Origin of the sequence: Cellulosimicrobium sp. SL-1 (assembly GCF_011033075.1) — a bacterium.
In the GTDB taxonomy this organism is placed as follows: Bacteria; Actinomycetota; Actinomycetes; order Actinomycetales; family Cellulomonadaceae; genus Cellulosimicrobium; species Cellulosimicrobium funkei.
Genome location: NZ_JAACJC010000014.1, coordinates 1 through 57671, shown reverse-complemented (window position 1 = coordinate 57671; position 57671 = coordinate 1). Strand labels below are relative to the sequence as shown.

44 protein-coding genes and 4 tRNA genes (1 of these 48 running past the window's edge) are annotated in these 57671 nt (G+C 74.1%); 34 read left to right on the top strand and 14 right to left on the bottom strand.

The features are described from left to right. Together GWJ10_RS19025 and map are read right to left on the bottom strand one after the other, a co-directional pair. Positions 1-659, bottom strand: partial view of a hypothetical protein gene (locus GWJ10_RS19025; protein WP_163188905.1) — the 5' portion only. 358 nt of this gene lie to the left of the window's left edge; 659 of the gene's 1017 nt are visible here — the first part of the coding sequence; its start codon is at positions 657-659; its stop codon lies off the left edge, out of view. A gap of 213 nt (positions 660-872) precedes the next feature. Further along, positions 873-1664 (bottom strand): type I methionyl aminopeptidase, encoded by a 792-nt coding sequence (map, locus tag GWJ10_RS19020; protein WP_021482979.1) that lies wholly within the window; start codon positions 1662-1664, stop codon positions 873-875. A gap of 190 nt (positions 1665-1854) precedes the next feature. Between map and GWJ10_RS19015 the strand changes: the two genes are divergently transcribed. From GWJ10_RS19015 to GWJ10_RS18995, 5 genes are all read left to right on the top strand, one after another. Next, positions 1855-2865 (top strand): LacI family DNA-binding transcriptional regulator, encoded by a 1011-nt coding sequence (locus GWJ10_RS19015; RefSeq protein WP_009862745.1) that lies wholly within the window; start codon positions 1855-1857, stop codon positions 2863-2865. A gap of 271 nt (positions 2866-3136) precedes the next feature. Continuing rightward, positions 3137-4543, top strand: a complete 1407-nt coding sequence (locus GWJ10_RS19010) for an ABC transporter substrate-binding protein (RefSeq protein WP_061267207.1) — start codon at positions 3137-3139, stop codon at positions 4541-4543. Between the two features lie 177 nt (positions 4544-4720). Next, positions 4721-5704 (top strand): sugar ABC transporter permease, encoded by a 984-nt coding sequence (locus GWJ10_RS19005; protein WP_034652574.1) that lies wholly within the window; start codon positions 4721-4723, stop codon positions 5702-5704. Next, on the top strand, positions 5701-6651 hold the full coding sequence (locus tag GWJ10_RS19000; protein WP_021483010.1) for a carbohydrate ABC transporter permease: 951 nt from the start codon (positions 5701-5703) through the stop codon (positions 6649-6651). Before GWJ10_RS19005 ends, GWJ10_RS19000 begins: the two co-directional genes overlap by 4 nt. Before the next feature lie 110 nt (positions 6652-6761). After that, positions 6762-7682: an EamA family transporter gene (locus tag GWJ10_RS18995; protein WP_076403726.1), complete on the top strand. Its 921-nt coding sequence runs from the start codon at positions 6762-6764 to the stop codon at positions 7680-7682. A 13-nt stretch (positions 7683-7695) separates the two neighbouring features. Here GWJ10_RS18995 and GWJ10_RS18990 read toward each other — a convergent pair whose 3' ends face one another. Next, positions 7696-8328: a bacterial proteasome activator family protein gene (locus GWJ10_RS18990; RefSeq protein ID WP_163188904.1), complete on the bottom strand. Its 633-nt coding sequence runs from the start codon at positions 8326-8328 to the stop codon at positions 7696-7698. 54 nt (positions 8329-8382) lie between these two features. Continuing rightward, the gene (locus tag GWJ10_RS18985; RefSeq protein ID WP_128957634.1) at positions 8383-9360 is read right to left on the bottom strand and encodes an NAD(P)H-quinone oxidoreductase; all 978 of its coding nucleotides are present in this window, start codon (positions 9358-9360) and stop codon (positions 8383-8385) included. Positions 9361-9590: 230 nt separating this feature from the next. Between GWJ10_RS18985 and GWJ10_RS18980 the strand changes: the two genes are divergently transcribed. The 5 genes from GWJ10_RS18980 to GWJ10_RS18960 all read left to right on the top strand — a co-directional run bounded on the left by GWJ10_RS18980 (position 9591) and on the right by GWJ10_RS18960 (position 15728). Then, positions 9591-13544, top strand: coding sequence for an ATP-binding protein (locus GWJ10_RS18980; protein ID WP_163188903.1), 3954 nt, complete (start codon positions 9591-9593; stop codon positions 13542-13544). Positions 13545-13580: 36 nt separating this feature from the next. Beyond that, positions 13581-14030 carry a roadblock/LC7 domain-containing protein gene (locus tag GWJ10_RS18975; RefSeq protein WP_021483502.1) on the top strand — a complete coding sequence of 150 codons (450 nt, stop codon included), beginning with the start codon at positions 13581-13583 and terminating at the stop codon, positions 14028-14030. 10 nt (positions 14031-14040) lie between these two features. Then, a complete protein-coding gene (locus GWJ10_RS18970) occupies positions 14041-14451 on the top strand; it encodes a DUF742 domain-containing protein (protein WP_206158451.1) in 411 nt (136 codons plus the stop codon). Positions 14452-14998: 547 nt separating this feature from the next. Then, positions 14999-15541 carry an ATP/GTP-binding protein gene (locus tag GWJ10_RS18965; protein WP_051877007.1) on the top strand — a complete coding sequence of 181 codons (543 nt, stop codon included), beginning with the start codon at positions 14999-15001 and terminating at the stop codon, positions 15539-15541. A gap of 99 nt (positions 15542-15640) precedes the next feature. Next, positions 15641-15728: transfer RNA gene (locus GWJ10_RS18960), tRNA-Ser, on the top strand. A gap of 9 nt (positions 15729-15737) precedes the next feature. On the opposite strand, the gene GWJ10_RS18955 is transcribed toward GWJ10_RS18960, so the two are convergent. Then, positions 15738-17552, bottom strand: a complete 1815-nt coding sequence (locus GWJ10_RS18955) for a GMC family oxidoreductase (protein WP_163188902.1) — start codon at positions 17550-17552, stop codon at positions 15738-15740. A 96-nt stretch (positions 17553-17648) separates the two neighbouring features. Here GWJ10_RS18955 and GWJ10_RS18950 point away from each other — a divergent pair, with 96 nt between their 5' ends. Together GWJ10_RS18950 and GWJ10_RS18945 are read left to right on the top strand one after the other, a co-directional pair. Continuing rightward, complete coding sequence (locus GWJ10_RS18950) at positions 17649-18926, top strand: threonine/serine exporter family protein (protein ID WP_163188901.1); 1278 nt, start codon at positions 17649-17651, stop codon at positions 18924-18926. An 86-nt stretch (positions 18927-19012) separates the two neighbouring features. After that, positions 19013-19101 (top strand) — tRNA-Ser (locus GWJ10_RS18945). A 179-nt stretch (positions 19102-19280) separates the two neighbouring features. Here GWJ10_RS18945 and GWJ10_RS18940 read toward each other — a convergent pair. Both GWJ10_RS18940 and GWJ10_RS18935 read right to left on the bottom strand, forming a co-directional pair. Next, entirely contained in the window at positions 19281-20654 is a 1374-nt protein-coding gene (locus GWJ10_RS18940; protein ID WP_163188900.1) for a hypothetical protein, read from the bottom strand. Next, positions 20651-21418 carry an ABC transporter ATP-binding protein gene (locus GWJ10_RS18935; RefSeq protein ID WP_163188899.1) on the bottom strand — a complete coding sequence of 256 codons (768 nt, stop codon included), beginning with the start codon at positions 21416-21418 and terminating at the stop codon, positions 20651-20653. The genes GWJ10_RS18940 and GWJ10_RS18935 overlap by 4 nt, the downstream gene beginning before the upstream one ends. Positions 21419-21648: 230 nt before the next feature. Between GWJ10_RS18935 and GWJ10_RS18930 the strand changes: the two genes are divergently transcribed. The 3 genes from GWJ10_RS18930 (at position 21649) to GWJ10_RS18920 (ending at position 23504) form a co-directional block, all read left to right on the top strand. Then, positions 21649-21721, top strand: a tRNA-Arg gene (locus GWJ10_RS18930). Between the two features lie 117 nt (positions 21722-21838). Beyond that, a complete protein-coding gene (locus GWJ10_RS18925) occupies positions 21839-22441 on the top strand; it encodes a TetR/AcrR family transcriptional regulator (protein WP_031316900.1) in 603 nt (200 codons plus the stop codon). A gap of 136 nt (positions 22442-22577) precedes the next feature. Further along, positions 22578-23504 (top strand): alpha/beta fold hydrolase, encoded by a 927-nt coding sequence (locus GWJ10_RS18920; RefSeq protein ID WP_163188898.1) that lies wholly within the window; start codon positions 22578-22580, stop codon positions 23502-23504. On the opposite strand, the gene GWJ10_RS18915 is transcribed toward GWJ10_RS18920, so the two are convergent. Continuing rightward, on the bottom strand, positions 23479-23727 hold the full coding sequence (locus GWJ10_RS18915) for a hypothetical protein (RefSeq protein WP_163188897.1): 249 nt from the start codon (positions 23725-23727) through the stop codon (positions 23479-23481). The two genes, GWJ10_RS18920 and GWJ10_RS18915, sit on opposite strands and share 26 nt — an antisense overlap. Before the next feature lie 324 nt (positions 23728-24051). Between GWJ10_RS18915 and GWJ10_RS18910 the strand changes: the two genes are divergently transcribed. Continuing rightward, positions 24052-24675, top strand: a complete 624-nt coding sequence (locus tag GWJ10_RS18910; RefSeq protein WP_163188896.1) for a GyrI-like domain-containing protein — start codon at positions 24052-24054, stop codon at positions 24673-24675. A 78-nt stretch (positions 24676-24753) separates the two neighbouring features. On the opposite strand, the gene GWJ10_RS18905 is transcribed toward GWJ10_RS18910, so the two are convergent. The 5 genes from GWJ10_RS18905 to GWJ10_RS18885 all read right to left on the bottom strand — a co-directional run bounded on the left by GWJ10_RS18905 (position 24754) and on the right by GWJ10_RS18885 (position 33178). Then, positions 24754-25467 (bottom strand): anaerobic ribonucleoside-triphosphate reductase activating protein, encoded by a 714-nt coding sequence (locus GWJ10_RS18905; protein ID WP_043657556.1) that lies wholly within the window; start codon positions 25465-25467, stop codon positions 24754-24756. A gap of 237 nt (positions 25468-25704) precedes the next feature. Next, positions 25705-29682: a discoidin domain-containing protein gene (locus tag GWJ10_RS18900; RefSeq protein WP_163188895.1), complete on the bottom strand. Its 3978-nt coding sequence runs from the start codon at positions 29680-29682 to the stop codon at positions 25705-25707. 253 nt (positions 29683-29935) lie between these two features. Next, positions 29936-30838: a carbohydrate ABC transporter permease gene (locus GWJ10_RS18895; RefSeq protein WP_074805223.1), complete on the bottom strand. Its 903-nt coding sequence runs from the start codon at positions 30836-30838 to the stop codon at positions 29936-29938. Then, a complete protein-coding gene (locus GWJ10_RS18890; RefSeq protein WP_061267180.1) occupies positions 30835-31737 on the bottom strand; it encodes a sugar ABC transporter permease in 903 nt (300 codons plus the stop codon). The genes GWJ10_RS18895 and GWJ10_RS18890 overlap by 4 nt, the downstream gene beginning before the upstream one ends. A gap of 139 nt (positions 31738-31876) precedes the next feature. Beyond that, on the bottom strand, positions 31877-33178 hold the full coding sequence (locus GWJ10_RS18885; protein ID WP_163188894.1) for an ABC transporter substrate-binding protein: 1302 nt from the start codon (positions 33176-33178) through the stop codon (positions 31877-31879). Positions 33179-33549: 371 nt separating this feature from the next. Here GWJ10_RS18885 and GWJ10_RS18880 point away from each other — a divergent pair, with 371 nt between their 5' ends. From GWJ10_RS18880 to GWJ10_RS18850, 7 genes are all read left to right on the top strand, one after another. Continuing rightward, positions 33550-34668: an ROK family transcriptional regulator gene (locus GWJ10_RS18880; protein WP_163188893.1), complete on the top strand. Its 1119-nt coding sequence runs from the start codon at positions 33550-33552 to the stop codon at positions 34666-34668. Positions 34669-34718: 50 nt separating this feature from the next. Beyond that, a complete protein-coding gene (locus tag GWJ10_RS18875) occupies positions 34719-35795 on the top strand; it encodes a substrate-binding domain-containing protein (RefSeq protein ID WP_206158450.1) in 1077 nt (358 codons plus the stop codon). Further along, the gene (locus GWJ10_RS18870; protein ID WP_083711284.1) at positions 35792-36604 is read left to right on the top strand and encodes an ATP-binding cassette domain-containing protein; all 813 of its coding nucleotides are present in this window, start codon (positions 35792-35794) and stop codon (positions 36602-36604) included. Before GWJ10_RS18875 ends, GWJ10_RS18870 begins: the two co-directional genes overlap by 4 nt. After that, a complete protein-coding gene (locus tag GWJ10_RS18865; RefSeq protein WP_076403700.1) occupies positions 36601-37815 on the top strand; it encodes an ABC transporter permease in 1215 nt (404 codons plus the stop codon). Before GWJ10_RS18870 ends, GWJ10_RS18865 begins: the two co-directional genes overlap by 4 nt. Position 37816: 1 nt before the next feature. Continuing rightward, positions 37817-38944, top strand: a complete 1128-nt coding sequence (locus GWJ10_RS18860; protein WP_206158449.1) for a LacI family DNA-binding transcriptional regulator — start codon at positions 37817-37819, stop codon at positions 38942-38944. A 285-nt stretch (positions 38945-39229) separates the two neighbouring features. Then, on the top strand, positions 39230-44665 hold the full coding sequence (locus GWJ10_RS18855) for a GH92 family glycosyl hydrolase (RefSeq protein WP_163188891.1): 5436 nt from the start codon (positions 39230-39232) through the stop codon (positions 44663-44665). A gap of 150 nt (positions 44666-44815) precedes the next feature. Further along, positions 44816-46096: an AGE family epimerase/isomerase gene (locus GWJ10_RS18850; protein WP_163188890.1), complete on the top strand. Its 1281-nt coding sequence runs from the start codon at positions 44816-44818 to the stop codon at positions 46094-46096. A gap of 317 nt (positions 46097-46413) precedes the next feature. Here GWJ10_RS18850 and GWJ10_RS18845 read toward each other — a convergent pair. Next, positions 46414-46484, bottom strand: a tRNA-Gly gene (locus GWJ10_RS18845). A gap of 154 nt (positions 46485-46638) precedes the next feature. On the opposite strand from GWJ10_RS18845, the gene GWJ10_RS18840 reads away from it, so the two are divergent. The 11 genes from GWJ10_RS18840 to GWJ10_RS18790 all read left to right on the top strand — a co-directional run. Then, positions 46639-47211 carry a TM2 domain-containing protein gene (locus GWJ10_RS18840; RefSeq protein WP_061267174.1) on the top strand — a complete coding sequence of 191 codons (573 nt, stop codon included), beginning with the start codon at positions 46639-46641 and terminating at the stop codon, positions 47209-47211. A 176-nt stretch (positions 47212-47387) separates the two neighbouring features. Further along, on the top strand, positions 47388-47963 hold the full coding sequence (dcd, locus tag GWJ10_RS18835) for a dCTP deaminase (RefSeq protein ID WP_034652708.1): 576 nt from the start codon (positions 47388-47390) through the stop codon (positions 47961-47963). Positions 47964-48028: 65 nt separating this feature from the next. Continuing rightward, complete coding sequence (locus GWJ10_RS18830; protein ID WP_043653002.1) at positions 48029-49099, top strand: hypothetical protein; 1071 nt, start codon at positions 48029-48031, stop codon at positions 49097-49099. Between the two features lie 194 nt (positions 49100-49293). Further along, positions 49294-52365, top strand: coding sequence for a Na+/H+ antiporter subunit A (locus GWJ10_RS18825; RefSeq protein WP_076403696.1), 3072 nt, complete (start codon positions 49294-49296; stop codon positions 52363-52365). A gap of 11 nt (positions 52366-52376) precedes the next feature. Further along, positions 52377-52982, top strand: coding sequence for a Na(+)/H(+) antiporter subunit C (locus tag GWJ10_RS18820; protein WP_081599867.1), 606 nt, complete (start codon positions 52377-52379; stop codon positions 52980-52982). Further along, complete coding sequence (locus GWJ10_RS18815) at positions 52979-54592, top strand: Na+/H+ antiporter subunit D (protein WP_163188889.1); 1614 nt, start codon at positions 52979-52981, stop codon at positions 54590-54592. Before GWJ10_RS18820 ends, GWJ10_RS18815 begins: the two co-directional genes overlap by 4 nt. Continuing rightward, positions 54589-55188, top strand: a complete 600-nt coding sequence (locus GWJ10_RS18810; protein ID WP_163188888.1) for a Na+/H+ antiporter subunit E — start codon at positions 54589-54591, stop codon at positions 55186-55188. Before GWJ10_RS18815 ends, GWJ10_RS18810 begins: the two co-directional genes overlap by 4 nt. Continuing rightward, complete coding sequence (locus GWJ10_RS18805; RefSeq protein ID WP_061267170.1) at positions 55185-55592, top strand: monovalent cation/H+ antiporter complex subunit F; 408 nt, start codon at positions 55185-55187, stop codon at positions 55590-55592. The genes GWJ10_RS18810 and GWJ10_RS18805 overlap by 4 nt, the downstream gene beginning before the upstream one ends. Then, a complete protein-coding gene (gene mnhG, locus GWJ10_RS18800) occupies positions 55592-56095 on the top strand; it encodes a monovalent cation/H(+) antiporter subunit G (protein WP_082774320.1) in 504 nt (167 codons plus the stop codon). The genes GWJ10_RS18805 and mnhG overlap by 1 nt, the downstream gene beginning before the upstream one ends. A gap of 58 nt (positions 56096-56153) precedes the next feature. Further along, positions 56154-57146: a cation diffusion facilitator family transporter gene (locus GWJ10_RS18795; protein ID WP_082774319.1), complete on the top strand. Its 993-nt coding sequence runs from the start codon at positions 56154-56156 to the stop codon at positions 57144-57146. Between the two features lie 154 nt (positions 57147-57300). Beyond that, positions 57301-57671, top strand: a 371-nt coding sequence (locus GWJ10_RS18790) for a hypothetical protein (protein ID WP_206158448.1), incomplete at its 3' end; no start/stop codon positions are given.

Here is a 57671-nt window from a genome sequence, read left to right as displayed (position 1 = left end):
ACGTCGGGCACGTAGGCCGTGAACGACGAGCCCCGGCGCAACCCTTCGAGGAGACCGGTCGGGTCGATGTACTCGACGGCATAGGCACCGGGGAGCAACGTGACGGGGGTGAGCTCTGCCGCCGGGTACTCGACCTGGCCGTTGACCGTCAGCGTGCCGGACACCGGCTGACCCGCACCGATCGTGTCGGCGGTGCCCAGGTCGCTGATCGTCGTGCGGTCGCCGTCGCGGGTCGTCCGGACCTCCAGGCTCACGGGGCCGTCGACGCCGTCGAGGGTGAACTCGACCGTCACGCTCGCGCCGGCCGACGAGCCGGAGGACTCCACCACGCGCGCGTCGGTGGGCCGAGCCACGGAAGCACGGTAGAAGTCGTCGTCGACGAGATCCTCGTCGAGGTCGATCGTGGTGAGCGCCGCCGCGTCGCTCGCCCTCCCGGCCTCCAGGCTCGCGAAGAAGTCCTCGACCACCGCGACGCTCTCGGTCGTGTCGGTGTCGACCGCGCCCGGTGCGCACCCGGCGAGCACGACGGCGACGGCGAGACCGCCGGTGAGGCGGGCAGCGGCTCGCCGCCGCCGAGCGTCGATGGGGCAGTCGGCCACCCTGGTTCGCGCGTCCCCGGAGCCTCGGTCGAGGTCGCGTCCGTGAGCGTCGTGCGTCATCCCTGCATCCTCTTCGATCGACGACGAGATCGTGGCGCCACGCGTCACGCGCGTCCCGGACGGTGCGGCCGAGGGGGCGGGTAGCGACGTCTGACGGTGCTCGGACGTCGCTCGGCGCCCGCTGCGACGACAGCCGCCGGCCCGGGTACCGCGGCTCTACCTCGGCGGACCGGGGCTCTACCTCGCGGTACCGGGGCTCTACCTCGGGGACGGTCAGTCGCGGGGCTCGCGCGCGGTGAGCACGACGGGGCCGTCCTCGGTGATCGCGACGGTGTGCTCGCTGTGCGCGCCGCGCGACCCGTCGGCGGAGCGGAGGGTCCAGCCGTCGGGGTCGGTGTAGATCTCGTCGGTGGTCTCGAGGAACCAGGGCTCGATCGCGATGACGAGGCCCGGCTTGAGCGGGAACCCGCGCTTGCGGCGGCCGTCGTTCGGGATGTGGGGCTCGCCGTGCATGGTGCGGCCGACGCCGTGCCCGCCGAAGTCGGTGTTCACCGAGTAGCCCGCGGCGTGCGCGACGTCCGCGATGGCGGCGGAGATGTCCCCGACCTTCTTGCCCGGCTGCGCGGCGGCGATGCCCGCCTCGAGCGCGCGCTCCGTCGTCTGGATGAGCCGGGCGTCCGCCTCGCCGAGCGCGCCCGCGCGCGGCGTGCCGACGACGAACGACAGCGCCGAGTCCGCGACCCACCCGTCGACCGAGGCGGCGAAGTCGATGCTCAGCAGGTCGCCGTCGCGCAGCGCGTAGTCGTGGGGGAGGCCGTGCAGCACGGCGTCGTTCACGGACGTGCAGATCACCTTGCCGAACGGGCTCGCGCCGAACGACGGGTGGTAGTCGATGTAGCAGGACTCGGCCCCGCGGTCGCGGATCATCCGGTGCGCGACCTCGTCGAGCTCGAGCAGGTTCGTCCCGACCTTCGTGGCGGCGCGCACCGTGGTGAGGACGTCGGCGACGAACCGTCCGGCGGGCCGCATCTGCTCGATCTCCCGCGGGGTCCTCAGCTCGATCATCGTGGTCCTTCCGGTTCGCAGGTGGTGGTGCCCGACGACGGCACGGCGGGCTCGTACGTACTGAGCGGTGCCGAGGGGCGGGCTCGACCACGATATCGGTCCCGGCGAGGGCAAGCGCTTGCATCGATCTGCTCACGATGCGGCACGGCGCCTCGCCAGGGTCCGTCCCGGCGTGGCAGCATCACCCGTCGTGGCAGGTATCGACGACGTCGCCCAGGCCGCCGGGGTGTCCACGGCGACCGTCTCGCGCGCCCTGCGCGGCCTGCCGAACGTCTCGGAGGCGACGCGCCTGCGGGTGCTCGCGGAGGCGGCGCGGCTCGGGTACGTGCCCACGCCGTCGGCGTCGTCCCTGGCCACGGGGCGGACCCGGACGATCGGCGTGCTGACCCCGTGGGTGAACCGGTGGTTCTTCGCCAACGTCATCGAGGGCGCCGAGCGCGCCCTGCGCGACCTCGGCTACGACGTGCTGCTCTACACGTTCGACGTCCGGCGCACGTCGTCGCGCCGCCGGGTCGACCCGAGCGTGCTGCGCCACCGCGTGGACGGGACGCTCGTCGTCGGGCTGCCGCTGGACGACGACGAGGTGCGCTCGCTCGTCGGGCTGGCGCGCCCGCTGGCGTTCGTGGGGTCCGGGCCGGCCGAGCAGGTGACGGTCCGGCTCGACGACGTCGCGACCGGGCGCGCGGCGACGCGCCACCTGCTCGACCTCGGGCACCGGGTGATCGGGCACGTGACCGGGGTGCCGGACCTCGTGTCGTCGTGGTCCCCGCCCGTGGAGCGCGCGCGGGGGTACGTGCGCGCGCTCGAGGAGGCGGGCGTCGTCGTGCAGCCGGACCTGGAGGTGAACGGCGACTTCGACGTCGCGGGCGGCCGCGAGTCGACCGCGGAGCTGCTGCGCCGCCGCCCGGACGTGACCGCGGTGTTCGCGGCGTCGGACGAGATGGCGATGGGCGCGATCCTCGCGGCGCGCGACCTCGGCCGGCGCGTGCCGGAGGACCTGTCCGTCGTGGGCGTGGACGGCCACGACCTCGGCGAGCTCGTCGGCCTGACCACGATCGCGCAGGACGCCTACCAGCAGGGCTTCGACGCGGCGCTCCTGCTGCTCGACATGATCAACGGTGCCCCGGTGCCCGAGAGCCTGACGTACCCGACGGAGCTCGTCCGGCGCGGTTCGACGGCGCCGCTCCCCCCGGGCGCGTAGGGCCGGCCGCGACCCCTGCCCACACCGGGACGCCCTGCGGGCGCACGGTGTGGGAGCGCGGCCAGCCTTCCGGGCCCCGAGAGAGCGCGCACCCGCCGCGCGTGACGGAATCGTTACGCAAACTCACCTCCGCTGTGCTTGCACCCCGGGGATGCAACCGCTTGCATGGTGGGAGGGCGAGAGCGCACCCGCGCTCGCGACGTCGCGATGCGCCCGGTCCTCACCGGACCGGGGTGACGGCGTCCGGACCCACGACGAGGTGGAGGCTGAGATGACCAGGACCACGAGGACCAGCGCGGCGCGTCGCCGCACGCTGGCGGTCGCCGCCGGCGGCGCGAGCCTCGCGCTCGTGCTCGGGGCGTGCAGCAGCGGGGGCGGCGGCGGGGGCGACGACGAGTCGCCCAGCGCCGAGGTGGACTGCGCCGACTTCGAGCAGTACGGCGACCTGTCCGGCAAGACCGTCACGGTCTACTCGACGATCGTCGACACCGAGGCCGAGCAGCAGCAGGCGTCGTACGAGCCGTTCGAGGAGTGCACCGGCGCGACGATCGAGTACGAGGGCTCCAAGGAGTTCGAGGCCCAGCTCCCCGTCCGCATCCAGTCGGGCAGCGCGCCCGACATCGCGTACCTGCCGCAGCCCGGCCTCCTGCGCCGCATCGTCGCGGACTTCCCCGACGCGATCCAGCCGGTCGGCGACCAGGCCGCGGCCAACGTCGACCAGTACTACACGGAGTCCTGGAAGGAGTACGGCACCGTCGACGGCACGCTGTACGCGACGCCGCTCGGCGCGAACGTGAAGTCGTTCGTCTGGTACTCGCCGTCCATGTTCGAGGAGGCGGGCTACGAGGTCCCGACGACGTGGGACGAGCTCATGGAGCTCTCCGACCAGATCGTCGCCGACAACCCGGAGGGCGACGTCAAGCCCTGGTGCGCCGGCATCGCGTCCGGCGAGGCGACCGGCTGGCCGGCCACCGACTGGATGGAGGACGTCGTCCTGCGCACGGCGGGCCCCGAGGTCTACGACCAGTGGGTCAACCACGAGATCCCGTTCAACGACCCGCAGATCGCCACGGCCCTCGCCACGGTCGGCGACGTGCTGAAGAACGAGGACTACGTCAACGGCGGCCTGGGCGACGTGAGCAGCATCGCGACGACCGAGTTCACCGAGGGCGGGTACCCGATCATCGACGGCCTGTGCTACATGCACCGCCAGGCCACGTTCTACCAGGCGAACTGGACGACCCTCGACCCCGACCTCGAGGTCGCCGAGGACGGCGACGTGTGGGCGTTCTACCTGCCGGGCGAGTCGGCCGACGACAAGCCGCTGCTCGGTGGCGGCGAGTTCGTCGCGGCGTTCAACGACCGTCCCGAGGTCCAGGCCTTCCACGCGTACCTGTCGAGCCCCGAGTGGTCCAACGCCAAGGCGAGCGTGACCCCGCAGGGTTGGATCAGCGCCAACAACGGCCTCGACCCCGAGCTGCTGCAGTCGCCGATGGACCAGCAGGCGTACGAGCTGCTCACGGACGAGAGCTACACGTTCCGCTTCGACGGCTCGGACATGATGCCCGCCGCCGTCGGCGCCGGCTCGTTCTGGTCCGAGATGACCGAGTGGATCGCGAGCGACAAGTCCGACCAGGCCGTGCTCGACGCCATCGAGGCGTCCTGGCCGACGTCCTGACCCGCGAGCGGCCCGGGGGCTGACGGCGCGGCGCGAGCCACGTCGTCGGGCCCCGGGCCCGCGCGTCGACCCGGGGGCGGGTCGCCCTGGCAGGACCCGGGCGGCCCGCCCTCGCCGACCGTCCCTCGTCGTCCACCTCGTCCTCCCGGCCGCCGCCGGCCACCTCAGGAGCCTCACATGGACTGGTTGCTCGAACCCTCCGGGACGGGGGGCAAGCTCGCGGTGATGGTCGTCGCGATCCTGCTCTTCGTCGTCGTCATGGGTCTGATCCTCTTCCTCGTCGACCGGCCGAAGCGCGTGCCCGGCTGGGTCGTCGCGATCGCGTTCGCCGGGCCCGCGGTCGTCATGCTCGCGTTCGGCCTGCTGTACCCAGGGCTGCGCACCATCCGCGACTCGTTCTACAACCGCACGGGCTCCGCGTTCGTCGGGCTCGACAACTACGTCACCGCGTTCACGCGGGACGAGTTCCAGATCGTCCTGCGCAACACGGCGATCTGGGTCATCGTCGTCCCGCTCGTCTCGACGTTCCTCGGGCTGGTGTACGCGGTCGTCGTCGACCGGTCCCGCTTCGAGAAGCTCGCGAAGACCCTGATCTTCCTGCCCATGGCGATCTCCATGGTCGGCGCGGGCATCATCTGGAAGTTCATGTACGAGTACAAGCCGGCCAGCCAGCCGCAGATCGGCCTGTTCAACCAGGTCCTCGTGTGGCTCGGGCTGGAGCCGCAGCAGTTCCTGCTCAGCGCGCCGGCGAACACGTTCTTCCTCATCCTCGTGATGATCTGGATCCAGGCCGGGTTCGCCATGACGATCCTCGCCGCCGCGATCCGCGCCATCCCGGACGACATCGTCGAGGCGGCCCGGCTCGACGGCGTCGGCGGCATGCGGATGTTCCGCTACATCACCGTGCCGAGCATCCGCCCGGCCCTCGTGGTCGTCCTCACGACGATCGCCATCGGCACGCTCAAGGTCTTCGACATCGTCCGCACGATGACGGGCGGCCGGTTCGAGACGTCGGTCGTGGCGAACGAGTTCTACACGCAGGCGCTGCGCCAGGGCGAGCAGGGCCTGGGCGCCGCGCTCGCCGTCATCCTCTTCGTGCTCGTCATCCCGATCATCGTGTACAACGTGCGGCAGCTGAAGCAGGCGGAGGAGATCCGATGAGCACCCCACTGTCCGCCTCCGTGCCCGACGCCCCGCTCGTCGACGAGACCGTCGAGGAGGGCAGCGGCAAGGGCGTCGTCGCCGGCCTGGACGCGCGCGCCGACAAGGTGCGCCGCAAGGTCTCGTCGCGGCCGGCGTCGATCATCGCGATCGTGCTCGCCGTCCTGTGGACGATCCCGACGTTCGGGCTCCTCGTCACGTCGTTCCGGCCGCCGCGCGAGATCCGCCGGTCGGGGTGGTGGGAGGCGTTCGCGAACCCCGAGTTCACGGTCGACAACTACACGGACGCGCTGTTCGGCGGCTCGACGAGCTTCGCGACCTACTTCGTCAACTCCCTCGTCATCACGCTGCCCGCGGTGATCATCCCGATCACGCTCGCGTCGCTCGCCGCGTACGCGTTCGCGTGGGTGAACTTCAAGGGCCGCAACCTGCTGTTCGTCGCGGTCTTCGCGCTCCAGATCGTGCCCATCCAGGTCACGCTCGTCCCGCTGCTCACGCAGTACGTGGACTGGGGGATCGACGGCTCGTTCTGGCCCGTGTGGCTGTCGCACTCGATCTTCGCGCTGCCGCTCGCGATCTTCCTGCTGCACAACTTCATGAAGGACATCCCGCGCGAGCTCGTCGAGGCCGCCCGCGTCGACGGCGCGGGGCACGTGAAGATCTTCTTCCAGGTCCTCATGCCGCTCCTCGTCCCCGCCATCGCGGCGTTCGGCATCTTCCAGTTCCTCTGGGTGTGGAACGACCTGCTCGTCGCGCTGACGTTCGCGTCCGGCCAGGACACCGCACCGATCACGGTGCGGCTCGCCGAGCTGTCCGGCTCGCGCGGCGCGAGCTGGCACCTGCTCCCGGCGGGCGCGTTCATCTCCATGGTCGTGCCCGTGGTCGTGTTCCTCGCGCTCCAGCGGTACTTCGTGCGCGGCCTGCTCGCCGGCTCGGTCAAGGGCTGACGCCGGCCGCGGCGAGATGGTGGCGGCGGCCCGTCCCGCACGGCGGGCGGGCCGCCGTCGCACGACCGGCGTGCGACGTCTCCGGGCGGGCGCGGTCGTAGAGTCGGTCGGTGCCCACCCGAACCGCCGCCCTCGACCGCGTCCCGGCACCGGCCCTGTTCGTCGTCTCGGGCCTCACGCAGTACCTGGGCGCGGCGATCGCCGTCGGGCTGTTCGCCGTCGCCGGGGCGGTCGAGGTGGGCTGGCTGCGCATCGCGGCCTCCGCGCTGCTCCTGCTGGCCTGGCGCCGCCCGTGGCGGCGGCGCTGGACGCGGCACGACCTCGCGTGGGCCGCGGTCTTCGGGGTCGCGCTCGCGGCGATGAACCTCGCGTTCTACGTCGCGATCGACCACCTCCCGCTCGGCACCGCCGTCGCGATCGAGTTCCTCGGCCCGGTCGCGGTCGCGGCGGTCACGGGCAGCGGCTGGCGCGAGCGCGGCGCCATCGCGGTCGCGGCGGCCGGGGTCGTGCTGCTCGCCGGCGTGACGGTCGGGTCCGACCTCCCGCACGACGACGCCGTGCTCGGCCTCGCGGCGATCGCCGTCGCCGCCGCGTGCTGGGCCGCGTACATCGTGCTCGGCCGCCGGGTCGCCGTCGGGGGCTCGGGCGTCACGTCGCTCGCGGTCGGGATGGCCGTGGGCGCGCTCGCGTTCGCGCCGTTCCTCGCGCCGGACGCCGTCCCGGTGCTCGGCGACTGGCGGCACGCCCTGGCCGTCGCGGGGATCGCGCTGTTCTCGTCCGTCGTGCCCTACGCGCTCGAGCAGGTGATCCTGCGCCGCGTCAGCGCGGCGACGTTCTCGGTGCTCCTCGCGCTGCTCCCGGCGACGGCGGCCGTCGTGGGCGCCGTCGTGCTCCGGCAGGTCCCGAGCCCCCTGGAGCTGGTCGGCCTCGTGCTCGTCTCCGGGGCGATCGCCATGACCGCCGCGCGCCCGGGCGCGAGCGGGCGCGGGGAGCCGGACGGCGTGCTGCCGACCGACCCCCCGCCCGCCTGAGCGGACCGGGGCCTCAGAGGTACTGGCCGGGCGAGGGGCGTCCGTCGTGCTCGTCCGGGCGCGGCTGCTGCCCCGGCATCCCGCCGGGCACACCGTGGCCCATGGGCGGCAGCGAGCCGGGCGGCAGAGCCCGGCGCATCTGCGAGAGCTGCGCCTGCGCGGCCATCTGCTGCGCGACGAGCGCCGTCTGGATGCCGTGGAACAGCCCCTCGAGCCAGCCCACGAGCTGCGCCTGCGCGACCCGGAGCTCCGCGTCCGTCGGGACGCTGTCGTCCGAGAACGGCAGCGTGATGCGGTGCAGCTCGTCGACGAGGTCTGGCGAGAGGCCCTCCTCGAGCTCCGTGAGGGACCGCTCGTGGATCTCCGCGAGCCGCGAGCGCGCCGCCTCGTCGAGCGGGGCGTCGCGCACCTCGTCGAGGAGCTTCTTGATCATGCCGCCGATGCGCATGACCTTGGCCGGCTCCTCGATGACGGTCGCCGGGTTGCGGTCGGGGTCGGTCGAGTCGTCGCTCTCGACGACGCTCACCCCCGTGCCGTCAGGCATGACCACGGTGGAACGGCCGGGCTCGTCGTCGCCCTGCGCGGTCGCCGCAGGGTCGGGAGCGGTGGGCTCGTCGGGACGGGGGTCGCGCGGTTCGTCAGCCATGGGTCCAGTCTTGCGCGTGCCACCCCCGCGCGCACCGACGGGCGCGACCCGCCGTCACGGGACGAGCAGCACCTTGCCGAACACCTCGCCCGAGTCGAGCAGCTCGTGCGCGCGCGCCGCCTCGTCGAGCGGCAGGCGCGCGTGCACGACCGGCCGCACCCGGCCGTCCTCCACCAGCGGCCAGACGTGCGTCAGCACCTCGTGCACGATGCGCGCCTTCTCCTGCGGCGGGCGGGCCCGCAGCGTCGTGCCGGCCACCGTGGCACGCCGGGCGAGGAGGAGGCCGAGGTCGAGCTCCGCGCGTCGTCCCTTCTGCATGCCGATGACGACGAGGCGACCGCCCGTGGCGAGGACCTCGAGGTTGCGCGGCAGGTAGGCGGCCCCGACGACGTCCAGCACCACGTCCGCGCCGTGGCCGCCCGACGCGTCCCGCACCGCGGCGACGAAGTCCTCCTCGCGGTGGTCGACGGCGAGGCTCGCCCCGAGCGCCAGGCACCGGTCGGCGCGGCCGCGACCGCCCGCGGTCACCGCGACGTGCGCCCCCAGCGCCGCGCCCAGCTGGACGCCCACCGTCCCGACGCCGCCCGAGCCGCCGTGCACGAGCAGCCACTCGCCGGGCGCCAGGCGGCCCACGTCGACCACGTTGCTCCAGACCGTGCACACCGCCTCGGGGAGGGCGGCCGCGTCCACGAGGTCGACCCCCTCGGGGACGGGGAGCACCTGCGTCGCGCGCACCCGCACCTGCTCCGCGTAGCCGCCGCCGTCGAGCAGCGCGACCACCCGGTCGCCGACCGACCAGCCCGACACAGCGTCCCCGACGCGGGCCACCGTGCCCGAGACCTCGAGGCCCGGCCAGTCGGGTGCGCCGGGCGGGGGAGGGTAGGATCCAGCGCGTTGTAGCAGGTCAGCACGGTTCACGCCAGCGGAAGCGACGTCGACCACGAGCTCGTCCGGCCCAGGGGTCTGGTCAGGGAGCGTGGAAACCGTTAGTTTCTCAGGGCCACCGGGGCCCGATATCGTGACGCCTCGCATCTCGCCGAGACTACGCGGACGGCCCCGGAGGCGCCGGATCACCGACGGGGGCACCGCGTGACGAGGGCGATTGTTCGTGCTCCTCGCGGATTAGGTGTCCGGGGGAAGTGCACCGATAGTTAGTACGCACGACCGGGGAGCGAGCCCGGGAGGCGCCGCTGCCACGCGCGTCGACCATGCCGCCGAACGGGTGGACCAGGTGATGGAGGCAGGTTCGTATGCTCCGCAGGTTGAGCGTCCGCGGGAAGATCCTTGCGGCACTCGCGGTGCCCGTCCTCGTCCTCTTCGCCGCCGCGGCGATCATCTCGGCCCAGGCCATCGGGACCGCGCGCGACGCGAGCCAGACGAGCGCGCTCGTCGCGGCGCTCGCGGCGCAGGACGCGGCCGGGACGGAGATCGCGGCCGAGCGCACGTACTCGTTCCTCGACGCCAACAGCACGCGCGACACGGCCGAGGAGGCCGAGGCGCAGATGATGGCGCAGCGCGAGAAGACCGACCGCGCGCTCGACGCGCGCGACCGCGCGTACGAGCGGCTCAACACCTCCGCACTCGACCCCCGCGTGCGCAAGGCCGTGGCCGACACGATCGGTGACCGGTCTGAGCTCGTGGGTGTCCGCCAGGCGATCGACCGGTCCGGTCTCGGCCAGCTGCAGCGCAACTCGATGTACAGCGACCTCATCGACGCGGCGCTGGACGTGCCGCGCACGCTCGCGGACACCACTCCCGACCGCAGCCTCGCGCAGTACCTCGACACCTACGTGCTCCTCGACGAGCTGCTCGCCCAGCAGGCGCTCGAGCAGCCGCTGGCTGGAGCGGTGCTGCAGGCCGCGCAGGCGGGCCAGCAGAACACCGTCACCAACCAGCAGGCCGCCGTCCTCGTCACCACCGGAGACACGCTCGCCGCCCGCGCGCGCGCCGCGGTCCGCCAGCTGCCCGGGGAGTTCCGCCTCGAGACGCCGACGGCGACCTACAACCAGATCCGGCAGAACCTCATCGGGTCGCGCCCGGCAGCCACCCCGCCCAGCCAGGCGGCGCAGTGGCCGACGCTCTCGCAGGAGGACCGCGACCAGACCGCCCCCGTGCGCGACGCGGTGCGCACCGAGACCGCGGAGAAGGCCTCGGACCTCGCGGGGGCCGCCACGACGCGCGCCGTGATCACCATCCTCGTGACGCTCGCCGCGGTCGTCGCCTCGATCCTCGTGGCCGGCTTCATCGCGCGTGCGATCGTCAACCCGCTGCGGCGCCTCACCGACGCCGCCGAGGACGTCCGTGACCAGCTCCCCAAGCTCGTCGAGCAGGTCGCCGTGCCTGGCCAGGGTCCGGGCATCGACCTCGCGCCGATCACCGTCGAGTCCAGCGACGAGGTCGGCCAGCTCGCCACCGCGTTCAACGACGTGAACCAGACGACGATCAAGGTCGCCCGCGAGCAGGCCGCGCTGCGTGGCTCGATCGCCGAGATGTTCGTCAACGTGGCCCGCCGCGACCAGGTGCTCCTCAACCGCCAGCTCGCGTTCCTCGACGACCTCGAGCGCTCCGAGGAGGACGCGGGCACGCTGTCCAACCTCTTCCGCCTCGACCACCTCGCGACCCGGATGCGCCGCAACGCAGAGTCGCTGCTCGTGCTCGCCGGCATCGACTCGGGCCGTCGGGTGCGCCAGCCGATGCCGGCCTCCGACGTGATCCGTACCGCGTCCTCCGAGATCGAGCTGTACGACCGCGTGCGCCTCAACCTCGTCGTCGACCCGCTCATGCTGGGGCACAACGCGCTCAACGCGGCGCACCTGCTCGCCGAGCTCCTCGAGAACGCCACGATGTTCTCCGAGCCGCACACGCCCGTCGAGGTCACCACCGGCCGCGACGCGGACTTCGTGCACATCACCGTCCGGGACCACGGTCTGGGCATGACGGCCGAGGAGATCGCGGAGGCGAACCGGAAGGTCGCGACGCACGCGGCCTCGGACGTCGTCGGCGCCCAGCGCCTGGGCCTGTTCGTGGTCGGCCGTCTCTCGGAGCGGCTCGGAGCCAAGGTCCGCTTCAGCGCCGGGGGCGACGAGCAGGGCACCGAGGTCGTCGTGTCCTTCCCGGCCGTCCTCTTCGTGCCCGACTCGAACGTCCCGCTCCCGCAGCCGACGGACCCGTTGGAGACGAGCACCCAGGCCGCCGCGCAGCAGCTCACGAGCACGGGCGTGATGCCGGCCCTCCCCGCCGAGCCCGCCGCTCCCGCACCCGTCCCGACGGCGTCCGTCGCGGCCGTGGAGCCCGAGGCGCCCGCCGCCGTGCCGGTCGACCTCGACGCGCTCACCGACGGCACCACGCAGACGGGCATGCCGCGCCGTCGCTCCCGCACGGTCGACCCGGCGGCGGCCGCGCCCAGCGCGTCGTTCGCGTCGGGCCCGCAGACGGGCGCCATCGTGCTCCCGCCGCTCGCGACCCCGGCCCTGCCGGACGAGCTGCCCGCCGCGGACGAGGCCTGGACCCCGCCCGCGGAGGTGGCTCCCGCCGCGTCCGCGCTCCCGAGCCGGTCGCGTGCCGCCGCGACCCCGGTCGAGCCCGTCTCGGCCGAGATCCCGGTGCTCGACGTCAGCACCCGCAGCGCGCTCTTCTCGAGCTTCCGTCCCGTGGGCGAGCGGCCGGTCACCGAGAACCCGGTCGAGCTGCCGGTCGCGCCGGACGTCACGGCGACCGACATCCCGCTGGTGAGCGACGTGCCGACGGCCGAGGCCGCCGTCCACCACGAGGTCGTCTGGACCCCGCCGGAGGTCGCGGAGCAGCCAGCCGCCCCGAACGCCGTCACGGGCGCGGGGCAGGCCTGGGCACCCGAGCAGGGCTGGGCCCCGGAGCAGCCCGCCGAGCAGACGTGGACCCCGGAGCAGCCCGCCGAGCAGACGTGGACCCCGGAGCAGCCCGCCGAGCAGACGTGGACCCCGGAGCAGCCCGCCGAGCAGGCCTGGGAGCCCGAGCCTGCGCAGGAGACCGCGTCCGCGGGCTGGGCGCCGTCGTCGTTCGCCGAGGAGCCGCTCGACGCGACCCGCGTCGTCCCGCCCGTGGCGGCGCAGCCGGAGCAGCCCGCGGCCGAGCGCGCGCCGCTCGCCGACCGGAGCCGGGCCGCGGCCGACGCGACCGAGGTCCGGCCCGTGGCGCCCTCCGCCCCGGAGCAGACGGACGTCCCGGTCGTGGCCGAGGGACGTGCCGCGGACGGCGCCGAGGAGATCCCCGCCGAGCTCTCGTTCGAGGCGCTTCCCCGCTTCGAGGAGCTCATGGCCGACCTCCCGACGCGCCGGTCGCTGCGCGAGAGCCAGGCGCGCAAGCGCGGTCTCTTCGGGCGTCGTCCGCGGACGACGGCCACGCCGCAGGCCTCGCGACCCGCCGGCCCCTCGGCCGAGGCGCTCGCCTCGCGCCCGGCCGGGTCGACGCCGGCACCGGCGGCGGCCGCACCCGCGGCGTCGAACCCGGTGGCACCTGCGCCCGCGGCGCCCGCCCCGGTCCAGGCGGCCCCGGCCGCGCGGCAGGAGCCGGGCGCGCCGGCGCGCACGTCCGCGTTCGCGCCGCGCGCCGACCTCCCTGCTGCGCCCACGCCGTCCTTCGCCCCCGAGGCGCCGGCGGCCCCGGTGCAGGAGACGCGGAGCCTCCCCCCGGTCCAGGACGACCCGTACCCCGCGGCCCGGCCGTCCGTGCCCGAGCCGGCGGCCTCCGCCGCCGCGTGGGACGCCGCTCCCGCCAGGGACGCGGCGTCGGGCTACGGTCCGCCGAGCCCGCTCGCCCGGCGCCCGGTCGCGGAGTCCCTCGAGCCGCTGGACGCGGGCTACGTCTCCGACTCGGTCGAGGCGCGGTCGGACTGGATGGCGTCGGCGGTGCTGTACGAGGAGATGTCCACCCTGCTGCAGGGCAGCACCGATTTCCAGGAAGCGACCTTGGCGGACCCGAACGACGGCATCTACCAGCCGCTCAAGGTCGACGCCGCGGCGTCGGGCCTCGCGCGACGCTCGCGCGGCGAGGAGCGCGACGGGTACGTCGACCGCTTCACGGCGCGGATCGACCGCGACCCGGAGCAGCTGCGGGCGCGCCTGTCGGCGTTCCAGTCGGCGACCGCCCGCGGGCGCGTCGAGGGACAGGACGAGACGAGTTCGACGTGGAACCCCGAGGCCATGGATTATGTCCCTGATTCAGCGCCGCAGGCGCGGTGACGACATGCCGTCTGCGGCAACTGACGAGGAGGAACAGTGAACGCGCTCAGCACCGAGGCCACGAACTTCGGGTGGTTGCTCGACAACTTCGTGCGGACCGTACCGGGCAGCCGGCACACGCTCGTGGTGTCGGCGGACGGCCTGCTCATGGCGATGTCCGACCAGCTCGACCGGACGAGCGGTGACCAGCTCGCCGCGATCGTCTCGGGCATGTCGAGCCTGACCCGCGGTGCGGCCCGCCAGCTCAACGGCGGGAACGTCCGGCAGGCCATCATCGAGATGGACAACGGGTTCCTGTTCCTCATGAACGTGTCGAACGGCTCCGTCTTGGGCGTGGTGGCCGAGGCGAACTGCGACATCGGCCTCATCGGCTACGAGATGGCGCTCCTCGTCTCGCGCACGGAGGCGACCCTGACGCCGCAGCTCATCTCGGAGATGCGGGGTAGCCTTCCGGTCGACGGTGCGACCCGAACCCCGGTGGGATGAGGACTGATCGATGACGAACGTACCTTTCGGCAGCATGGGAGCCCACGACGGGTACGAGGCGGCGACCGTCCGCCCGTACGCGGTGACGGGTGGTCGCGTGCGGTCCGCCACGTCCGACCTCCCGCTCGAGGCGCTCGTCGAGGTCATGCCGGGTGCCGTGAACAGCTTCGGGCTCCCGCCCGAGAAGCGCTCGATCCTCCAGCACGCCGCGCACACGTACGTCTCGATCGCCGAGCTCTCCGCGCTCCTGCGCCTGCCGCTCGGCGTGACGAAGGTGCTCGTCGCGGACCTGCAGGAGGACAACTACATCACCGTCCACACGTCGACCCCGCTCAACGTCCACACGGGTCACGGCAGCAACCGCTCGGGTCTGTCCCTGAGCGTCTTGGAGAGTGTTCTCAATGGCATTTCCACCCTCTGACGGCTCGGGGAGCGGGCCGCAGGCAGGGCAGCCGTCCGGGGCGAGCGGGGGTGCGCCCGGCGGTCAGCCGGCGCTGCGCCAGACGGCGTGGGCTCCGGTGAGCGCACCCGTCGGCGTGCCGACCCAGGCGGCTCCGGCGACGCCCGGCCAGCCCGCGGCACCGCAGCAGCCGGCCGCCGCCCAGCCCGTCGCTCCGGCGGCACCGCAGCCGGCGGCACCGCAGCCCGCCGCGCCGGTGGCCACGCAGCCCGCGACGGCTCCGGCCGCACCGCAGCCGGTCGCTCCGGCTGCCGCGCAGCCGTCCCCGGCCGCCGCGCAGCCTGCGTCGGCTCCCGTCGCGCAGGCCGCGGCCCAGCCGCGCACCGCGCCGCAGCCCCTGGCCGCCGCGCAGCCCGTGGCTCCCGCCCAGCAGGCGCCCGCTCAGCCGGTCGCCCCGGTGCAGCAGGCGGCCCCCGCGCGCCCGGTCGCGGCAGCGCCCGCGGCTCCGCCCGCTGCGGCGGCGCAGCCCGGTGGTGCCGCAGCGGCGTCCCGGACCGCGCCGACGGTCGTGAAGATCGTCGTCGCGGGCGGCTTCGCCGTCGGCAAGACGACGTTCATCGGCTCGATCTCGGACGTGGAGCCGCTCAACACCGAGGCCGCGATGACGGAGCACTCGGTAGGCGTCGACGACGCGGGCGGCGTGTCCGACCGCAAGACGACGACGACCGTCGCGATGGACTTCGGCCGCGTCTCGCTGCCGGGCAACCTGTGGCTCTACCTGTTCGGCACGCCGGGCCAGGACCGCTTCCTCTTCATGTGGGACGACCTGGTCCGCGGCGCGATCGGCGCCGTCGTGCTCGTCGACACCGACCGCCTGGAGCAGTGCTTCCCGGCGATCGACTACTTCGAGTCGCGCAACATCCCGTTCGTCGTGGGCGTCAACTGCTTCGATGGCGTCGCCAAGCACAAGCTCGAGGACGTCCGCGAGGCGCTGCAGATCCCGCCGCACGTGCCGATGCTCTACACGGACGCGCGCTCGCGCGCGGCGACGAAGCAGACGCTCATCGCGCTCGTCCAGCTCGCGATGCGCCAGCTCCGCGGCGCGGCCTGACCGCTCCCGCACCCCGCGCCACGCACGACGGCGGGCCGCCCTCCACGGGTCGGCCCGCCGTCGTCGTGCAGGGGCGGGGCGTGCCACAATGGCTCGCCGGGAGGGCTGACAGAGCGGCCTAATGTGACGGTCTTGAAAACCGTTGTGCGGCAACGCACCGGGGGTTCGAATCCCTCGCCCTCCGCCAGTCGTGCCGTCAGGCCGGGTCGGGAGCCGTGCTCCGTCCCGGCCTGACGCGCGCCGGGCGCAGGGCCGCCGGGGCGTGCGCCGGGACCAGCGGGTGCCGCGGTGCGACCGGGCCCAGCACCGCGTACGCAGCGCCGAGCGGCGGGCGCACGTCCTTCTCGCCCGCGTTGGGCCAGAGCGCACAGGCCCGTTCCGCGAGCGCCGTGATCGTGAGCGACGGGTTCACCCCGAGGTTCGCGCTCACCGCGGACCCGTCCATGACGTGCAGGCCGGGCTGACCGTGGACACGGTGGTACGGGTCGATCACGCCCGTCCGCGGCGAGGTGCCGATCGCGCACCCGCCGAGGATGTGGGCCGTCATCGGGACGTCGAAGGGCTCGCCGACGGTCCCTCCGGGCATGCCGCCCATGCGCCGGGCCATGCGCCGTGCGGTGTCGTTCCCGGCCGGGATCCAGGTCGGGTTGGGCGCGCCGTGCCCCTGGCGGGACGTGAGGACCTTGCGGCCGAGGAACCCGCGCCGCAGCGAGGTGGTGAGCGAGTTGTCGTGGCTCTGCATGACGAGCGCGATGATCGTCCGCGACGACCAGCCGCGCAGGTCGGCCATCGCCGGCAGGTCCCGACGTCGGCGCCACAGCTCGCGCAGCCAGGTGCGCCACCGGCTCGGACCACCGTCCGTGAGGACCGTCTGGAGCAGCCCCATGGCGCCCGACCCCTTCCCGTACCGCACGGGCTCGACGTGGGTCCGGGCGTCCGGGTAGAACGACGACGTGATCGCGACGCCGCGCGAGTAGTCGGGCGCGTCGGGCCGTCGCTGGTGGTCGCGACGCCGGACCGTGGCGCCGAGCAGGGCCTCGGAGTTGGTGCGCGTGAGGTGTCCCAGCCGCTCGGAGACCCCCGGCAGGTGTCCCGAGTCCCGCATGGCGTGGAGGAGTCTCTGCGTGCCCAGCGCCCCCGCGGAGAGCACGACGTGGCGTGCCGTGTAGCGCTGCCGTCCTGCCCAGGGGCGCCCCGAGCGGTGGGCGAGGACCTCGTGCAGGACGCCGCCCGCGCCGTCGGGCACGGGCCGCACCTCGGTGACGGTCGTGAGCGGCAGGACCTGGGCGCCGCCGCGCTCGGCGAGGTAGAGGTAGTTCTTCACGAGCGTGTTCTTCGCCCCGACCCGGCACCCCGTCATGCACGCGCCGCACTCGGTGCAGCCGCGCCGCGCGGGCCCGGCCCCGCCGAAGTAGGGGTCGGGGGCGGTGACTCCCGGCTCCCGTGTCCCGCCTCGGCCGAAGAACACACCGACCGGCGCCTTCACGAAGGTGTCGCCCACCCCGGTCTCGCGGGCCACGTCCTCCAGGACGTCGTCCGCGGGGGTGCGCCCGGCGTAGGTGGTGACGCCGAGCATCCGGCGCGCCTGGTCGTACCAGGGCGCCAGCTCGGTCCGCCAGTCGGCGACGTCGGCCCAGGCGGGGTCCGTGAAGAAGTCGTCGAGCGGCTCGTACAGCGTGTTCGCGTACACGAGGCTGCCGCCGCCGACACCGGCGCCGGCGAGGACGAGCACGTCGCGGAGGCGGTGGATGCGCTGGATCCCGAAGCATCCGAGGGCGGGTGCCCACAGGAACGACCGGAGACGCCACGACGTGCGGGGGAGCTCCTCGTCGGTGAAGCGGCGGCCCGCCTCGAGGACGCCGACGCGATAGCCCTTCTCAGTGAGGCGCAGGGCGGTGACGCTCCCGCCGAACCCCGAGCCGACCACCAGCACGTCGAAGTCGGTCGGGACGCGCGGGCCACCGCGCCCGGGTACGTCGGCGGGGGCGGTGCGGGGGACGTCGGCGGCCATGGGCAGACGGTACGTCACGACGGCGCGGGGCTCTGGCCGGGAGGTCCGGGACCTTCGGCGAGTGCCGGGCGCGGGGCGGTGCGGGATCATGGCGTCGTGACGCCTGAGCCCTCCCCGGCCGACGAAGCCGGTCTCGAGCCCGTCGACCTCATCCGCCGGTCGGGCACCGTGCTGCGGATCGGTCGGCTCGCGCTGTCGGCGGGCACCGGCAGCTACCGCGTGAAGTCGCACATGACGCGCGCGGCCCGGGCGCTGGGCCTGGACCGCATCGCGGCGCACGTGACGCTGACGGAGATCACCGCGACGTCGTACCGCGGGCCGATCTTCCGCACGGAGCTCACCGAGGTGCGCTCCATCGGGATCAACGCGGACCGGCTCGCGCAGCTCGAGCGCTTCTCGGCCACGCTGCCGGCGGGGGCCGACCTCGACGAGGTCGACGCGGAGCTCGACCGGATCGCGCGCCGACCGCCGCTCTACGGGGCGTTCCTCAACGCCCTGTGGGCAGGGATCGCGTGCGCCGCGTTCGCGTTCCTCAACCACGGCGGCCTCGTCGAGTGCGGCGCCGTGCTCGTCGCGGCGGCGCTGGGGCAGGGTGTCCGGCGCGCGATGCTGCACCGGGGCATCAACCAGTTCGGCGTGACGATGCTCGCGGCCGCGGTCGCGAGCGTCGCGTACCTGGGGCTCGTGCTGGGGCTCTCCGCGCTGGCCGGGGTCGAGGGCGGCCACGAGGCGGGGTACGTCTCGGCGGTGCTGTTCCTCGTGCCCGGGTTCGCGCTCGTGACGGGCGCGCTCGACCTCGCGAAGCTCGACTTCTCGGCGGGCGTCGCGCGCGTGACGTACGCGCTGATGATCCTCGCGTCCGCGGCGCTGGCGGTGTGGGGCGTCTCCGCCGCCGCGGGCCTCGCCCCGGACCCGGTGCCCGCCCCGGTTCTCGCGGAGCCGCTGCTGTTCGGCCTGCGCGCGGTCGCGAGCTTCCTCGGGGTGCTGGGGTTCGCGCTGATGTTCAACAGCCCCTGGGCGATGGCGCTCGGGGCGGCCTCGATCGGCATGGTGGCGAACGTGGGGCGCCTGCTCCTCGTCGACGCCGACGTCGTCCCGCAGGCGGCCGCCGCGGCGGCGGCGCTGCTCGTGGGGCTGCTCGCGGCGACGGTCGCACCCGCGCTGCAGGTCCCGCGCATCACGGTGTCCGTCCCGGCGGTGGTCATCATGGTCCCCGGCGTCACGGCGTACCGGGCGGTGTACGAGTTCAACAGCGGCGCGACGGCGCAGGCCCTCGCCTACGCCGTCGAGGCGGGTCTCGTGATCGTCGCGCTCGCGATCGGGCTCGCCGTCGCCCGCATGCTCACCGACCGGGAGTGGACCTTCGAGCGGTAGGAGGGGACGCCGTCGGGCCGGCGGTTTGGTCTGGTGGCGACGCCCTTGTACCCTGGGCGACGCAGGCTCTCCGCGGAGTCCTGCGAGGAGACGTCGCATAGTCAGGTCTAGTGCGCCACCCTGCTAAGGTGGTAACGGGGCAACCCGTTCGAGGGTTCAAATCCCTCCGTCTCCGCTCAGGAAGGTCTCGGTGTGCACGCACCCGGGGCCTTTTCTGTTGCCCGGGATCGTGCGGCCTGCACCGCCCGACGCGCGGGCGGGGCGGCCGGGCTCGTGGCCGAGCCCCTGCCGCCCCGGCGCCGTCACCGGCGCTGCGTGACAGCCCGACGTCGGGCCTGCTCCGTGGGCCGTGCCCTACGCCGTGCCGGTCGTCGCGAGCGCCGACCGCACGACGAACCGCGACGCGCCCGCCCCGGCGAGCACGAGCGCGGACGCCCCCAGGACGCACAGCAGGAACTGCAGGGCGACGCTCGCGTTCGTGAAGGCGTTGATGCCGAGGACGGGCACCATGAACAGCAGCACGGCCGCGGTCGCGACGCCTACGCTCACGACGAGCGGCACGAGCGTCTCGCGGAAGCGCGCCCGGTCGAGCGTCCGCAGGTCGGTGCCCGCGAGGACGAGCGTGCGGTACTCGCCGCGCTGGTCGATGACCCGGCCCGCCTGCATGACGCCCGTCGAGACGGCGGCCAGGACGCCTGCGATGGCGAGGGTGAGGAAGCCGCCCGTCTTGATGTCGACGAGGAACTGGGCCTCCGCCGGGTCGGACGCCATGCCCGGGTCGAAGAGCGCGAAGATGCTCGCGAGGCCCGCGATGAACGTCGCGAGCGCGACCCCGCCCACGGACCGCCACGCGGTCTTCGGGTTGTCCACGATCCGCCGCCCGGCGAGCAGCGTGGGCACGCGGCGCGCGGAGCCGGCGGTGATCCTGCCGACGACCCAGATGACGAACGGCCCGACGAGGTTGAGCGTCGCGAAGCCGATCAGCAGGATGACGACGACGACGGTGATCCCCACCGCGGCCGAGCCGAACGACAGGTTGGTCGCGACGATCATCGCGACGGCCGCGAGCCCGGTCGCGAGCAGGCGCACCGCCTTGAGGCCCGGGGGAGTGACGCGCGCGGCGACGCCGAGCGGCGTGATCGCGACGCGCCGGAGGCTGACGAGCGCGGACACGAGCGCGACCGCGACCACGAGGATGACGGCGCCCAGCAGGGCGGGCACGCCGACCCACAGCTCGGCGACGTCGAACGTGCGGCCCTGGAAGCGCAGCTGCGCGACGAGCGGCAGGAGGGCGCCGTAGCCGACGAGCCCGACGAGCGCCCCCGTGACGGCCTGGGCGGCGGCGTCGAGCACCGTGAGAGACGTGACCTGGCCGGTCGTCGCGCCCGCGAGCCGGAGCGCCGCGAGGCGCGCGTCGCGGCGCGCGACGGCGAGCCGCGCGGCCGCCCCGCCGAGCGTCACGAGCGGGATGAGCAGCAGGAGCGAGGCGATGCCCGCGAAGATCGGGTACTGCGTGTCGTACGACGTCACGGCCGCGTCCACGCCTTCCTGCATGCCCTCGATCCCGCCCGCGCGGCCGAGGAACGCCCCGAAGCCGCCCACGACGACGAGCAGGATCGCGGTGGTCGTGGCGAACGCGATGACGGCGAGCACGTTGGTCAGGCCCTGCGGGTCGCGCTCGTCGGCGCTGCGGCGGCGCAGGAGCCACCAGAGGTCGACGGTCCTCATCGGGCGCTCTCCTGACCGGGGGCGGCCGGGGCGGCGACGTCGTGGCCGGGCGCGAAGAACTCGCCGGAGATGAGCCCGTCGCGCATCGTCACCGTGCGCGAGCAGTGCCGTGCGACCCCGGCGTCGTGCGTCACGACGACGAGCGCGGCACCCGAGTCGCGGGTCGCGCGCGTCAGGACGTCGAGCACCTCGGCGCCGGTCGACTGGTCGAGGGCTCCCGTCGGCTCGTCGGCGAACACGACGCCCGGCGATCCGACGAGGGCGCGCGCGATCGCGACGCGCTGCGCCTGCCCGCCGGAGAGCTCGCCCGGCCGGCGCTGCTCCATCCCGGCGAGGCCGAGGTGGGCGAGCCAGCGGGCGGCGACCGCGGTGGCCTCCGCGCGGGCCGTGCCGGCGAGCATGAGGGGCAGCGCCGCGTTCTCGACGGCGGGCAGCTCGGGCAGGAGCTGGCCCGACTGGAAGACGAAGCCGAAGTCCTGGCGGCGCAGGATCGTGCGCCGCGCCTCCGAGAGCGTCGCGACGTCCTCGCCGCGCCACGACACCGAGCCGGACGTCGGCGTGATGATGCCCGCGAGGCAGTGCAGGAGCGTCGTCTTGCCGGACCCGGACGGGCCCATGATCGCGAGCGACTCCCCGGGGCGGACCGTGAGGCTCACCCCCGCGAGGGCGTGTGTCGCGGTCTGCGCGGAGCCGTAGACCTTGGTGAGCGCGCTCGCGACGAGGGGCGAGCCGCCGGGGACGGGAGTGGGGCCGGTGAACGTCATGCGTCGATCGTCCGCCGGGGAGCGGTGTCGTCGCGTCGGGCTGGGGACGGGACGTCGCCCGGCGCGGGTCCGACCGTGGGGGGACCGTGCGGCGTCGTCCGTGCGGCGAGGGTCGGACGGCGTGGCGTCCGTCACGCCGCGGCCTCCGGGCCCGGATCCGGTTTGGGATCAGGGCGAGGACGCGGTAGTGTTCTCGACGGCCGGTGAGCGATCAACGGCCAGCACGACCAGCGCCCGTAGCTCAACGGATAGAGCATCTGACTACGGATCAGAAGGTTGGGGGTTCGAATCCCTCCGGGCGCACAGCGGAACGGCCCCACCCGACGGGTGGGGCCGTTCGTCGTTTCCCGCGCGTCTCGTGACCCCGCGTCCGGGCGACCGGCCCTCCCGGTTTCCGCACGATCGTGCTACGTTCGCCGGGTGACCAAGGGCGACGACACGCGGCAGGCGATCCTGCACCGCGGCGTGGAGGCTGCGTACCGCGTCGGCCTGGCGGGCCTGACGATCGGTGAGCTCGCGCGTGCCACGGGCATGTCGAAGAGCGGCCTCTACGCGCACTTCCGCTCCAAGGAGTCGCTCCAGCTCGCGGTGCTCGACCAGGCGCGCGCGGAGTTCGTCGACACGGTCGTGGCGCCCGCGCTGCGCACGCCCCGCGGCGAGCGGCGCCTGCGCGAGCTGTTCGAGCGCTGGCTCGTGTGCGACCTGCGGCAGCAGCCCGGCGGCTGCCTGTTCGTCAAGGCGGCGACCGAGCTCGCCGCCCAGGAGGGGCCGGTCCGCGACCAGCTCGTGCGCGACCACCAGGACCTGTACGACGCCGTCGCGCAGGTCTACCGGACGTGCGTCGCCGAGAGCGGCTTCCGCGACGACGTGGATCCGCAGCAGTTCGCGTCCGAGCTGTACGGGGTGATGCTCGCGCTGCACCACGCGCACGTCTTCATGGCCGACCCGCTGGCCGAGGACCGGGCGCGCCGCGCGTTCGAGGCGCTCCTCGACGGGTCGCGCGCACCCGTGCCGGTCGCCTGAGCGCCTGCCCCGCACCCGACCCACCCCGACGGAGAGGATCCTCGTGACCACCTCGCGAGCCGAGAAAAGCACGACCGTTCGGCTGGAACGACGGCGCGCCGCGCGCCGTCGGAAGGCCGCGGCTCGACTCGCCCTCGTGCGCGCTCGGTTCGCGGTGCTCCAGACGGTGTCGCCTCGACGGGCCGCCCGGCTCGCCCTCGACCTGTGGTGCACCCCGCCCGACGGCGCAGGTCGTCGCCGCGACGACCGCGCCGTCGCCGGTGCGCTGAGCACCGTGACGACGTCGTCCGGCGCGCGGGTCGTCGTCGAGACGTGGGACCCGCACGCCTCCGCGGACGACGCGCACGACGGGACGATCGGCCGGAGGACGGGGACCGGCGTCGTCTACCTCGCGCACGGGTGGGGCGGGCGGCGCGGCCAGCTCGGCGCGTTCGTCGAGCCCCTGCGTGCCGCGGGCCACCGCGTCGTCGCGTTCGACGCGCCGAGCCACGGGGACTCCGGGCCCGGCCGCCTCGGTCCGCGGCGCAGCACGATGCCCGAGCTCGCGGACGCCCTCGCCGCGGTGGTGCGCGAGCACGGGGAGGCGACGGCCGTCGTCGCGCACTCGCTCGGCACGGCGACGACCGTGCTCGCGGTGCGCGACGGCCTGCCCGCGGGGCGCCTCGTGCTCGTCGCGGCGATCGCCGACGTCCTCGGCCAGCTCGACGGGTTTGCCGACCTGCTGGGCCTGTCGCGCCCGACGCGCGAGCTCCTCCGGAGCCGGCTCTCCGACCTGGCCGGGCGCCCGCTGCCCGAGCTCGACGTGCGCGAGACGCTGCGCACCCACCCGGTGCCGCCGGCGCTCGTCGTGCACGACCGCGCCGACAAGGAGGTCCCGTACCCCGTGGGTGCCGCGCTCGCGGCGGCCTGGCCCGAGGGCGAGCTGCTCACGACCGACGGGCTCGGGCACCACCGGCTGCTGCGCGACCCCGACGTCGTGCGGGCGGTCGTCGACTACGTGACCCCGCCTGCCGCGCGGCCCGACCCGGAGCCCGTCGTCAGGCCGGCGGCCGGTAGCCGGTGACCTGCGTGAGCGCCCGTGCCCGGTTCGAGCGCGCGAGCATCACGCAGCCCGGGACGAACGCGCCGAGCAGGAGCGGCCCGACGACGAGCATCGCGGCCCACATCATCAGGGCGAGGTAACCGGCGGCCGAGTTGTTCGACGGGTCGCTGTCCGCGTAGGCGAGCAGGCCGATGCTCAGCGCGCCCGCGGCGACTATGAGGACGACCGGCACCCAGATGAGCACCCAGGCGGTGCGTCGGTACCTCGGTGTGAAGGCGGCCACCGGCGGCGGGGGCGGCGGTGCATACCCCGGTGCCGGATACCCGAGGCCCGGGTGCTTCGGGTGCGCGGAGTGCGGCGGATACCCGGGGCCCGGGTGCCCGGGGTGCGGCGGGTAGGCGGGGTGCGGCCCCGCTGGGGGGCCGCCGTACGCGGACCCGTGCCGCGGGTCGTGCGGGGGTTGGGGCGGCGGTGAGGTCACCCGTCCTGGATATCAGGCGTGCGGGCGTCGTGCGCGGACCGTCCGGCGGCGCGCCCGCGTGTCGGCGGGGCCCGGTAGCGTCGGGCCATGCCGTCGGACAAGGTCGACCTCAAGGCGTTCCACCGCGAGCTCTACGCGCCGCCCCGCGGCCGGTTCGTCGAGGTGGACGTGCCGACCCTGGCCTACCTCGCCGTCGACGGCGAGGGCGACCCCAACACGGCGACCGCCTACGCGCAGGCGGTCGAGGCGCTGTTCTCCCTCTCCTACGCCGTGAAGTTCGCGAGCAAGCGCGCGGGGCGGGACTACGTCGTCGGGCCGCTCGAGGGGCTGTGGACGGCCGACGACCCGGGGACGTTCGTGCGCCGCGAGAAGGGCGCGTGGCGGTGGACCCTCCTCGTCCTCCAGCCCGACTGGGTCGACGAGGACACGGTGGTCGCCGCCACGGAGACGCTCCGGGCGAAGAAGGAGCCCCCGGTCGCGCTCGACCTCGTGCGCCGCACGAGCCTCACGGAGGGGCGGTCGGTGCAGACGCTGCACGTCGGCCCGTACGACGACGAAGGCCCGGTGCTCGCCGAGCTGCACGACGTCTACCTGCCCGAGCACGGGCTCACGTTCGCCGGGCCCCACCATGAGATCTACCTGAGCGATGTCCGGCGCACCGACCCCGCGAGGCTGCGCACCGTGCTCCGCCAGCCGGTCCGCCCGGCCTGAAGCGCGGGCCCGCCCGGCGCCGCCACGCCCGATCGGGCCGTCGCATGCGGCCCGACCCCGCGCACCCGCGGCGCGACGTCAGGCGGCGACCCGCCGCCGCGCCCAGGCGAGGTCGGTCGCGTCGAGCACGTCGGTGAGGCGGCGGCCCGCGAGGCCGCGCGCCCAGGCGGGGGACGCGCCGTCGGGCACGGCCTCCTGGAGCACCCACTCGCGCACGCCGAGACGGCGCAGGTGCGTCCCGAGGGCGAGGAGCTCGGTGCGCGAGTGCACGCTCGGGTCGACGGTCGTGCGCACCTCGTGGTCGACGCCCGAGCGCAGGATCACGGCCAGCGCCTCGAACGCGCGGCGTCCCGACGGGATCGTGCCCGTCACGACGGGGTAGCGGGACGGCAGGTGCTTGATGTCGAGGCCGACCCAGTCGACGAACGGCAGGAGCCGGGCGAGCCGCGCCGGCCACGGGCCGGCCGTGTGGAGCCCGACGTCGAGGCCGAGGCCTCGCACGTCGTCGATCGCGCCGAGCAGCCCGGGGTGCAGGGTCGGCTCGCCGCCCGAGAACACGACGCCGTCGAGCAGGCGACGGCGCGGCGCGAGGAACGCGACGACCTCGGACCAGGGGACCGTGTCCTGCGGGGGCGGGCCGCCGAGCGCGGCGACCGCGCACAGCCCCGGGTGGTGGCAGTAGCCGCAGCGCCACGGGCAGCCCTGGGTGAGGACGGTGGCGACCCGACGGCCGGGCCAGTCCGTGACGGACAGCCGGTCCAGTCCGGCGACCACGAGGCCGGGGCGGGTCATCGGCGGCTCCTTCGGACCACGACGGCCCGGCGGTCCGGACCTCCCGGCGGCGGTGCCGTCAGGACCTCGAACGTATCCTCGCGGGCCCCCGCGCCGGACCGGCCGAAGGTCCCGACCTGGCAGGCCCGATCCGCGCCCGACGCAGGCGCCACGCGGGACGCGCGTGCCGGACGCGGCGGACCCGGGGCCGCGCGCCCTGGGCGGGCGCACGACCCCGGGTCCGGGGGACCGGGACGGTCAGCCGCAGGCGGGCTGCCCGTGCTCCGGCGTCGCGACGGTCTCGCGCTCGTCGGCGTCGTCGGACGGCGCGGCCGTCGCGGTCACGGGGCCGGTGGTGGCCCCGCGGACGGCGAACGACTGGTACGCGTTCTTCCCCGGGCTGACCGCGGGGAAGCTCTTCGTGCCCCACGGGGTGGCGACGTCGACGTCGAGCGGGACGTCGTCGTCGTTCACGACGCGCACCGCCACGTACGCCTTGCCCGCGAGGCACCGCACCTCGGCCGTCGCGGTCACGGCGACGGCGGCCGGCGACGCCGGGTCCGCCGCGCCGGGCGCGAGCACCCGGAGGGCCGTGAGGCCCGGGTCGCCGTCCTGCCACGACGTGCTCAGCGCGACGTACCGCGCCGTGCGGTCGACGGCGAGCGTGCCGCGCACGCCACCGGCGCTGATCGTGCCGACGTCGGTGAAGGTGAGGCCGTCGTCGCTCACCGAGACGACCGACTCCGGCGCCCCGCCGCGCTCCCACGCGGCGACGACGGTGCCGATCTCGCGCGGTGACCCCAGGTCGGTGACCATGCGGCCGTCCGGTCCGGGGACCCACGACGTCGCGGCGTCGCCGTCGACGGCGAGCGAGGGCGACGTCATGCCCGTGGGCAGCACGGACGCGGGGAACGTGAGCGTGCTGAGCGCGTGGTCCGCGACCGGGAACGGGGTCGCGTCGCGGAGGGTGACCCGCGTGCCCGACGGCGTCGCCCCGACCGTGCGCGTCGCGCCCGTCTCGACGTGGCGCAGCTCGACCGGCGACCCGTCGCCGCTGACGCGGAACGAGCGGGCGTCGTCGACGGCGACCGTCACCCCGGCCGGTGTCTGCCCGGCGGGCGTCGCGACCGTCGCGCGCGGTGCGAGGACGACGGCGTCGCCCGCGGGGACGGTGACCGCGAGCATCGAGGCGTCCGCCCCGACGGTCTGGGCGCCGGCGTAGACCGGGACGGCCCCGCCGTCGTGCGGGACGGTGAGGGTCGTCGCGACGTCGGCGCCCGTGAGGTTGAACGCGACGACGTACCCGTCGACCGCGCTCACGAGCACGCCCGCCGTGTCGGCCGTGGGCACGCGGGCCCCGGCCTGCGCGGCCGTCGCCGCGGCGTCGCCCGGGACCATCTCGACGAGCCGGGGCCCGGCCGCGCCGTCGGTGAGCCGCACGACGTGCCGCGTGTCGGTCGCGCGCGAGACGGTCACGGGGGCGTCCGAGCCGCGCACGACGAACCCGGCCTCGCCCTCGACGTTGAGCCAGTCGCCGTCACTGCTCAGCACCTGGTCGCCCGTGTACCGGAACGACGCGGCGTCGTGCCACGTCTGCCCGTCGAGCGACGTCTGGACGCGGTACTCCTGGCCCGCGGCGACCTCCCAGCCGAGCTGGACCTGGCTCACCGCGGTGGGTGCGCCGAGGTCGACCTGGACCCACGAGTCGGGCTTGGTGCGGTCCGCGACCGCGACGGCCCAGCGGGTCGTGGCGGAGCCGTCGGTGACGGCGCTCGCGGGGTTCGACCCGTTGGCGCTCGACGCGGTGGCCGGCTTGCCCGCGGCGACGTCCGTCCCCGTGGGCGAGAAGGCGCGCAGGTGGTAGAGCGAGTAGCCGTACGTCGCGTCGCCGCGCACGCCCTGCATGCGGACGTAGCGCGTGGTGACCGGCGCGGGCTCGTCCGCGCCCGCCGGGGTGAGGTCGACGGTGTCGAGCCGCGCGACGTTCACGTCCGCCGGGGCCTTGCCGTACGCGGTCGCGGTGGTCCACGTCTGGCCGTCGGTCGACGTCTGGACGAGGTACCGCGCGCCCGCGCTCGCCTCCCACGCGAACCGCACGGCGCCCACGGTCGTCTCCTCGCCGAGGTCGACCTGGATCCACGAGTCCGGTCGCGTGCGCTCGCCGACCGCGACGGCCCAGCGGGTCGACGGGTTGCCGTCGGTCACGCGCGCCGCGGTGCGGCCGCCCGCCGTGTCCTGGCTGGACGCGGTCGAGACCTTCCCGGCGGCGAGGTCGGTCGTCGACCTCTCGTCGCCGTAGGCGTGGAACGCGAACATCGAGTAGCCGTACTGCGGGTGGCCCTGCTGCCCGAGGAGCCGGACGTACCGCGCCGTGACGGGCGCGAACGACAGGTCGTCGACGCGCGCGGCCTTCGCGTCCGCGGGGTCGGCCGGACGCGTCACGGGGAGCGTCGCGGTGGTCTCGCCCTCGGCGGTCGAGTAGGTGCGCGACCCGTCGAGGCCCGAGTAGCCGTTCATGGCGAGGTTGCGGACCGACAGGCTGGCGTCCTCCGTGCCCGCCCCGGTCGACGCGTAGACGGCCGCGCCGGTCGGGAGCGTGACCTGACCCGCGTAGCCGCTGCCGACCCGGAACACCGACGACGTGCCCTCGAAGCCGTCGCGCGGCCCGGTGTACGTCCGCACGTGCCGGTCGTCGACCGTCGCGCCCGTGGTCGGGTAGAGGAACGGGGTCGAGCCGGAGACGTGGAACAACCACGAGTCGTGCGCGGGGACCCAGGGGAACTTGACGAAGCCCTTGCGGCTCGACGCCGCGGCCCACGCGTCCGCCGTCTGCTGGACGGTCAGGCCCGGCCCGGCGCCGAAGTCGCGCACGCCGGAGAGGCGCTCGAAGAACTCGTCCTGCGGCGTCGGCTCGACGGGGCCCTCGGGCGACTCGGCGGCCTCGACGTGCAGGAGGTAGGAGATCGCGATCTCCGCGCGGGCCTCGGGCTCGTACTTGGGCTCGCCCGAGAACTTCGCGAGCCGGTAGACCGGCGCGTACGACTGGTAGTCCTCGAGCGCGGCGGCGAGGTTCGCCTCGGCGCGCGCGGCGTCGGGGTCGCGCAGGACCTGGCCGAGGAACGCCATCGGGATGGCGTCGCGGCCGTAGAGGAACTCGCGGTCGGCGACCATGGGCATGAACGGCTCGCCCGCGTCGGACATGACGAGCTTGATCGACTCCCACAGCTCCGCCGAGTTGGGCTGGTGCGTGAGGATCTCCGGCAGCGGCTCGTCGCGCAGGAGGAAGTGGATCGCGTTGCGCCCGCCTGACCGCCAGATGTCGGACTGGTAGTGCGGGCCGAACGACCCGTGGTTCTCCACGAGGTACGTGTCGTGGATGGTCTGCATGGTGTTCGTCGACACGGGCCTGCCCGCGACGACGGCCGGGTTGTTCCGGTCGGCCGTCGGCTGGCCCGCCGCGTTGCGGCCCCAGTCGCCGAGCTGCTCGGCCCAGCGCGCGGCGTCGGGGTCGTCGGGCGCCCACGCGAGGCCGGGCGCGAGGGCCTGCGTGTAGACGCCGACCTCCTCCTGCGCGGTGTCGCCCTCGTGCTTGCCCGTCGGCCAGTCCGCGGTCCACGAACCCGAGAGCGGGTCCTTGCCGAAGTCGAGGTCGGCCGTGTACTTCGACTGGCCCGTCGCGATCGTCGTGAGGTTGGCCTGCGTCGTGGCGTCGAGCTCGTCCCACAGCAGCGTCCCGGCCGCGAGGAAGTAGGACTGGAACGTCGAGTCCCAGAACAGCTTCTTGCCCCACGTGCCCGCCGGGTCCACGAACCGGTTGGTCGCTGCGTAGTGCCGGATCGTCGCGAGCGTGCGGGCACGCAGCGTCTCCTCCGGGACCCCCGCGAGCTCGGCGTCGTACTCGCCGTGGGTCAGGAGCACGGCGTTGCCCAGCACGACGGCGAAGTTGAAGTCCTTGAGCTGGTACACCCCGGCGGACTCGTCCCAGACGGTCTCGACCCAGCGCGTGTGCCGCAGCAGGGCGCCGTAGTAGTCGGCGGCGGTCTCGTCGGGGGCGCCGTACGCGGGCGCGGCATCGGCCGTGGTCGACGCCGGGGCCGCGGGCGGGGCGGCCGGCGCGCCCTGGGCGGTCCCGGGGGCCAGGAGGAGGGAGCCAGCCGTCGCGAGGGCGAGGGCGGCGGTCGTGCTACGGCGTCGCGCGCGGCGCGCGGCCGGAGGCCGGGCGGGTGATCGGGTCATGGTGGGGTCTCTCGTCGTCGTCGTCGGGAGCGGGGTCCGCCGTGGAAGGCGGTGCGGCGCGAGGTGCGGGTGCGGGGTGCGGAGCGCCGGTGCCCGCCATCCTGACAGCGCTGTCTGGCAGAGTCCAGAGGTTCGGCGAAACTGCCGCGGGTGAAGCCGCGGGCGGTGGGAAACGCGTCGAGGCCCGTCGGGGAGCGTGGCGGTGGCCATGCTCCCCGACGGGCCTCGGGACCGCGGTGGGCGGTCGGTCGGGTCAGCCCTTGACCGAACCGGACATCAGGCCCCCGACGAAGTACTTGCCGAGGACGATGTACACGAGCAGCGTCGGGAGCGACGCGAAGAGCGCGCCGGCCATCGAGACGCCGTAGTTCTGCAGCAGCGCGCCGTTCGCGAGGTTGTTCAGCGCGAGCGTCACGGGGCCGTTCTGGCTGGAGGAGAAGAACACCGCGAAGAGGAAGTCGTTCCACGCGGACGTGAACTGCCAGATGAGCACGACCACGAAGCTCGGGATCGAGATCGGCAGGATGATCGACCAGTAGGTGCGCAGCATCCCGGCGCCGTCGACGCGCGCTGCCTCGACGAGCTCGTGCGGCACGGTCATGTAGTAGTTGCGGAAGATGAGCGTCGTGATGGGGATGCCGTAGATGACGTGCAGCAGGATCAGCGACGGCACGCCGCTCGGGATGCCCAGGCCCAGCACGAGCTGGTTGAGCGGGATCATCACGGCCTGGTACGGGATGAACATCCCGAAGAGGATGAGCGTGAAGACGATGTTCGCGCCCTTGAACGACCAGCGGGAGAGCACGAACCCGTTGAGCGACCCGAGGAAGGCCGCGATGATCGCGGACGGCACGACCATCTGCACCGTGCGCCAGATGGCGGGGGACAGCGCGGTCCACGCCGTCTGCCAGTTCTCCGTCGTCCACGTCTGCGGGAGCGACCACGCGCGCGCCGGCGACGCGTCGCCCGCGCCCTTGAAGCTCGTCACGAAGAGCACGTAGACGGGGATGAGGACGATGACGAGGAACAGCACGAGCGCCGCGTACTTGAGCGTGCGGCCCACCGAGAAGCGTTCGCGCGGCGTGCGGCGCGCGGGCCGGCGCGGCGTGCCGACGACGTCGGGGGCGGGGACGGCCGGCGTCGAGGTGGTCGTCATCGCTTCTCCTGACGGTTGGTGCGGATCAGGTAGGGCACGATGACGACGGCCACGATGATCAGCAGGATCGAGCCGACGGCTGCCGCGTTGGCGTAGTCGAAGCTCGACTTGAAGACGTACATGTCGACGGCCGGAACCTTGGTCTGGTAGTTCGCGGGCTTCGAGATCGACATGATGAGGTCGAACGCCTTGAGCGACATGTGGCCGATGATGATGAGCGCCGAGAGCGCGATGGGCGAGAGCTGTGGGAACAGCACGTGGCGGTAGAGCTTCCACTCGCTCGCGCCGTCCATACGGGCGGCCTCGCGCAGCTCGTCAGGGATGCCGCGGAACCCGGCGAGGAACAGCGCCATGACGTAGCCGGAGAGCTGCCAGATCGCGGGGATCGCGATGGCCGTGATGCCCCACGTGACGTTGTTCCACCAGTTGTTCTGCAGGAAGTCGAGCCCGACGATCTGGAACAGCCGGTTGAGGCCGCTCGCCTGCTCGCCCTGGTTCGAGTTGAGCAGCCAGCGCCACACGACACCGGACGCGACGAACGACACGGCCATGGGGAACAGGTAGACGGAACGGAAGATCCCCTCGCCCTTGACGGGCTTGTCGAGCATCCACGCCCACAGGAAGCCCATGAGCATCGTGCCGGCGAGGAAGACCACCGTGTAGAGCACGAGGTTCTTCAGCGAGTGCTGGAACGCCTCGCTGCCGAGGAGGGCCGTGTAGTTCTCGAACCACACGACGACCGACGGCTTCTGGCCCGTGGCCTGTGCCGCGGTGTGGTTGTCCGTGATCGACGTCTGGAAGTTCGCGCCGATCAGGCCGTAGACGAACACGCCGACGAGGATCAGCGAGGGCGCGAGCAGCAGCAGCGCTGGGCCGGCGCGTCGCAGTGACTTGAGCATGGTGGGTCTTCCCGGTCGTGGGGGCGTGGGCCGCGGCGCGGGGAGCGCCGGCGTCCCGGGGACGTGTTCCGGTCGCGCTGGTCCGCCGCGCGCCGTCGGGACGTGCCCGACGACGCGCGGCGGCTCCGGCGGAGCGGTGTCAGCCCTGCGCGGTGGCGGCGGCGAGCTCGGACTGGTAGGTCGCGAGGTCGGACCCGCCCGACGTGAACTTGCTCGTCGCGTCGGAGATCGCGTTGAGCGTCGCGACCGGGGCGGCGGCGCCGTGCGCGAGCGAGGAGACGATCGTGTCGTTGCCGAACGACTCGATCGCCGTCTTCTGGTACTCCGAGAACTCGGCGGGGTCGGCGTCGGTGCGGGCCGGGATGGAGCCCTTGGCCTTGTTGAACGCGACCTGGCCCTCGAGCGAGCCCACGGTCTCGAGCCACGCCTTGGCGCCGTCGGGGTGCGGGGCGCCCACCGGGAGGGTGAACGAGTCGGCGAGGAAGTCGAACACGCCGTCGGTGCCCGGGACGGGGAACGCGGTGAAGTCGGTGCCGAGCGTCTTGCCCTGCTCCTCGAACGCCGCGACGGCCCAGTCGCCCATGACGTTGAACGCGGCGTTGCCGTCGATCACCATCTGGGTCGCCTCGGGCCAGTCGAGCCCGTCACGGTCGGTGTTGGTGTAGCTCATGAGCTTCTCGAAGTCCTCGAGGGCGGCCGTGACCTCGGCACCCTCCCAGTCCGTCGAGCCGTCCCACAGGCCGTTGTAGCCCTCGGCCCCGAGGTCCGCGAGGAGCACGGTCTCGAGGAGGTTGACCTGGGTCCAGGTCGTCGCGACCGACAGCGGCGTGACGCCCGCAGCCTTGAGCTTGTCGAGGTCCGCCATCCAGGCGTCGAGGTCCGCGTAGGTCGCGGCCGGGTCGACGCCGTTGGCCTCGAGGACCGTCGGGTTCGCCCAGACCACGTTCGCGCGGTGGATGTTCGACGGGATCGAGTAGATCGCGCCGTCGTCGGACTTGAGGCGGTCCACGAGGTCGGCCGGGAAGACGTCGGTGAGGCCGAACTCGTCGTAGAGCGAGGAGACGTCCTCGATCTGCGCGGCGTCGATGTAGTCCTGGAGCTCGGCACCGGCGTGCGCCTGGAACGTGTCCGGCGGGTCCTGGGCCTGGAGGCGGGACTGGAGGAGGTCCTTGGCGGCCGAGCCGGCGCCGCCGGCGACCGCGCCGTTGATGAACTCCACGTCGGGGTGCTGCTCCTCGAACACGCCGACCAGCGCGTCGAGACCCGCCTTCTCGGAGCCGGCGGCCCACCAGGTGAAGACCTCGACCTCGTCGCCGCCCCCCGAAGCGCCCCCGTCACCGGTGCCCCCGTCACCGGAACCACCGCCGCTGCACGCGGCGAGTGCGAGACCCACGAGGGCGGCCGTCGCCACCGTCGCGCTCGTCCTGCGATCGATTCGCATCGTGATATCCCTACGCCTTCTTCGGTCGTGGGGGACCGGCGGACGACCACGTCGCACCGGCCGGGCGCATCGGTGCGCCCTCGAACCCGAGGCCCATACAACGGCGACCGACGCTTGATGTCAAGAAATGAACGCAAGCGACGCCGAATCGTGATGTTCGCGTCAAGGCATGGATTCAAGGCCGAGCGCCGCGGGGCCAGCATCATTCTGACAGCGCTGTCCAATTTCTGTCGAGCCCTGCGCCCCCACCGGCAGCGCGACGCGCCCCACCTGGGCGCGCGCGTCCCGGCGGTATCCTGACCGACGTGCGCGCTGACCGGGTGACACCGGGCTCGCAGACTTCACTGCGTGAGGCCAACCGAGCCCGGATCGTGAGCGCCGTCCAGCAGCGTGGCTCCCTCACGCAGATCGAGCTGGCCGGCGTCACCGGGCTGTCCCCGGCGACCGTCTCCAACATCGTCAAGGAGCTCACCGGCGCGGGCGTCCTGCACACCTCGCCGTCCACGCGCAGCGGACGGCGCGCCCTCCAGGTGACCCTCGCGCGCAACCTCGGGCTCGTCGCGGGGGTGCACTTCGGCACGCGCTCGATGCGCGTCGCGCTCGCGGACGCGTCCATGCGCGTGCTCGCCGACCAGCGCATGCCGCTCGCCCCGGACCACCGCGCCGACACCGGCCTCCAGCGCGCCGCGCTCCTCGTGGGGGAGATGGTCGCGTCGGTCGACGCGTCCCCCGAGGAGCTGCTCGCCGTCGGGGTCGGGGTGCCCGCGCCCGTGGACGTGCGCGCCGGGCGCATCGCGACCGTCGGCATGATGCGCGGCTGGGACGGCGTCGTCGTCCCCGAGCTGCTCGAGGCCGAGCTCGGCGCGCCCGTGACGGTGGACAACGACGCCAACCTCGGCGCCCTCGCCGAGACCCGGTTCGGGGCGGCCGTCGGGCACGACGCCGTCGCCTACCTGCGCGTGTCCCACGGCGTGGGCGGCGGGCTCGTCCTGGGCGGGCGCGTCGTGCACGGCCGCGCGGGCGTCGCGGGAGAGATCGGGCACGTGACTATCGACGAGAACGGCCCGGTGTGCCGGTGCGGCAACCGCGGCTGCCTCGAGATGTACGTCGGCGCGGGCGTGCTGCTGTCCATGCTCTCCGAGAGCCGCGGCCACCTCACGCTGCGCGACGTCATCGCGCGGGCCCAGGAGGGGGACCCGGGCTGCCGCCGCGTCCTGTTCGACGCCGGTCAGCACCTCGGCGTCGCGGCCGCGAACCTGTGCAACCTCGTCGACCCGGAGATCGTCGTCGTCGGCGGGCAGCTCGCCGAGGCGGGCGAGTCGCTGCTCGGCCCGCTCCGCACCGCGCTCGAGCAGCGCACGGTCCCCAGCACGGCCGGCCCGGTGCGCGTCGTCGCGTCCGAGCTCGGGTCGGCCGCCGAGGTGCGCGGTGCGCTCGCCGTCGCGCTCGACCTCGCGCGCGTCAGCGGCTCCCTGGGGGTGAGCGCATGAGCGGGGACGGGGCTCGCCCGGGGAATGCCCGCCGTCGCGCGCGGGGTGCAGTGACGACGGGTGTGGCGGCCGTCGTCGTCGCGCTGCTCGCGCTCGTGGGCTGTGCGCCGCCGGAGGAGCCGGCCGGGCCGTCGGAGGGGACCATCGGGCTCCTGCTGCCCGAGGCCAAGACCGCACGCTACGAGACGACCGACCGCCCGACCTTCGTCGGGGTGGTCGAGCGGCGCTGCCCGTCGTGCGAGGTGCTGTACGCGAACGCCGCCCAGGACGCCGCGAACCAACAGCAGCAGGCCGAGTCGATGCTCGCGCGCGGCGCGGACGTCCTCGTGCTCGACGCGGTCGACGCCGTCGCCGCGGTGAGCGTCGTCGCCGAGGCCCAGCGACTCGGCGTGCCCGTCATCGCCTACGATCGCTTCGTCGACGGCGCGGACTACTACGTCTCGTTCGACAACGAGCTCATCGGGTACCTCATGGGGGAGGCGCTCGTCGGCGCGGTCCTCGACCGTGCGGAGCAGGACCCGCCGGCGCAGGGCCGGCGGCCGGGCGTCCTGCTCGTCCAGGGCTCGCCGACCGACCCGAACGCCGCGGAGCTCGCCGCCGGCGCACACCGCGCGCTCGAGGGAGAGGACATCGACGTGCTCGCCGAGTACGACACGCCCGACTGGAGCCCCGACAAGGCGACCGAGTGGGTCGAGGGGCAGCTCACGCAGTACCCGGGTCGCGTCGACGGCGTCTTCGCGGCGAGCGACGGCATCGCGGGCGGCGCCATCGCCGCGATGAAGGCCGCCGGCCTCGACCCGGTGCCGCCCACCACGGGCCAGGACGGCGAGCTCGCGGCCGTCCAGCGCGTCGTCTCGGGCGACCAGTACATGACCGTCTACAAGGCCACGACGGAGCAGGCGCGCACGGCCGCCGAGCTCGCCGTGCGGGTGCTGCGCGGCGAGGACCCGCGCGCGACCGTGGTGATCGACGGCGTCCCGAGCCTCCTGCTCGCGCCGCGCGCGGTCGGCGTCGACGACGTCCGGCGCGTCCTCGTCGACGGCGGCGTCTACACGGTCGACGAGATCTGCACCCCGTCGTACGTCGACGCGTGCGTCGACGCGGGTCTCCTGGAGGCGGCACCGTGAGCGCCCCCGTCCTGACCCTGCGCGGGGTCTCCAAGAGCTTCGGCGGCGTCCGGGCGCTCGTCGACGTCGACGTCGAGGTGCGCGAGCACGAGGTCCTCGCCGTCGTGGGCGACAACGGCGCCGGCAAGTCGACGCTCGCGGGCGTCGTCGCGGGCGCGTTCCGCCCCGACGCGGGCGAGGTGCTGCTCGACGGCGCGCCCGTCGTGCTCGACTCGCCGGCGGCCGCGCGCCAGCACGGGATCGCGGCGGTGTTCCAGCAGCTCGCGCTCGTCGACGACCTCGACGTCGTCGAGAACGTGTTCCTCGGGCAGGAGGTCCTCCACGGGCCGTTCCTCGACGAGATCGCGATGGAGCGCGAGGCGTGGGGCCTGCTCGACCAGCTCGCCGCGACCGTCCCGTCCGTGCGGCAGCCGGTGCGCACGCTCTCGGGCGGCCAGCGGCAGGTCGTGGCGGTCGCACGCGCCCTCCTGGGGTCGCCGCGCGTGCTCGTCCTCGACGAGCCGACGGCGGCGCTCGGCGTCCGGCAGACCGCCGAGGTGCTCAACCTCATCGAGAAGCTGCGCGAGCGCGGGCACGCCGTCGTCCTCATCAGCCACCAGGCGGGCGACCTCCAGGCCGTCGCCGACCGCATCCTCGTGCTGCGGCTCGGCCGCGTGCACGGCGAGTTCCCGGGCGACACGTCCTACGAGGACCTGCTCGCCGCGATGACCGGCGCCGTGCGCCCGGCGCGCCCGGGCGGACCGATCGGGAGCGCGGGCGGGACCGAGCGCGAGCGGCGCACGGGCGGCACCGGGGCGGTGCACCGATGAGCGTCCCCGGCCGCACCTCGGGCGCGGCGCTCGACCGGCCCCTGACGGGCGCGCTGTCCGGGTCCGTCGTGCAGCAGCTGCGCGGCGCGCACCTCGGCATGCTGCCGATCGTCGCCGCGCTCGTGCTCATCTGGGTCGTGCTCGGCGCGATCAACCCCGCGTTCCTCTCCGCGGAGAACCTCGTCAACCTCACGCTCCAGAGCGCCCCCACGGGGATCATCGCGCTCGGCGTCGTGCTCGTGCTGCTCGTCGGCCAGATCGACCTGTCGGTCGGTTCGGTGAGCGGGCTCGCCGCGGCGGTGCTCGCCGTCGGGACGGTCGGGCTGGGCTGGCCGGTCGGGATCGCGATCGTCGCGGCGTTGGCCGTCGGGGTCGTCGTCGGGCTCGGGTACGGGCTGCTCTCCACGCGCCTCGGGCTCGCGTCGTTCGTCTTCACGCTCGCGGGCCTCCTGATCCTCGCGGGCGTGCAGCTGCGCGTCCTCGGTCCCAAGGGTTCGATCAACCTGCCGTTCGAGTCGTGGCTCGTGCGCACGGTCCAGCAGGGCTTCCTCGCCCCCGCGGTCGCGTGGGGCCTCGTGGTCGTGGTCGTGGCGGGGTACGCCGCGCTGCGGGTGACCGACCACGTGCGCCGCGTCCGGGCGGAGCTCCCGAGCCCGGGCCTGGCCCGCGTCGCGGTCCGGACGGCGGTCCTCGCGGCGGTGCTCGTCGCGACGGTCGCGTACCTCGGGACGGCGCGCGGGATCGGCTACACCGTGGTGCTCTTCGTGGCGCTCGTGGTCGTGGTCGACGTGCTGCTGCGCCGCACGCGGTGGGGACGCTCCGTGCGCGCCGTCGGGGGCAACCGGCGCTCCGCGCTCCTCGCGGGCGTCGCGGTGCGCCGCACGGTCGTCTCGTGCTTCGTCGCGTGCTCGACGTTCGCGGCGCTCGGCGGCGTCCTCGCCGCGGGGCGGCTCGCGGCGGCGAACCAGGGGACCGGCGCGGCGGACACCTACCTGACGGCGATCGCGGCCGCGGTCATCGGCGGCACGAGCCTGTTCGGCGGGCGCGGGAGCGCGTGGTCGGCGCTGCTCGGCGTGCTCGTGCTCCAGTCCATCGCGAACGGGCTCACGCTGCTCAACCTCGACACGGCCACGCGGTACATCGTGACCGGAGCGGTCCTGCTGCTCGCTATCGTCGTCGACATGCTGATTCGTGGTCGACGGGAGGTCTGAGATGGTGATGCAGGGGGAGAGCGCGGGGACGGTCCCGCCGGGCGAGGTCGGGGTCGTGGTCCCCGACATCCCGACGGGGGCGGCCGTGGCGCGTCCGCACGGCGGACGCGGAGGCCGGCGCCCGACGCTCGCCTCCGTCGCGGAGGTCGCCGGCGTGAGCCTCAAGACGGCGTCGCGCGTCCTCAACGACGAGCCGAACGTCGCGCCGCAGACGCGCGCCAAGGTCCAGGAGGCCGCGCAGCGGCTCGGCTTCCGGCGCAACGCCGTGGCCGCCGACCTCGCGCGCGGCGGCTCGTCGCGGCTCGTCGGCTTCGTCACCGGCGACCTCGCGAACCCGTTCTACTCCGCGCTGGCCAGCGGCATCGAGCGCGAGCTCCGCCACCACGGCCTCCAGCTCATCACCACGAGCTCGGACGAGGAGCCGGAGCGCGAGCGGTCGCTCACCGAGGCGCTCGTCGAGCGCCGCGTCGGCGCGCTCGTCGTCACCCCGACGTCGACGGACCACTCGGGCCTGCGCCGCGAGCTCGAGGACGGCCTGCCGGTCGTGTTCATCGACCGCCCCGCGCGCGGCGTCGAGGCGGACACGGTCGTCATCGACAACCGCGGGGGAGTGCGCGACGCCGTGACGCACCTCCTCGCGCACGGGCACCGCCGGATCGCGCTCGTGGGCGACGTGTCGCGCCTGTGGACGTTCCAGGAGCGTCGCGACGAGTTCGTCGCGACGCTGCGGGCCGCGGGCGTCGAGGACCCGGGCCGGTACGTGCGGGACGGCGCGCACGACGCCGACCTCGCGCGCGTGTTCGTCGCGGACCTCCTCGCCCTGCCCGAGCCCCCGACGGCGTTCGTCACGGCGAACAACAAGATCACGGTCGGCGCGCTCCACGCCCTGCGCGACCGCGAGTCGTCGGGCGGGGCGGCGGACGTCGCGCTCGTCGGCTTCGACGACTTCGAGCTCGCGGACCTCCTGCACGTGACGGTCGTGGGGTACGACGTCGTCGAGATGGGCCGGCAGGCGGCGGCGCTCGCGGTGTCCCGCGCCGAGAACCCGGAGCTCGCCCCGCGGCTCGTCGTGGTGCCGACGCGGCTCGTCGTCCGCGGCACGGGGGAGGTCCCCGGCCCCGCGGCCTAGGCGTGGCCGCGGTGCCCGTGCGCGTGTCGGTGCGAGCGCGGTCGTGCTGACGGCGTACGACCTCCTCCGCGGTCGAGCGGGTGGCGCGAAAGCCACACTGAGCGTGACTTTTGCGTCAGGGGGTCCTCTTGTCGGCGCCCTGTCGGCAGAGCCCTGACCGCGTTGACAAAGCCCGGAGCCGACGCATAGGTTCAGGTCGCCCCTGACAACGCTTCCCCCCTGCGCGTTGTCAGGGGCACCCCTGCAGCCTGACAGCGCTGTCAGACGATCGAAGGAGATCGCGGCATGACCAGACCACTCCCGTCCGGACGCGCGGTCGCGCGGTCCGGCAGCGGCCGCGCCCGGCCTCTCGGCCTCGTGCTCGCCGCCGCACTCGCCGTCCCGCTCGGGGTGCCTCTCGCGGCCCCCGCGGGAGCCCTCGCCGCCGCTCCCGCCGCGGCCGCCGAGCCGGGCGACTTCTCGTCGTCGTTCGAGTCCGGCGACCCGGCGGCGCTGCCCACCACGGTGGCCGAGCGCGACGGCGCGCCCTGGCAGGCGAACGTCGGCTCGTTCACGGCCGGCCTGCCCGGGAGCGTCCTCGGGCAGCTGAAGGGCGTCACCGCGAGCGCGCAGAACCTGCCCAACGAGGGCGCGGCGAACCTCGCCGACGGCAGCTCGGGCACCAAGTGGCTCGCGTTCGCGTCGACCGGCTGGGTCCGGTACGAGTTCGCCGAGCCCGTCTCGTTCGTCGCGTACACGATGACCTCCGGCGACGACGCCGCCGGTCGCGACCCGAAGACCTGGACGGTCGAGGGGTCGAACGACGGGTCCACGTGGACCGCGCTCGACCGGCGGACGGACGAGGACTTCCCGAACCGCCAGCAGACGCGCACGTTCGAGCTCGAGGCGCCCACCGCGGCGTACACGTACCTGCGCCTCAACGTCACGGCGAACTCGGGCGACTCCATCGTCCAGCTCGCCGGGTGGGACCTCTCGGCCGACCTGAGCGCCGGCCCGTCCGCGGCACCCATGACGACGAAGGTCGGCACCGGGCCGCGCGTCAGCTTCACCAACAAGGCGGGCGTCGGTTTCTCCGGCCTGCACTCGCTCCGGTACGACGGCTCGCACCTCGCCGACGGCGAGACCTACGCGACGAACGTGCTCTACGACGACGTGGACGTCGTCGTCGGCGAGGACACGCGCCTGAGCTACACGATCTTCCCCGAGCTGCTCGACGACCTGCAGTACCCGTCGACGTACGCGGCGGTGGACGTCCTGTTCACCGACGGGACCTACCTGTCCGACCTCGGCGCGCGCGACGCGCACGAGACGGTCGCGACCGCGCAGGCGCAGGGCGAGGGCAAGATCCTCTACGCGGACCAGTGGAACTCCGTGCGGGTCGACCTCGGCGACGTCGCCGCGGGCAAGACCGTGGACCAGGTGCTGCTCGGGTACGACAACCCCGGCGGCCACGCCGGGACGAAGTTCGCGGGCTGGCTCGACGACGTCGCGATCACGGCGGAGCCGGCCACGATCGACGGGTCGAGCCTCGCCAACTACGTGGACACGCGCCGCGGCACGCTCGCGTCGGGCAGCTTCTCGCGCGGGAACAACATCCCCGCGACGGCGACGCCCAACGGGTTCAACTTCTGGACGCCGTACACGAACGCCTCCTCGCAGAGCTGGCTGTACGAGTACCACAAGGCCAACAACGCCAACAACAAGCCCGTCCTCCAGGGCTTCGGGATCTCGCACGAGCCGAGCCCGTGGATGGGCGACCGCAACCAGCTGACGTTCCTCCCGTCGACGGCGTCGGGGACGCCCGACGCCACGCTCTCGACGCGCGGCCTCGAGTTCGACCACGCCGACGAGACGGCGCGGCCCGACTACTACGGGGTCACGTTCACCAACGGGTCCGCGATCGAGGCGACGCCCACCGACCACGGCGCGGTGCTCCGCTTCAGCTACCCCGGAGCCAAGGGCCATGTGCTCGTGGACAAGGTGGACGGCTCCTCCAAGCTCACGTACGACCAGGCCACGGGCACGATCTCCGGCTGGGTCGAGAACGGCTCGGGCCTGTCCGTGGGCCGCACGCGGATGTTCGTCGCCGGCACCTTCGACCGTAGTCCGACGGCGGTCGGGACGGCGGCGGGCAACCGTGCGGACGCGCGCTTCGCGACGTTCGACACGTCGTCCGACAAGACGGTCGAGCTGCGCGTCGCGACGTCGTTCATCAGCCTCGACCAGGCGCGCAAGAACCTCGACCTGGAGGTGACGGGCAAGTCCTTCACGGAGGTCAAGGCCGCCGCCGCGCAGGCGTGGAACGACCGCCTGGGGGTCATCGAGGTCGAGGGCGCGAGCGAGGACCAGCTCGTCACGCTGTACTCGAACCTCTACCGCCTCAACCTGTACCCGAACTCGCAGTTCGAGAACACGGGCACGGCGCAGGAGCCGGTGTACAGGTACGCGAGCCCGGTCTCCGCGACCACGGGCTCCGCGACGGACACGCAGACCAACGCGAAGATCGTCGACGGCAAGATCTACGTGAACAACGGGTTCTGGGACACGTACCGCACGGCCTGGCCGGCGTACTCGCTCCTCTACCCGGAGCTCGCGGCCGAGCTGGTCGACGGGTTCGTCCAGCAGTACCGCGACGGCGGCTGGATCGCGCGCTGGTCCTCGCCGGGCTACGCCGACCTCATGACGGGCACGAGCTCCGACGTGGCGTTCGCGGACGCGTACCTCAAGGGGTCGCTCCCCACGGGCACGGCGCTGGAGGCGTACGACGCCGCGCTGCGCAACGCGACCGTCGCGCCGCCGAGCAACGCCGTGGGCCGCAAGGGCCTGCAGACGTCGCCGTTCCTCGGGTTCACGCCGGAGTCCACGCACGAGTCCGTGTCGTGGGGCCTGGAGGGCCTGGTCAACGACTTCGGCATCGGCAACATGGCCGCCGCCCTGGCGGAGGACCCGGCGACGCCGGACGAGCGCCGCGAGACGCTGCGCGAGGAGTCCGCGTACTTCCTCGAGCGGGCCACGCACTACGTCGAGCTGTTCGACCCCGAGGTCGACTTCTTCGTGCCGCGCCACGAGGACGGCACGTGGGCCGTCGACCCCGAGACGTACGACCCGGAGGCCTGGGGCGGCGGGTACACCGAGACGAACGGCTGGAACTTCGCGTTCCACGCCCCGCAGGACGGCCAGGGCCTCGCCAACCTCTACGGCGGCAAGCAGGGCCTCGAGGACAAGCTCGACGAGTTCTTCTCCACGCCGGAGAAGGGCGCCGGCAACGGCGGCATCCACGAGCAGCGCGAGGCGCGCGACGTCCGCATGGGCCAGTGGGGCATGAGCAACCAGGTGTCGCACCACATCCCGTGGCTCTACGACGCCGCGGGCGCGCCGTCGAAGGCGCAGGAGAAGGTCCGCGAGGTCACCCGCCGCCTGTTCGTGGGCAGCGAGATCGGCCAGGGCTACCCGGGCGACGAGGACAACGGCGAGATGTCGTCGTGGTGGATCTTCGCCTCGCTCGGCTTCTACCCGCTCCAGGTCGGCTCGGACCAGTACGCGGTCGGTTCGCCGCTGTTCGACAAGGCGACCGTGCACCTGCCGGACGGCGACCTCGTCGTCAACGCCGAGAACAACTCGGTCGACAACGTCTACGTGCAGTCCCTCGCGGTGGACGGCGAGGCCCGCACCTCGACGTCACTCTCCCAGGCGGACCTCTCGGGCGGCACGACGCTGGACTTCGTCATGGGTCCGGAGCCGTCGGACTGGGGCACGGGCGAGGACGACGCGCCGCCGTCGCTCACCGAGGGCGACGAGCCCCCGACGCCGGTGCAGGACGCGACGACCGCGGGCCTCGGCACGACGACCGTCGCCGACGGCGACGCCACCACGAGCGCCGCGGCGCTCACGGACAACACGTCCGGGACGCGCACGACGTTCGCCACCACGACGCCGTCGATCACGTGGGCGGGCAACGGCATCCGCCCGACCGTCGGGTCGTACACGCTGACCTCCGGGACGAGCGGGACGGCGTCGCCGTCCGCGTGGACCCTCGAGGGCTCCGACGACGGCGAGACGTGGACGACGCTCGACGAGCGGTCCGGCGAGCAGTTCCGCTGGGCCCTGCAGACGCGGCCGTTCACGGTCGCCGAGCCGACGGCGTTCGCGCGGTACCGGGTGACGGTCACCGCGACGTCGGGCTCCGGCGCGCTGTCGCTCGCCGAGGTCGAGCTCCTCGCCGACCCGAAGGAGTCCGGGGCCGAGGAGCTCACCCTCTCGGCCGCACCGGACCGTGACGGCGTCACGGGCCGCGAGGTCTCGGGCTCGTTCGCGACCCTCACCGGGGTCGAGGGCGACGTCGCGGCGCTCGACGTGCAGGTCGCGTTCGGCGACGGCTCCGACCCGGTCGCCGGGTCGCTGCGGGCGGGCGCGTTCGGCGGGTACGCGGTGGACGCCGCGCACACGTGGACCGCACCCGGCGTCTACCCCGTGACGGTGACGGTCTCGGGCGAGGGGATCGAGACCGTCTCGGCCTCCTCGTACGTCAGCGTCTCGCTCCTGCGCGAGGGCTCGCTGCTCGCCGCGTACGACAACGTCTGCATCGGCGACGCCGGGACGACGGTCGGCTCGTGCGACGGCCAGGGCGTGTTCTTCGACCGGGCGCAGCTCGCGGCGAAGGGCTTCGTCCAGGGCGAGCGCGCGACGGTGCCGGGCACGGACCTCGCGTTCGACGTCCCGGCGGTCCCCGCCGGGCAGCCGGACAACGCCACGGGCGACGGGCAGACCATCGAGCTCGACGTCCCCGCGGACGCGGAGCAGCTCTCGGTGATCGGCACGGGCACGGAGAAGAACCAGCAGGCCACCGGCACGCTGACCTTCGACGACGGCTCGACCCAGCCGATCGACCTGAGCTTCGGCGACTGGTCGGGCGCGGCCCGCAACCCCGTGTTCGGCAACATCCCCGTCGCGGTGACGGACAGCCGCCTCCGCGGTGGCAGCCCGCAGACCGGCACCCCCGCCGCGTTCTTCGCGACGGCGCCGATCACCCTCCCCGAGGGCAAGCGGCCCGTGAGCCTCACGCTCCCGGACCAGCCGGGCGAGCTCTCGCGCGACGGCCGCATCCACGTGGTCGCGGTCGCGCACGACGGCACGTTCGCCGAGCACCCCGCGCTCGAGGTCACGGCCGCGGAGGGCGTGACGCTCGCCGTCGGGCAGACCTCGGACGTGGCGCTCGCCCAGGTGGCGGGCGGCCGCGAGGGCGCCGACCTCCGGGCGGCGGTCACGTGGGGCGACGGCTCCGACGTCGCGGCCGGCGCGGTGGCCGACGGGTCGGTCTCCGGCTCGCACGCCTACACGGCGGCCGGGACGTACACCGCGTACGTCGTGGTCGACGACGGCTGGACCAGCCGGGTGGTCGAGGTCCCCGTGACCGTGACCGAGGCGGAGCCGGCCCTCGCCGTCGACGTCACGGTGAGCACCCGCTGCCTCGCCGGCAAGGCGTACGTCGCGGTCCGCGCCGAGAACGGCGAGGACGTGCCGCTCGCGATCCGGCTCGTCACGCCGTTCGGCACCAAGGAGGTCGCGGCCGTCGCGCCGGGCGCCAACGCCTACCAGTCGTTCGCGACGCGGGCCACGGCGGTCGAGGCCGGCACCGTCACCGTCGAGGCGACGCGCGGCACCGGCGACGAGGAGGTGACGGCGTCGATCCAGGCCGACTACGCCGCCGTGACCTGCGGCTGAACCCCTGAGCCCGCCCCGCCCCGCGTCCGACCGGGGTGAGGCAGGCATGCACCACCGGCGGTGCCCCGGGATGATCGTCCCGGGGCACCGCGCCGTACGGGCACCGCGCCCGGTGCGGCGCCACGCACCCAGCACGAGAAGGACCGAGAGATGACCGAGCACCCGACCGAGCAGCCCACGCCAGCGACCGACCTGCGGCGCTGGCGTCGCGAGCAGCTCGCCGACCTGCTGCGCTTCGGCGAGGCGTCGCTGCGCGCGGACGGCGCCGCGCAGTGGCTCGACGACGACGGGCGCCCCGACCTGTCGCAGCCGGTGCACACGTGGATCACGTCGCGCATGGCGCACGTGTACGCGTTCGCGTCGCTCCTCGGCGTGCCGGGGGCGGGGGAGCGGGCCGACGCCGCGCTGCACGGGCTGCGGGCGGTGCTCGTCGACGCCGAGAACGGCGGCTGGGTCTCGTCGCGCGGCCCCGCGCGGCGCCCGGGCGACGGCCACGACCCGGCGGCGGGCGAGGCCGTCCCGGTGGACGGGACGAAGAGCGCCTACGCGCACGCGTTCGTGGTGCTCGCCGCGGCGTCGGGCACGATCGCGGGCCGCGAGGGTGCGCGCGAGCTGCTCGACGCGGCGCTCGCCGTGCTCGACGAGCGGTTCTGGGAGCCCGGGCCGCGCATGCACGCCGACGAGTGGTCGCGCGACTGGACCGTGCTCGACGAGTACCGCGGCGTCAACGCGAACATGCACTCCGTCGAGGCGCTCCTCGCCGCGCACGACGCGACGGGCGACCCCGAGTGGCTCGCGCGCGCGGCGTCGGTCGCGGACCGCGTCGTGGGGTGGGCGCGCGAGAACGACTGGCGCATCCCCGAGCACTTCGACGCCGGCTGGAACCCCCTGCCGGACTACAACGCGGACCGCCCCCGCGACCCCTTCAAGCCCTACGGGTCGACGCCGGGCCACGGCCTGGAGTGGGCACGCCTGCTGCTCCAGGTCGACGTCGCGGCCGGGACCCCCGGCGCCCGCACCGACGCGGCGGTCGCCCTCTTCGACCGGGCCGTCGCGGACGGCTGGGACGGCGAGCACGGCGGCGGCTTCGTGTACACGGTCGACTGGTCGGGCACGCCGGTCGAGCCCCGGCGCTACCACTGGGTCGCGGCGGAGGCCGTCGCGGCCGCCGACGTGCTGGGCCGCGTCACGGGCGACCCCCGGTTCGCCGAGGCCGCCGCGGGCTGGTGGGCGTGGATCGACGAGCACCTCGTCGACCACGAGCGCGGGTCGTGGCACCACGAGCTCGACACCGCCAACCGGCCCGACGGCGTCACGTGGGTCGGCAAGCCCGACGTCTACCACGCGGCCCAGGCCGTGATCCTGCCCGACCTGCCGCTCACCGGCTCCCTCGCCGCCTCGGCCAAGGCCGCGGGCAGCATCCTGGGCTGACGCCCGGGCCTCGGACCGCCGAGGCCGGGGTCGCGCGCCACGTCACCGTCGCCGTGGCGCGCGACCTCGGGCTCGGCGACGACACCCCATCAAGAATCGTTTTCTTGAGGGGGGTTCCGTGTTCGTCGGGAGCGTCCCGTGGCACGCCCGCACGCTCTTCGCCGCGCGTGACGTCGCCACCGAGGGCGATCTGCGCCTGTCCCGGGTGTGGACGGCAGACGATCTGCTGGCGGCGTGGCCGTGACGAAGCGCGTCCGGCCTGAGGCCCACGACGACGAGAGCCCCGCACCGGACCGGTGCGGGGCTCTCGCAGGCTGAGCGGGTGACGGGAATCGAACCCGCGCTATCAGCTTGGGAAGCTGAAGTTCTACCATTGAACTACACCCGCGCGGCGCCGGTGGCGTCCGCCCCGGGCCCTCTGGGAGGATCCTCGGCGAACCAGCGCGCGACCCGATCATAGCGGACGACGCCGGTGATGCCAGAACCGCCCGCACCACGACCAGTCCCGCGCCGACGAGCGGCGCGCCGCCCGAGGAGCCGCCTTGTCCGAGAACCCGTACCAGCAGCAGCCCGACCCGTCGCAGGGGAGCCCCGCCCCCGGCGACCCGGTCTACGGCGGCCCCGCCACGCCGTCGGGCCCGACGCCGGGTTCCGGCCAGCAGCCCGGGGCCGGTGACGCGTACGGCCAGCAGGCGTACGGGACGCCGGGTGCTCCGGGCTACGGACAGCCGACGCCCGACCAGGGCTACGGCTCCGCCCCGCAGCCGGGCTACGCCCAGCAGGGATACGGCCAGCAGCCGGGCTACGCGCAGCCCGGCGCCTACGGTCAGCCCGGCGCGTACGGCCAGCCCGGCTACGACCCGGCGTACGACCCCCAGGCGAAGTCGCGCCTCGCCGCGGGCCTGCTGGGCATCCTCGTCGGCAGCCTCGGCATCCACCGCTTCTACCTCGGGTACACCGGCATCGGCCTGACGATGCTGCTCGTGTCGGTGCTGTCCTTCGGGTTCGCGGCGCCGGTCATCGCGATCTGGGGCCTGGTCGAGGGCATCCTCTACCTGACCTCGAAGACGGGCTACTACTCCGTGGACTCGACGGGCCGTCCGCTGCGCGCCTGACCTCCCGTCCGCGGGCGGGGGCCGCGCCGCCTCGACGACGAGCCGGCGCGGCCCCGCGCCCGACGGCGCTCGGCCCGCGCTGACCCAGGGCGCCGGTCGGGGGTGCCGATCCAGGGCGCCGATCCACGGTGCGGAGCCCGGTCCGGGCACGCTCCGGCGTCGGCTAGCGTGGGCCCGTGCTGCTCTCCGACCGCGACATCCGGGCCGAGCTCGACGCCGGCCGCGTCCAGCTCGAGCCGTACGACCCGGCGATGCTCCAGCCGTCGAGCATCGACGTGCGCCTCGACCGGTTCTTCCGGCTGTTCGACAACCACAAGTACCCCTTCATCGACCCGTCGCAGGACCAGCCCGACCTCACGCGGCTCGTCGAGGTCGACCCGGCCGAGCCGTTCGTGCTCCACCCCGGGGAGTTCGTGCTCGGGTCCACGTTCGAGACGGTCACGCTGCCCGACGACGTGGCGGCGCGCCTGGAGGGCAAGTCGAGCCTGGGCCGCCTGGGCCTCCTCACGCACTCCACGGCGGGGTTCATCGACCCGGGCTTCTCCGGGCACGTGACGCTCGAGCTGAGCAACGTGGCGACGCTGCCGATCACCCTGTGGCCGGGCATGAAGATCGGCCAGCTGTGCTTCTTCCGGCTGTCCTCGCCCGCCGACAACCCGTACGGCTCCAGCGTCTACGGCTCCCGCTACCAGGGCCAGCGCGGCCCGACGGCCTCCCGCTCGTGGCAGAACTTCCACCGCACCGACGTCTGAGCGCGGCCCGCCGCGTCGGACGCCGCTCGACCCCGCAGGACCCGAGGACCGGAGGACCGCACCGCATGAGCCCGCTCCCGCCGCTGCCGCACCCCGCCGGGCCCGGCGCCGCGCAGTCCTACCAGGCGCGGCACGTGCTGGGGCTGCCCGCCGACGTCCACGTGGACGAGGTCGAGACGCTCGCGCTCTCGCGGTTCGCGGGCGCGCGCTGGGACGTCGCGCCGGAGGGCACCGAGCCCCTCGTGCCGCCCGCGCGCACCGCGCGGCCGGGCGAGCCGGGGGTCCTGCGCACGTCGCGCCACACGACGCTCACCGGCCCGTACGCGGGCCCCGGCTCGGGCGTGCCGGGCACCGCGCTCGTGTTCGACGTCGTCTGCCCCCGCGAGCGCGGGGACGTCCCCTACCCGGGCGGCGGGGACCGGGACGGCGTCGGGCGCGCGTTCCCCGGCGGCCTGCCGGTCCGGGAGGAGGAGCGCGTGGTCGCGTTCCTCGTCGCGGCGGCGCGCCGCCTCGGCGGGTCGGTCCGGACCGACGTCGGCAACCCGGCGGGGGCGGGCGTCGTCCTCACGCCGGACCCGGGTGTCGCCGTCGACATGACGCTGTACTCGGACGTGTGGCTCGACCCGCACGCCGCGCTCGCGCTCGTCGGCCGGCTCCACCCCCGCACGCGGCTCGCGACGGAGGGCAAGCCGTACGAGGGGCCGCCGAAGGGCATCGCGGAGCTGCCGCTCTACCCGGGCGAGAAGATGGACCCCGAGCTGCGGCGCGCGCTGCACGCCGCGGCGGACGACGTCGACATCAAGGCGCTGACCGCCGGTGCGGTGCTCGACGGGTACGGCCTCCTCGTCGACCTGGGCATGGACGGGCTCGTCGCGGTCGAGGTCGGCGGCGAGGAGGCGCTGCCCCTCCTGCTGCGCGGGCTGCCGTGGACGGTGGGCGGGGCGGTGAGCTACCGCGTGCGCTGGGAGCCGCAGGACCTCGCGGAGTCCCAGCGGGAGCAGCCGTCGCTCGACCACCAGATCGCGCGCAAGCGCGCCGCGGAGGTGGTCACGCAGGTCACGCGCACGCTGCACCAGGCGGTCGGCGGGGAGATCGCGGACGAGGCGGAGTTCCTCGTGGACCCCGAGGATCTGTGACGGCCGACTGAGGAATCGGTCACGGACGGGGCTACGGGCGCCTCGCACGGCTGAGGAGTCGGTAAAATGGTTCTCGGCCCGGCCTCGTCGGCGCCGTGAACTGTCGTGCCTGCGGCTTCCCCCCGCCCGGGCGCGGCGATGACAAGTCCAGCAAGAACTTCGCCCACCCGCCCCCGACCCGGACGGAGCGGCCCGTGCTCTACGTGCTCCTTGCCCATCTCGTGATGGCACTGGGCGCGCCTGCACTCGTCTCGTTCCTCGGCCGCCGGGCGTTCCTCGTCATGGCGCTCGCGCCGGCGTCCGCGGCGGCCTACGCGCTCGCCTGGACCGACCGCGTGATGTCGGGGGAGCACCCGACGCAGGTCATCGAGTGGGTGCCCGGGCTGGGGCTCGAGCTCGCCTTCCGCATGGACACGCTGTCGTGGCTCATGCTGCTGCTCGTCGGCGGCGTGGGCGCCCTCGTCCTCGTCTACTGCTCGGCCTACTTCTCGCCCACCGCGCAGGGCCTGCGGCGGTTCGGCGGCGTCCTCACCGCGTTCGCGGGGGCGATGGTCGGGCTCGTCACCGCGGACGACATGCTGCTCCTGTTCGTGTTCTGGGAGCTCACGACGGTCTTCTCGTACCTGCTGATCGGCCACTACGCCGACCGCAAGGCGAGCCGTCGCGCCGCCATGCAGGCGATCATCCTCACCACCGCGGGCGGCCTCGCCATGCTCGTGGGGGTCGTGATCCTCGGTGTCCAGGGCGGGACGTTCCGCATGTCCGAGATCATCGCGGACCCCCCGACGGGCGGCGCCGTGACCGCCGCGATCGTCTGCCTCCTCGTGGGCGCGGCGAGCAAGTCCGCGCTCATCCCGCTGCACTTCTGGCTCCCCGCCGCGATGGCGGCGCCCACGCCGGTGAGCGCCTACCTGCACGCGGCCGCGATGGTCAAGGCCGGTGTCTACCTCGTCGCGCGCTTCGCGCCCGCCTACTCGGACACGACGGTCTGGCGCACGCTCGTCGTCGTGCTCGGCGCGGGCACCCTGCTCGTGGGCGGCTACCGCGCGCTGCGGCAGTACGACCTCAAGCTCGTCCTCGCGTTCGGCACCGTGAGCCAGCTCGGCCTCATCATCCTGCTCGTGGGCCTCGGGACGCGCGGGGCCGCGCTCGCCGGGCTCGCCATGATCGGCGCGCACGCGATGTTCAAGGCCTCGCTGTTCCTCGTCGTCGGCGTGGTCGACGCCGCGGCCGGCACGCGCGACCTGCGCCGCCTCACGGGCGTGGGCAAGGCCCTGCCGTGGACCGCGGTCGCGGGCGGGCTCGCCACCGCGTCGATGATCGGGCTGCCGCCGTTCGCCGGGTACGTCGCGAAGGAGGCGGCGCTCGAGTCGCTCCTGCACGGCGAGGGGCCGGTGTGGGTCGACACGGTCGTGCTGTGGTCGGTCGTCGTCGGCTCGATGTTCACGGTCGCGTACGGCCTGCGCTTCTGGTGGGGCGCGTTCGCGTCCAAGCCGCACCTCGGCCGGTCGCCCGCGCGCGCCAACGCGCACGAGAAGGCGTGGGGCGCCGGCGCCGGTACCGGCACCGCGCGCCGCCCCGTCGTCGAGGCCGAGGAGCCGCCGATCGACCCGGCGCGTATCCACCGCCAGCCGTTCCTGCTCGTGGGCCCGGCCGTCGTGCTCGCGGTCCTCGGCCTCGCGACGGCGCTCGTGCCGCACTTCGGCGAGGACCTCCTCGCCCCGTACGCGGACACGTACCCCGTCGGCGAGCCCGGGCACCTCGTCCTGTGGGCCGGCTTCACGCCCGCGCTCGCCCTGACGGTCCTCGTGCTCGCGGTCGGCGTCGTGCTGTTCTGGCAGCGGTCGCGCGTCGAGCGGTTCCAGGCGTCGCTGTGGACGGGGCCCGAGGCCGACGTCACGTACCGCAAGGTCATGCGCAAGCTCGACGACCTGGCCGCCGACATCACGGCCGTCACGCAGCGTGGTTCGCTCCCGTTCTACCTCGGCGCGATCCTCGTGGTCCTCGTGCTCGGCCCGGGCGTCGTCATGGTCGCGCAGACCGCGTGGCCCGAGCAGCTCCGGGCCTGGGACCGTCCCGCGCAGCTCGTCGCCGTCGCCGCGATCTGCATCGCCTCGGTGCTCGCCGCGCGCTCGCGCCGCCGGCTCAAGGCCGTGATCCTCGTCGGGATCGCGGGGTACGGCAACGCCGTCCTCTTCCTCCTGCACGGCGCGCCCGACCTCGCGCTCACGCAGGTCCTCGTCGAGACGATCACGCTCGTCGTCATGGTGCTCGTGCTGCGGCGCCTGCCCGCGTACTTCTCGAACCGGCCGCTCGCGGCGAGCCGGTGGGTCCGCCTGGGCATCGGCCTCGCGGTGGCCGTCGTCATGATGGGCTTCGCGCTCGTCGCGCCGCTCGCGCGCGTCGCGACGCCCATCTCGGTGGACTTCCCGGCCGAGGCCTACGAGTTCGGGCACGGCAAGAACATCGTCAACGTGACCCTCGTGGACATCCGCGCGTGGGACACGATGGGCGAGATCTCCGTCCTCCTGGCCGCCGCGACGGGCGTCGCGTCGCTCGTGTTCCTGCGCTCGCGCAGCGGCGAGATCCTGCGCGCGTCGGGGGCCCGGCCCGCGACCACGGCCACCGGCTCCGGCGTCTGGAGCGACACCGACGACCCGGGTGCCGCGCTGCGCCGCCGCGGGGTCACGGAGAAGGACCAGCCGCGCATGCTCGTGTGGCTGAGCGCCGGGCGCACCCTCGCGCCCCAACGGCGCTCGGTGATCTTCGAGGTCGTCACGCGCGTGCTGTTCCACGCCATGATCGTCTTCGCGCTCTTCCTGCTGTTCTCCGGCCACAACGCGCCGGGCGGCGGGTTCGCGGCGGGGCTCGTCGTCGGCATCGCGCTCATCGTGCGCTACCTCGCGGGCGGGCGGTACGAGCTCGGCGAGGCCGCGCCCGTCCACCCGGGTCTGCTCCTCGGGACGGGCCTGTTCCTGTCCGCGGGCGTGGGTCTCGTCGCGTTCCTGCTCACCGGCAACGTGCTCGGCAGCGAGGCCTACGACCTCGCGCTCCCGCTCGTCGGGGAGATCCACCTCGTGACGTCGCTGTTCTTCGACGTCGGCGTGTTCCTCGTCGTCGTGGGTCTCGTCCTCGACATCCTGCGCACGCTCGGCGCCGAGATCGACCGGCACGCGGAACGCGCCGCCGCGGGCCGCGAGCCCGGCGAGGACACGGGGCCGTTCGAGGCCATGGAGCCCGACTCGATCGGAGGTGGCCGCCGGTGAACGTCATCGACATGACGCCCAGCGTCGTCCTCGTCCTCGCGATCGGCGTGCTGTTCGCCGCGGGCGTCTACCTGCTCCTCGAGCGGAGCCTGACCCGCGTCCTGCTCGGGTTCATCCTCATGGGGAACGGCGCCAACCTGCTCTTCCTCGTCGCCGGCGGGCGCGCCGGGGGCGCGCCGCTCATCGGCACGACGCCCGAGGAGGACATGAGCGACCCGCTCGTCCAGGCGATGGTCCTCACGGCCATCGTCATCACGCTCGGCATCACGGCGTTCGTGCTCGCGATGGCCTACCGCTCGTGGCAGCTCCACGGCCACGACGAGGTGCAGGACGACCTCGAGGACCGCCGCGTCGCGCGGCACGCCGCGCGCAACGCGCCCGCGTTCGAGGACGCGGACACGGAGGAGAGCGGCGCCACCCTGGACGACGAGGCCGCCCAGGTCCGCGACGAGACCGACGGCGACGGCGACGGCGTCACGGACGGCGAGGAACCGCCGTCGGGCCCGGCCGGGCAGGACGCCGGGGACGCCACGGACGGCCGCACCGGCGGCTCCGACGCCCGGGACGACGACGCACGACCTGACGACCGACGGACCGACGGGAAGGAGCCGCGATGAGCCTCACCGCCGCGGCCCTCGTCCCGCTCCCCGTCGTCCTGCCGCTCGTCGCGGCCGGCCTCGCGCTCGCGCTCTGGCGCCACCCGCGCGCCCAGCGCATCATCACCGTGGCCGCGCTCGCGCTCGTCCTCGCGGCGTCCGTCGGCCTCCTGGTCGCGGCCGACTCGGGGCCGATCGTCGTCGACGTCGGCGGCTGGGCGGCGCCCGTCGGGATCGACCTCGTCGCGGACCGGCTCTCGTCGCTCATGCTCGTGGTGTCGAGCTTCGTCATGCTGTGCGTCCTGCTGTACTCGCTCGCGCAGGGCGTGGCGGACGGCGACGAGGAGGCGCCGGTCGCCATCTACCACCCGACGTTCATGGTGCTCGCGGCGGGCGTGTTCAACGCGTTCCTCTCGGGCGACCTGTTCAACCTCTACGTCGGGTTCGAGATCTTCCTCGCCGCGAGCTACGTGCTCCTCACGCTCGGCGGCACGGGCGAGCGCATCCGCGCCGGGTCGATCTACGTGGTCGTGGCGCTGCTCTCCTCGATCGTCTTCCTCGTCGCGATCGCGCTGACCTACGCCGCGACCGGCACGGTCAACCTCGCCCAGCTCTCGGAGCGGTACGCGGAGATCGACCCGGGGACGGCGCTCGCGATCCAGCTCCTGCTGCTGCTCGCGTTCGGCATCAAGGCGGCGATCTTCCCGCTGTCCGCGTGGCTGCCCGACTCCTACCCGACGGCGCCCGCGCCCGTCACCGCGGTCTTCGCGGGCCTGCTCACCAAGGTGGGCGTCTACGCGATCATCCGCACGCAGACGCTGCTCTTCCCCGAGGACAGCGTCGTCGACGACGTCCTCATGTGGCTCGCGCTGCTGACCATGGTCGTCGGCATCCTCGGCGCCGTCGCGCAGAACGACATCAAGCGACTGCTGTCGTTCACGCTCGTGAGCCACATCGGCTACATGATCTTCGGCATCGCGCTCGCGTCCGAGCCGGGCATGGCGGCCGCGATCTTCTACGTGGTGCACCACATCACGGTGCAGACGACGCTGTTCCTCGTCGTCGGCCTCGTGGAACGCCGCGGCGGGTCGACGTCGCTCGACCGGCTCGGCGGCCTCGCCAAGCTCGCGCCCGGGCTGGCCATCCTGTTCTTCATCCCGGCGATGAACCTCGCGGGCATCCCGCCGCTGTCGGGCTTCCTCGGCAAGGTCGGCCTCCTCGAGGAGGGCGTCGCCCAGGGCACGCCGCTCACGTGGGCGCTCGTCGTGGGGTCCGTCGTGACGTCGCTGCTCACGCTGTACGCGATCGTCAAGGCGTGGAACAAGGCCTTCTGGCAGACGGCGCCCGTCGAGATCCCCGCGGACGCGCGCCTGCCGCGCGGCATGGTCGGCCCGGCGACGGCGCTCGTCGCGTTCGGCCTCGCGCTCACCGTGGTCGCGGGCCCGCTCTACTCGTACACCGAGCGCGCCGCCGCGACGCTGCTCGACGGCCACACGTACGTCGACGCCGTGTTCCCCGGCGACTCCGACCGGGGCCAGGGCGAGTCGAACGAGGTCGCGACGGGCGAGAGCGACGGCACGGAACCTGCCGGCACCGAACCGGCGGGCACGGGCGGAGGTGCGGACGGATGAGCCTGCACCGCCGCCGCCGCGCGCTCGCCTCCGGCTGGTTCGCCCGCGTCACCACGCAGTGGCGCACCGTCCTGTGGCTGACGATCGTCTGGGTCATGCTCTGGGGCGACCTGTCCGTGGGCAACGTGCTCGCGGGCGTCATCATCGGGTTCGCCGTCATCACCTTCTTCCCGCTGCCGTCGATCGCGGCGCGCGGGAAGTTCCGGCCGTGGCCGTTCCTCGTGCTCGTGGGGCGCTTCGTCTCCGACCTGGTCGTCGCGTCGTTCCAGGTGAGCCTCCTCGCGCTGAACCCGCGGCACACGCCGCGCGGCGCCGTCGTGGGCGTGCGGCTGCGGAACCCGTCCGACATCTACCTGACCATCACGGCCGAGCTGTCGTCGCTCGTGCCCGGCTCGATCGTCGTCGAGGCGCACCGCCTCACCGGGATGCTCTACCTGCACGTGCTCGACGTCGAGACCGCGGGCGGCGTGGAGAAGATCCGCGAGGACACGCTCGCGCTCGAGGCGCGCGTGCTGCACGCGTTCGCGTCGAACGACGAGCTGCGGGCCGCCGGCCTGTACGACGTCCCGTCCGCGCGAGAGGTGGCCGAGGCATGAGCGACACCGTCTACCTCGTGATCGTCGTGGTGAGCGCCGTGCTGCTCGCCGCGGGGGCGAGCCTCGCCGTCGCGCGCGCCGAGCGCGGGCCGTCGATGCTCGACCGCACGATCGCGCTCGACGTCTTTACCACGACCCTCGTCGGGGCGATCGCGCTCGAGGCCGCGTTCTCCCGGCGCACGGACACGATCCCGATCCTCGTCGTGCTCTCGCTCGTCGGGTTCGTGGGCTCGGTGACGATCGCGCGGTTCGCGTCGGTCGAGCCCGAGGACGAGGGTCGCATCCGCACGGCCGAGGAGATCGCCGCCGAGGACGCCGCCCGCCGCGAGGCGGAGGAGTCCGACCGGGACTCGGCGGTCGACGCCGAGCACCACGGCGGCGCGCCCGACGGGGAGGTGCGCTGATGGACCCGACCACCGGCCTGTGGGACACGATCGCCGACGTCGTGTCCGCGGTCTTCCTCCTGTGCGGCGCGTTCCTCGCGTTCGCCGCGGGCGTGGGCGTCGTGCGGTTCCCGGACCTGCTGGCACGCATGCACGCGGCGACCAAGCCCCAGGTGCTCGGGCTGATCCTCGTGCTCGCGGGCCTGAGCCTGCGGCTGCGCTCGTGGGGAGCCGTCGCGACGCTGTTCCTCGTCGTCGTGTTCCAGCTCCTCACGTCGCCCGTCGCGGCGCACATGGTCGGCCGTGCGGGCTACCGCACGGGCAAGGTGCGCACGGACCTGCTCGTCGTCGACGAGCTCACGCGCGACCAGGAGGCGGCCGAGCGCGAGGACACGGGCGAGCACGACGACGCCGACCCGCACGGCGAGCCGGGCGCCACCGGCGGCGTCGAGCTCGCCGACACGGGCGACCCCGGGCCCGACGGCGCGGGACGCCCTGCCGACGCGGAGGGCTCGTCGCGTTGACACCGCCGCGCGCCCGGTCCCGCGCGCGGGTCCCGCACGCGGCTGGTAGACCGGCAGCATGCCCGACGCCACCACGCCCGCCCCGCCGCAGCCGGAGTCGCGCAACCCGCGCGTCGCGCGACCGGAGGGTGGCGGCGACAGCACCGTCACGGTGATCGTCGCGTTCCTCGCGAACGCGCTCATCGCGGGCGCGAAGACGGTCGCCGCGACGGTGACCGGCTCGGCGTCGATGCTCGCGGAGGCCGTCCACTCGTGGGCGGACACGGGCAACGAGATCTTCCTCCTCGTCGCCGACCGGCGCTCGCGCCGCCCGGCGGACACCGAGCACCCCCTCGGGTTCGGCCGCGAGGCGTACGTGTGGTCGATGTTCGCGGCGATCGGGCTGTTCGCGGTCGGCGCGGGGGTGTCGATCACGCACGGCATCCAGGAGCTGGTGCACCCGCAGCCGGCGGACGACTTCGTGGTCGCCTACGCGGTCCTCGCCCTGGCGTTCGTGCTCGAGGGGGTGTCGTTCCTGCGCGCCCGGCGGCAGGCGCGGGCCGAGGCGCGGGCGGCGGACCGCGACACCCTGCACCACGTGCTCGTCACGTCGGACCCGACGCTGCGTGCGGTGTTCGCGGAGGACGCCGCCGCGCTGATCGGCCTCGTGGTCGCGTTCGGGGGCGTCCTGGCCCACCAGCTCACCGGGTCGCCCGTGCCCGACGCCGTCGGGTCGATCGTCGTCGGCCTCGTCCTCGCTGTGGTGTCCGTCGTGCTCATCGACCGCAACCGGCGGTTCCTCGTGGGGGAGGCGGCGATGCCGGCGACGCGCGCCGCGGTGCTCGCGGGCATCCGCGACCTGCCGGAGGTCGAGCGCGTCACGTACCTGCGGCTCGAGTACGTCGGGCCGCGCGCGCTGTACCTCGTGGCGAGCGTGGACCTGCGCGGCGACGAGTCCGAGACGTCCGTCGCCCGCCGGCTCGACGAGCTCGAGCGCCGGGTGACGTCCGTGCCGCTCATCGCGGGCGCGGTGTTCACGGTCTCCGCCCCGGAGGAGCCGTCGATCGTCTGACCCGGCGGCCGACCCCCCGTCGAACGGGCGCAGAACGGACGAAGCGGTACACATCCATGTTCCTGATGGGTAGGGTCGAGCGATGGTCTCGCAGCGCACGCCCCGGCACCGTTCGGCGGGGGCGGCGCCCGCACCGTCTTCCGAGTCGACTCCTGTGCCCGCGTCTTCCGCCGCGCCCGCACGCCGGCGCGGCGGCCCGTTCGCCCGGCACCTGCGGTCCGGTCCGCGCGTCGCGGTGACGTCGGGCGTCGCCGCCGCCCTGCTCCTCGGCCCTCCGCTCGGCCTCACGGCCGCGACGGTGACGGGCGAGATCCGGCCCGAGCACGTGGGCCCGCTCGGCCGCGTCGTCGCGGCGCTCCCGTGGCAGGGGAGCGCGCCGCAGGAGTGGCTCGCGGGGCGCGACCCGCGCGACGACCGCGCGTCGCGCACCCTGGCCGACGCGCGCGACGGCCTCCCCGCGGACGGCCCGACGGCGCCCGGCGCGCCCGGGGCCGACGACGCGCCGCCCGCGGCGACCGGATCGGA

What these genes read in the sequence shown, in the direction of transcription:
- map (WP_021482979.1), bottom strand. Translation starts at nt 1,664, where the DNA reads ATGATCGAGCTGAGGACCCCGCGGGAGATCGAGCAGATGCGGCCCGCC.
- GWJ10_RS19010 (WP_061267207.1), top strand. Translation starts at nt 3,137, where the DNA reads ATGACCAGGACCACGAGGACCAGCGCGGCGCGTCGCCGCACGCTGGCG.
- GWJ10_RS19005 (WP_034652574.1), top strand. Translation starts at nt 4,721, where the DNA reads ATGGACTGGTTGCTCGAACCCTCCGGGACGGGGGGCAAGCTCGCGGTG.
- GWJ10_RS19000 (WP_021483010.1), top strand. Translation starts at nt 5,701, where the DNA reads ATGAGCACCCCACTGTCCGCCTCCGTGCCCGACGCCCCGCTCGTCGAC.
- GWJ10_RS18990 (WP_163188904.1), bottom strand. Translation starts at nt 8,328, where the DNA reads ATGGCTGACGAACCGCGCGACCCCCGTCCCGACGAGCCCACCGCTCCC.
- GWJ10_RS18985 (WP_128957634.1), bottom strand. Translation starts at nt 9,360, where the DNA reads ATGCGAGGCGTCACGATATCGGGCCCCGGTGGCCCTGAGAAACTAACG.
- GWJ10_RS18970 (WP_206158451.1), top strand. Translation starts at nt 14,041, where the DNA reads ATGACGAACGTACCTTTCGGCAGCATGGGAGCCCACGACGGGTACGAG.
- GWJ10_RS18955 (WP_163188902.1), bottom strand. Translation starts at nt 17,552, where the DNA reads ATGGCCGCCGACGTCCCCCGCACCGCCCCCGCCGACGTACCCGGGCGC.
- GWJ10_RS18940 (WP_163188900.1), bottom strand. Translation starts at nt 20,654, where the DNA reads ATGAGGACCGTCGACCTCTGGTGGCTCCTGCGCCGCCGCAGCGCCGAC.
- GWJ10_RS18935 (WP_163188899.1), bottom strand. Translation starts at nt 21,418, where the DNA reads ATGACGTTCACCGGCCCCACTCCCGTCCCCGGCGGCTCGCCCCTCGTC.
- GWJ10_RS18910 (WP_163188896.1), top strand. Translation starts at nt 24,052, where the DNA reads ATGCCGTCGGACAAGGTCGACCTCAAGGCGTTCCACCGCGAGCTCTAC.
- GWJ10_RS18905 (WP_043657556.1), bottom strand. Translation starts at nt 25,467, where the DNA reads ATGACCCGCCCCGGCCTCGTGGTCGCCGGACTGGACCGGCTGTCCGTC.
- GWJ10_RS18900 (WP_163188895.1), bottom strand. Translation starts at nt 29,682, where the DNA reads ATGACCCGATCACCCGCCCGGCCTCCGGCCGCGCGCCGCGCGCGACGC.
- GWJ10_RS18895 (WP_074805223.1), bottom strand. Translation starts at nt 30,838, where the DNA reads ATGACGACCACCTCGACGCCGGCCGTCCCCGCCCCCGACGTCGTCGGC.
- GWJ10_RS18890 (WP_061267180.1), bottom strand. Translation starts at nt 31,737, where the DNA reads ATGCTCAAGTCACTGCGACGCGCCGGCCCAGCGCTGCTGCTGCTCGCG.
- GWJ10_RS18885 (WP_163188894.1), bottom strand. Translation starts at nt 33,178, where the DNA reads ATGCGAATCGATCGCAGGACGAGCGCGACGGTGGCGACGGCCGCCCTC.
- GWJ10_RS18865 (WP_076403700.1), top strand. Translation starts at nt 36,601, where the DNA reads ATGAGCGTCCCCGGCCGCACCTCGGGCGCGGCGCTCGACCGGCCCCTG.
- GWJ10_RS18860 (WP_206158449.1), top strand. Translation starts at nt 37,817, where the DNA reads ATGGTGATGCAGGGGGAGAGCGCGGGGACGGTCCCGCCGGGCGAGGTC.
- GWJ10_RS18855 (WP_163188891.1), top strand. Translation starts at nt 39,230, where the DNA reads ATGACCAGACCACTCCCGTCCGGACGCGCGGTCGCGCGGTCCGGCAGC.
- GWJ10_RS18850 (WP_163188890.1), top strand. Translation starts at nt 44,816, where the DNA reads ATGACCGAGCACCCGACCGAGCAGCCCACGCCAGCGACCGACCTGCGG.
- GWJ10_RS18830 (WP_043653002.1), top strand. Translation starts at nt 48,029, where the DNA reads ATGAGCCCGCTCCCGCCGCTGCCGCACCCCGCCGGGCCCGGCGCCGCG.
- GWJ10_RS18820 (WP_081599867.1), top strand. Translation starts at nt 52,377, where the DNA reads ATGACGCCCAGCGTCGTCCTCGTCCTCGCGATCGGCGTGCTGTTCGCC.
- GWJ10_RS18815 (WP_163188889.1), top strand. Translation starts at nt 52,979, where the DNA reads ATGAGCCTCACCGCCGCGGCCCTCGTCCCGCTCCCCGTCGTCCTGCCG.
- GWJ10_RS18810 (WP_163188888.1), top strand. Translation starts at nt 54,589, where the DNA reads ATGAGCCTGCACCGCCGCCGCCGCGCGCTCGCCTCCGGCTGGTTCGCC.
- GWJ10_RS18805 (WP_061267170.1), top strand. Translation starts at nt 55,185, where the DNA reads ATGAGCGACACCGTCTACCTCGTGATCGTCGTGGTGAGCGCCGTGCTG.
- mnhG (WP_082774320.1), top strand. Translation starts at nt 55,592, where the DNA reads ATGGACCCGACCACCGGCCTGTGGGACACGATCGCCGACGTCGTGTCC.
- GWJ10_RS18795 (WP_082774319.1), top strand. Translation starts at nt 56,154, where the DNA reads ATGCCCGACGCCACCACGCCCGCCCCGCCGCAGCCGGAGTCGCGCAAC.